Origin of the sequence: Peribacillus butanolivorans, assembly GCF_001273755.1 — a bacterium.
Taxonomy (GTDB): Bacteria; Bacillota; Bacilli; order Bacillales; family DSM-1321; genus Peribacillus; species Peribacillus butanolivorans.
In genome coordinates this window covers 1-57,671 of record NZ_LGYA01000011.1, presented here as the reverse complement: position 1 = coordinate 57,671, position 57,671 = coordinate 1, and the positions used below count along the sequence as shown (strand labels likewise).

The following is a 57,671-nucleotide window of genomic DNA, read 5'->3' as shown; positions in this document are numbered from 1 at the left end:
AGTGAAGCGTTGCTTGCATACCAAAATGGTTATGTACACTTGCATTCCCGTTGTGCTGTGCATGCATCATCACTAAATAACGAAACATTCACGGAAGAGCAAAATAGCCAACTCCTAATAACAACTGTTGGTAAATTGATCTTCAATGAAATTTTACCAAAATCATTCCCGTATATTAACGAACCAACACGTTATAATTTGGAAACAAAAACTCCAGAGAAGTATTTCGTGGAAAAAGGCGCTGATATACCTGAATTGATTAAGGCTCAACCCGCTATTGATCCATTCAAGAAAAAAATTCTTGGAAATATTATTGCGGAAGTCTTTAAACGTTTCAAAATTACCGAAACTTCTAAAATGCTAGACAGGATGAAAGATCTTGGTTTCAAATATTCGACAAAAGCAGGTATTACCGTTGGTGTGGCTGATATTGTTGTTTTAAAAGAAAAACAAGAAATCATTACTGAAGCTCAAACGAAAGTAGATAACGTCCTAAAACAATTTAGACGGGGTCTAATTACGGAAGATGAGCGTTATGATCGCGTTATCTCAATCTGGAGTGCCGCTAAGGATACCATTCAGTCGAAACTTATGGACTCTCTGGACCGACGCAACCCAATCTTCATGATGAGTGACTCCGGTGCCCGTGGTAATGCATCCAACTTTACGCAGCTTGCGGGTATGCGTGGATTGATGGCCAACCCGGCTGGGCGTATCATTGAATTACCGATTAAATCAAGTTTCCGTGAAGGTTTAACAGTGTTAGAGTACTTTATCTCTACACATGGTGCTCGTAAAGGTCTTGCTGATACAGCACTTAAAACAGCCGATTCCGGTTACCTTACACGCCGACTAGTTGACGTAGCCCAAGACGTTATCATTCGTGATGATGATTGTGGTACAGACCGCGGCTTGAAAATTTCTGCCTTGAGAGAGGGTACGGAAATAATCGAGCATCTTGAAGAACGTCTAGTAGGCCGATATGCAAGAAAAGCGATTAAACATCCAGAAACAAATGAAGTGATTGTAGCTGAAAACGATCTTATCACTGAGGATCTGGCTAATTATATTGAATCTCTTGGTATTGAAACAGCATGGATTCGTTCTGCCTTTACATGTAACACTAGTCATGGTGTATGTAAAAAATGTTATGGACGTAACTTGGCTACTGGTCAAGAAGTTGAAGTGGGCGAAGCAGTTGGTATTATTGCTGCTCAATCAATCGGAGAACCAGGTACACAGTTAACGATGCGTACATTCCATACTGGTGGGGTTGCCGGAGATGATATTACTCAAGGTTTACCTCGTATCCAAGAAATATTTGAAGCGAGAAATCCTAAAGGTCAAGCTATCATTTCTGAAATCGAAGGAACAGTTGTTTCGATTAATGAAATCCGCGATAAACAACAGGAAATCGTTGTTCAAGGTGCAGTTGAATCACGCACTTATACTGCGCCGTACACAGCGCGTTTAAGGGTAGCTGTTGATACAGCCGTACGTCGAGGCGAAGAGTTAACAGAGGGTTCAATCGATCCGAAAGAATTGCTGAAAGTTACTGATGTACTTACTGTTCAGGAATACCTGCTTCATGAAGTACAAAAAGTATACCGGATGCAAGGGGTAGAAATCGGTGATAAACACATCGAGGTTATGGTTAGACAAATGATGCGTAAGGTCCGTGTGCTTGACGCTGGTGAAACTGAAGTTCTTCCAGGAACATTATTGGATGTTAACCAGTTTACAACTGCGAACACAGATGCATTACTGACTAGCAAATTACCTGCTACTGGACGTCCTGTATTACTAGGTATTACAAAAGCATCTCTAGAAACGGATTCCTTCTTGTCCGCAGCGTCATTCCAAGAAACAACTAGAGTCTTGACGGATGCAGCAATTAAAGGAAAACGTGATGAATTGCTTGGACTTAAAGAAAATGTTATCATGGGTAAACTTGTCCCTGCAGGAACAGGTATGCTTCGTTACAGAAAAGCTAACCCTGTCGTTGTTGGTGGCGAAAGCACAGATACAGTAACAGTAGATTAAATGAAATATGACCAGCTCATCATTAAAACTGAAGACCGGACTCCTTTATTATGGAGGAGTTGAAGGATCAGAATTTATTGAGCTGGTCTCTCTTAATAAGAACGACTAACTAAATAGACGAGTGAAAACTCGCTTTATTTCTATTTTAGGCAAAGTGAATATCTTAATAGTATTATGTAAGGAAAACCTTTTGCTTAAATTAATTTTTTGAAAGAAGTTGACAGTATCCGACTAAAAGTGATACTATAGCAAAGGTGCTCCTATGTTACCCTGTAACTTTGGAGGATATGGACCATGTCTTATGAAAAAGTAATACAGGCAAAGTCAGTGATTATAGGGACGAAACAAGCAGTTAGAGCTCTGAAAAACAATTTAATTCAAGAAGTTATCATCGCTGATGATGCAGATATATACTTGACTGGGCGTGTCGTTGAGACCGCTAAAGAATTGGATGTTCCTATCACATATGTTGATTCGATGAGAATGCTTGGCAAAGCATGTGGTATTGATGTCGGAGCAGCAACTGTTGCCATTAAAAAGTAAAAATGTTTTTGCAATAATATTTGCAAAGACTTTGTTTTTACCCATTTATGAACCACCTGGATGTGTGGTACTAGAAATGAAAACGTGAAGGGAGGAAAAATGTAATGCCTACTATTAATCAATTAGTGCGTAAAGGACGCGAGTCTAAAGAGGTTAATTCAAAATCTCCAGCACTTAACAAAGGCTACAACAGCTTTAAAAAAGCACAAACTAACGTATCATCTCCGCAAAAACGTGGTGTTTGCACTCGTGTGGGTACTATGACACCGAAGAAACCAAACTCCGCGTTACGTAAATATGCGCGTGTACGTTTAACAAACGGTATCGAGGTAACAGCTTATATCCCAGGTATTGGACACAACCTACAAGAACACAGCGTGGTTCTTATCCGTGGCGGTCGTGTAAAAGATTTACCAGGGGTACGTTATCATATCGTACGTGGTGCTCTTGATACTGCAGGAGTAAATAATCGTATGCAAAGCCGTTCTAAATACGGTACTAAGCGTCCGAAAGCAGCAAAAAAATAATTTGAAACAAAAAATTAACTTTCTTGAAAGGAGGAAATATAATGCCTCGTAAAGGACCTGTAACGAAAAGAGACGTATTACCAGATCCAATTTATAATTCAAAACTTGTGACTCGCTTAATCAACAAATTAATGGTTGATGGACAAAGAGGTAAATCACAAAAAATTCTTTACTCTGCATTTGATTTAATCAAAGAACGTACTGGCAATGAACCAATCGAAGTTTTTGATCAAGCACTTAAAAACATCATGCCTGTATTAGAAGTAAAAGCACGCCGTGTGGGTGGAGCTAACTACCAAGTACCAGTTGAGGTGCGCCCAGATCGTAAATCAACTCTAGGACTTCGTTGGTTAGTAAACTACTCTCGCCTTCGTGGAGAAAAAACGATGGAAGAGCGTTTAGCTTATGAAATCATGGATGCTGCTAACAATACTGGAGCAGCTGTTAAGAAACGTGAAGATACACACAAAATGGCTGAAGCTAATAAAGCATTCGCTCATTATCGCTGGTAAGATCAATTACTATAAAATCCTTATAGAAGGAAGGAGAAAGACAAATGGCAAGAGAGTTCTCCTTAGCAAACACTCGTAATATTGGTATCATGGCTCACATCGATGCTGGTAAAACGACAACAACAGAACGTGTTCTATACTACACTGGTAAAATCCATAAAATTGGTGAAACACACGAAGGTGCTTCACAAATGGACTGGATGGAACAGGAACAAGAACGCGGAATCACGATCACATCCGCTGCAACAACTGCACAGTGGAAAGGTCACCGTGTAAACATCATCGATACACCAGGACACGTAGACTTCACAGTTGAAGTTGAACGTTCATTGCGTGTACTTGATGGAGCTGTAGCTGTACTTGATGCCCAATCAGGTGTTGAGCCTCAAACTGAAACAGTTTGGCGCCAAGCTACAACTTATGGTGTACCGCGTGTCGTATTCGTAAATAAAATGGACAAAATCGGTGCGGATTTCCTTTATTCAGTTGGAACAATCCACGATCGTCTACAAGCTAATGCTCATCCAGTTCAGTTACCAATCGGTGCTGAAGATCAATTCTCTGCAATCATTGACCTAATTGAAATGAAAGCTCATTTCTATGCTAATGATTTAGGAACTGATATCACTGTTGGTGAAATTCCTGAAGAACATCGGGAACTAGCTGAAGAATACCGTGAAAAGTTAATTGAAGCAGTAGCAGAAGTTAATGAAGACTTAATGGAAAAATACCTTGGCGGCGAAGAAATCAGCATTACTGAATTAAAAGCAGCTATTCGTACAGCAACTGTTAACGTTGAATTCTTCCCAGTTATCTGTGGATCAGCTTTCAAAAACAAAGGTGTTCAATTAATGCTTGATAACGTTATCGACTTCCTTCCATCTCCGTTAGATGTACCAGCAATTAAAGGTACTCTTCCTGATACAGAAGAAGAAGTAGAACGCCACTCAGATGATTCTGAACCGTTCTCTGCTTTAGCGTTTAAAGTAATGACGGATCCTTACGTTGGTAAACTTACATTCTTCCGTGTGTACTCAGGTACATTAGAATCAGGTTCTTATGTAATCAACTCAACTAAAGGTAAACGTGAACGTATTGGACGTATCCTTCAAATGCACGCAAACAGCCGTGAAGAAATATCAACTGTATACGCAGGAGATATTGCTGCAGCTGTAGGATTGAAAGATACTACAACTGGTGATACTCTATGTGACGACAAGAACCAAGTTATTCTTGAGTCCATGGTATTCCCAGAACCAGTTATTTCTCTTTCAGTTGAACCAAAATCGAAAGCAGACCAAGACAAAATGGGTCAAGCTTTACAAAAGCTACAAGATGAAGATCCAACATTCCGTGCGCATACTGACCAAGAAACTGGTCAAACGATTATCGCTGGTATGGGTGAACTTCACTTGGACATCCTTGTTGACCGTATGCGTCGCGAATTTAAAGTGGAAGCTAACGTTGGTGCTCCTCAAGTAGCATACCGTGAAACTTTCCGTGGTTCAGCTAAAGTTGAAGGTAAATTCGTTCGCCAATCAGGTGGTCGTGGACAATTCGGACACGTATGGATTGAATTTGGTCCGAACGAAGAAGGTAAAGGATTCGAATTTGAAAATGCTATTGTCGGTGGTGTAGTACCACGTGAATACATCCCTGCTGTACAAGCTGGATTAGTTGATTCACTTGACCGTGGTGTACTTGCTGGTTACCCGCTAGTTGACATCAAAGCAAAATTATTTGACGGTTCTTACCATGACGTTGACTCCAATGAAATGGCATTTAAAATTGCAGCATCCATGGCACTAAAAAATGCTGCTTCTAAATGTAAGCCTGTTATCCTTGAACCAATTATGAAAGTAGAAGTTGTAATTCCTGAAGATTACCTAGGCGACATCATGGGAGATATCACATCTCGTCGTGGTCGCGTAGAAGGTATGGAAGCTCGCGGTAACACACAAATGGTTAAAGCGATGGTTCCACTATCTGAAATGTTCGGATATGCTACATCTCTACGTTCTAACACACAAGGACGCGGAACATTCTCTATGCACTTCGATCATTATGAAGAAGTACCTAAGAGCATTTCTGAAGAAATCATCAAAAAAAATAAAGGTGAATAATTGATTTTCATCTCTTATTAAAGTATAACTATCTTATGTAAGCTGTGATGGAAGAATTAGTCTTCTTTCACAGCCCTTATATACTTAATATTTTATATATAATTTTAAGGAGGAATTCCTAATGGGAAAAGCTAAATTTGATCGTTCAAAACCGCACGTTAACGTTGGAACAATTGGTCACGTCGACCATGGTAAAACAACTCTAACAGCTGCAATCACAACTGTACTTGCTAAAACTGGTGGAGCAGAAGCTCGCGCTTATGACCAAATCGATGGTGCTCCAGAAGAAAGAGAACGTGGTATCACAATCTCTACTGCACACGTTGAGTACGAAACAGCTACTCGTCACTATGCACACGTTGACTGCCCAGGACATGCTGACTATGTTAAAAACATGATCACTGGTGCTGCACAAATGGACGGCGGAATCTTAGTAGTATCTGCTGCTGATGGCCCAATGCCACAAACTCGTGAGCACATCCTTCTTTCTCGTCAAGTAGGTGTACCATTCCTAGTAGTATTCATGAACAAATGCGACATGGTTGATGACGAAGAACTTCTTGAATTAGTAGAAATGGAAATCCGTGATCTTCTATCTGAATACGAATTCCCTGGCGATGACATTCCAGTTATCAAAGGATCTGCACTAAAAGCTCTTCAAGGAGAAGCTGCTTGGGAAGAAAAAATTCATGAATTAATGACAGCTGTTGACGAGTATATCCCAGAACCAACTCGTGACACTGACAAACCATTCATGATGCCAGTTGAGGATGTATTCTCTATCACTGGTCGTGGTACAGTTGCTACTGGCCGTGTTGAGCGTGGACAAGTTAAAGTCGGTGACGTTGTTGACATCATCGGTTTCAACGAAGAGTCTAAACCAACAACTGTAACAGGTGTTGAAATGTTCCGTAAGCTTCTTGATTATGCTGAAGCTGGTGACAACATCGGTGCACTACTTCGTGGTGTATCCCGTGAAGATATCCAACGTGGACAAGTACTTGCTAAACCAGGTACAATCACTCCACACACAAAGTTCAAAGCTGAAGTTTATGTTCTTTCTAAAGAAGAAGGTGGACGTCACACTCCATTCTTTACAAACTACCGTCCTCAGTTCTACTTCCGTACAACTGACGTAACTGGTATTTGTAACCTTCCAGAAGGCGTAGAAATGGTTATGCCTGGAGACAACATCGAAATGACTGTAGAACTTATCGCTCCAATCGCTATCGAAGAAGGTACTAAATTCTCTATCCGTGAGGGTGGACGTACTGTAGGCGCTGGTGTCGTTGCTACAATCACTGAGTAATTGATTCTTTAATGAATATTGGAAGGGACGCCTTCCAGGAAAAGCAGATGGGACGCCATCTGCTTTTTTTTATTTATTAAAGACTTTTAATTTATTTCTTCTATAGTATTGCCTAAAAAGTAATTAAATTTTAAAGAGAATTATAATGATATTTCAAAAGAAGAAAATGGATATGAAAGACCGTGTAGAATGTACTTGTAAATACTTGTGATAGTATGTATAATAATAAAAGTGTGTTGCACAAGAAAAGTTTAACTTTAACTTGCATTCTACTTGTGCTTTATGTATAATAGACAATGTTGGTCTTTGACTGCGATGATATGGAAGGTTGCTGACACACCCGGCCGCTTTGCCATGGCGAGTGTGTGGGAAATTTCCATTGAGAAGGTCTATTTTAAAATAGGCGAAAAGGAGGGAAAATTATGGCAAAACAAAAAATTCGTATCCGTTTAAAAGCATATGATCACAGAATTCTTGATCAATCTGCTGAGAAAATTGTTGAAACTGCAAAACGTTCTGGTGCGGCTGTATCTGGTCCAATTCCATTACCTACTGAAAGATCGGTATACACGATCCTACGTGCGGTTCATAAATACAAAGATTCTCGTGAACAATTCGAAATGCGTACGCATAAACGTCTAATCGACATCGTTAATCCAACTCCACAAACAGTTGATTCATTGATGCGTTTAGATTTACCATCAGGCGTTGACATTGAAATCAAATTATAATTCATATAAATATGAACAATTACTCTAGGAGGTGTGACTTATGACCAAAGGAATCTTAGGAAGAAAAATCGGTATGACTCAAGTTTTTGCTGAAAACGGCGAACTTATCCCGGTAACAGTTATCGAAGCTGCTAATAACGTGGTTCTTCAAAAGAAAACTGTTGAAACTGATGGCTATGAAGCAGTTCAAGTTGGTTTTGAAAACAAACGTGAAAAGCTTTCTAACAAACCTGAAAAGGGACATGTTGAAAAAGCAAATACTACTCCTAAGCGCTTCATTCGCGAATTCCGCGGAACGGATCTTACTGAATATGAGATCGGTCAAGAAGTCAATGTTAGTATTTTCGCTGAAGGCGATTTAGTAGATGTAACAGGAATTTCAAAAGGTAAAGGTTTCCAAGGCTCTATCAAACGTCATGGACAATCACGCGGACCAATGTCTCATGGTTCTCGTTACCACCGTCGCCCAGGTTCAATGGGTCCTGTAGCTCCAAACCGCGTATTCAAAGGTAAACTATTACCAGGACGTATGGGTGGGGAACAAATTACTGTTCAAAACTTAGCTATCGTTAAAGTTGATGTTGAACGTAACCTACTATTGATCAAAGGTAATGTACCTGGTGCTAGAAAAGCATTGATCAAAGTAAAAACTGCTGTTAAAGCAAAGTAATTTCTGAGAAAGGAGGAGCAATAGAATGCCAAAAGTTACATTGTTCAACCAAACAGGTTCACAAGTTGGCGACATCGAACTAAATGAATCCATCTTTGGTATCGAACCTAATAATCATGTATTATTTGAAGCAATCATTATGCAACGAGCTTCCTTACGTCAAGGAACTCATAAAGTTAAAAACCGTTCTGAAGTTGCAGGCGGTGGACGTAAACCTTGGAAACAAAAAGGAACTGGACGCGCGCGTCAAGGTTCTATCCGTTCTCCACAATGGCGTGGCGGTGGCGTTGTTTTTGGACCAACTCCAAGATCTTACGCTTACAAGCTACCTAAAAAGGTACGTCGTTTAGCTATTAAATCTGCATTGTCTGCAAAGGCATTGGAAGAGAACATTTTGGTACTTGAAAGCTTGTCTTTCGAAGCTCCAAAAACAAAAGAATTTGTAGCAGTACTTAAAAACCTTTCTGTTGATACTAAAACGTTAGTCGTTACTGACGGTTTAGATGAGAAAGTTGCTCTTTCTGCACGTAACATCCCTGGTGTTACTGTAGTGGAAGCTGTTGGTCTTAATGTTCTTGATGTTGTTTCACACAACAAATTGATCTTGACTAAATCAGCTGTCGAAAAAGTAGAGGAGGTGCTTGCATAATGGATGCACGCGATATCATTAAGCGCCCCGTAATCACTGAACGCTCTTCAGACATAATGGCTGAGAAAAAATATACTTTTGAAGTTGATGTTAGAGCTAACAAAACTCAAGTTAAAGATGCTGTTCAAGAAATTTTCGGCGTTAAAGTTGAGAAAGTAAACATCATGAACTACAAAGGTAAATTTAAACGTATGGGCAAACATGCAGGCTATACTAACAAGCGCCGTAAAGCTATTGTTAAATTAACTGCTGACAGCAAAGAAATCGAGCTATTCGAGGCTTAATTCATTAGAGAAGGAGGGAAATACAAATGGCGATTAAGAAGTATAAACCTACCTCTAACGGTCGACGTAATATGACAACTTCCGATTTTGCTGAGATTACTACAGACAAACCGGAAAAATCATTACTTGCTCCTTTACACAGCAAAGGCGGCCGTAATAACCAAGGTAAGTTAACAGTTCGTCATCAAGGTGGCGGCCACAAGCGTCAATACCGTATCATCGATTTCAAACGGAATAAAGATGGTATACCTGGACGCGTTGCTACTATTGAGTACGATCCAAATCGTTCTGCAAACATTGCATTAATTAATTATGTTGATGGAGAAAAACGTTATATCCTAGCTCCGAAAAACCTAGAAGTAGGTTTGGAAATCATGTCAGGTCCAGAAGCTGACATTAAAGTGGGTAACGCTCTTCCTCTTATTAACATCCCAGTTGGTACAGTAATTCATAACATCGAACTTAAACCAGGAAAAGGTGGACAATTAGTCCGTTCAGCAGGAACATCTGCTCAAGTACTTGGTAAAGAAGGTCGTTATGTACTTGTACGTTTAAACTCAGGTGAGGTTCGTATGATTCTTGCTACTTGCCGTGCTACAATCGGTCAAGTTGGTAACGAACAACATGAACTTATCAACATTGGTAAAGCTGGTCGTAATCGTTGGTTAGGCAAACGCCCAACTGTTCGTGGATCAGTAATGAACCCGAATGATCACCCACACGGTGGTGGTGAAGGTAAATCTCCAATCGGACGTAAATCACCAATGTCTCCATGGGGTAAACCAACTCTTGGATTCAAAACTCGTAAGAAGAAAAACAAATCCGATAAATTTATCGTACGTCGTCGTAAAAAATAACGGGATTGACCTACGGTTCATATATAGAACCGTAGAACAGTCACGAAGGGAGGTACTCGCATGGGTCGTAGCTTAAAAAAAGGGCCTTTTGTTGATGATCATTTATTGGTAAAAGTTGAAAAATTAAATGAAGCTGACAAGAAACAGGTAGTAAAAACTTGGTCTCGTCGCTCAACAATCTTCCCGCAATTCATCGGACATACAATCGCTGTTTATGACGGTCGTAAGCATGTGCCGGTTTATGTAACAGAAGATATGGTAGGTCACAAACTAGGCGAATTCGCGCCTACACGCACTTATAAAGGTCACGCAAGTGATGACAAGAAAACAAGACGTTAATGAGAGGAGGGCATCTCATGCAAGCAAAAGCTGTCGCTAAAACAGTTCGTATTGCTCCTCGTAAAGTGCGTTTAGTCGCAGATTTAATTCGAGGAAAACAAGTAGGTGAAGCAGTAGCGATTCTTCGCTTAACACCAAAATCTGCTTCTCCAGTCGTAGAAAAAATTCTGAAATCTGCTATCGCAAATGCAGAACACAACTACGAAATGGATATTAATAACCTAGTCGTTTCAGAGGCATACGTAAACGAAGGACCAACATTAAAACGTTTCCGTCCTCGCGCTCAAGGTCGTGCGAGTGCAATAAACAAACGTACTAGTCATATTACAATCGTTGTATCAGAAAAGAAGGAGGGGTAATCTGTGGGTCAAAAGGTAAATCCTATCGGTTTGCGTATCGGAATCATTCGTGATTGGGAATCCAAATGGTACGCTGATAAAGACTACGCTACTCTTTTGCATGAAGACATTAAAGTTCGTGAATATATCGCGAAACGCTTAAGTGATGCTTCTGTATCCAAGGTTGAAATCGAACGTGCTGCTAACCGCATCAATGTATCAGTTCATACTGCTAAACCAGGAATGGTTATCGGTAAGGGCGGTACTGAAGTTGAAGCACTTCGTAAAGCTTTGAACCAGCTAACTGGCAAAAGAGTTCATATTAATATCATTGAAATTAAAAGAGCAGATCTTGATGCAAAATTGGTTGCTGAAAACATCGCTCGTCAATTAGAAAACCGTGTTTCATTCCGTCGTGCTCAAAAACAAGCTATTCAACGCACTATGCGTTCTGGCGCAAAAGGAATCAAAACACAAGTTTCTGGTCGTCTTGGCGGTGCTGATATTGCTCGTGCTGAACACTACAGCGAAGGAACAGTTCCACTTCACACACTTCGTGCTGACATAGATTATGCTCATGCTGAAGCAGATACTACTTACGGGAAGCTAGGCGTGAAAGTTTGGATCTACCGTGGAGAAGTTCTTCCTACTAAGAAGAAATCTGAGGAAGGAGGAAAATAATATGTTATTGCCAAAACGCGTAAAATACCGTCGTGAACATCGCGGTAAGATGAGAGGGATGGCTAAGGGCGGCACTGAAGTTCATTTTGGAGAATTTGGACTTCAAGCTCAAGAAGCTTCTTGGATCACTAACCGTCAAATCGAGGCAGCTCGTATTGCGATGACTCGTTACATGAAACGTGGAGGAAAAGTTTGGATTAAGATTTTCCCAAGCAAACCTTACACTGCAAAACCGCTTGAAGTACGGATGGGTTCCGGTAAAGGTGCTCCTGAAGGTTGGGTAGCAGTAGTTAAACCGGGCAAAGTATTGTTTGAAATCTCTGGTGTATCTGAAGAGGTGGCAAGAGAAGCATTGCGCCTTGCAGCACACAAACTTCCAATCAAATGTAAGTTTGTAAAAAGAGAGGAAATTGGTGGTGAAACAAATGAAAGCTAATGAAATCAAAGATCTAACCACTGCTGAAATTGAACAAAAACTAAAATCTCTTAAAGAAGAACTATTTAATCTTCGTTTCCAGTTAGCTACTGGACAACTTGAAAATACAGCTCGCATCCGTGAAGTTCGCAAATCGATTGCTCGTATGAAAACAGTTGTTCGTCAAAGAGAGATCGGTGTCACTAATCGATAATGAATGGAGGTTTGCAGAATGAGCGAACGCAACCAACGCAAAATCTACACTGGCCGCGTAGTATCCGATAAAATGGATAAAACAGTAACAGTTGTTGTAGAAACCTATAAAAAGCATTCTTTATACGGTAAACGCGTGAAATACTCTAAAAAGTTAAAAGCTCATGACGAGCTAAATGAAGCGAAAGCTGGCGACGTAGTACGTATTATGGAAACTCGTCCACTTTCAGCTACAAAACGCTTCCGTCTTGTAGAAGTAGTAGAAAAAGCAGTAATTATTTAATATAGTTCGGATTAAGCTAATTCCGAAGGGAGGTACCGTACATGATTCAACAAGAATCTCGTTTAAAAGTCGCTGACAATTCAGGTGCTCGTGAAGTACTAACAATTAAAGTCCTAGGTGGTTCTGGCCGTAAATATGCTAACATCGGTGATGTTATCGTTTGTACAGTTAAACAGGCAACACCAGGAGGCGTTGTTAAAAAAGGTGAAGTCGTTAAGGCTGTTGTTGTCCGTACAAAACGTGGTATGCGTCGTCCTGACGGTTCTTACATTCGTTTTGATGAAAACGCATGTGTAATTATCCGTGACGATAAGAGCCCACGTGGAACTCGTATTTTTGGACCTGTTGCTCGTGAATTACGTAACAATAGTTTCATGAAGATCGTTTCTCTAGCTCCAGAAGTTCTATAATATGTAAAATTTGTATAAAGCCTTTCAAGGAGGTGCCAAGCTAATGCATGTTAAAAAAGGTGACAAAGTCGTAGTCATCTCTGGTAAGGACAAAGGCAAACAAGGAACAATTCTTGAAGCATATCCGAAACAAAATCGTGTGCTTGTTGAAGGAATTAACATCGTGAAAAAGCATTCCAAGCCATCTCAAATTAATCCACAAGGTGGAATTATTAGCAGAGAAGCTGCAATTCACGTATCCAATGTAATGCCACTTGATCCAAAATCAGGTAAACCGACTCGTGTTGGATATAAGATTGAAAATGGTAAAAAAGTACGCGTAGCTAAAATATCAGGTGAAACTTTAGATAAATAAGTCATAAATGAAGGGAGGTACACTAAGCAATGAGCCGCCTTAAAGAAAAATTCAAAAGTGAAATTACACCATCATTGATGGGTAAATTCAACTATCAATCAGTAATGCAAGTACCAAACATTGAGAAAATCGTTATTAATATGGGTGTTGGTGACGCAGTATCTAACTCAAAAGCTTTAGATACAGCTGTTGAAGAACTTACACTTATCACTGGTCAAAAACCAGTTGTAACAAAAGCTAAAAAATCAATCGCAGGCTTCCGTTTGCGTGAAGGTATGCCTATCGGAGCGAAAGTTACATTACGTGGAGAACGTATGTATCAATTCCTTGATAAGCTAGTATCAGTATCTTTACCACGTGTACGTGATTTCCGCGGCGTTTCAAAGAAATCTTTTGACGGACGTGGGAACTATACATTAGGTGTTAAAGAACAACTTATCTTCCCTGAGATTGATTACGATAAAGTGAGCAAAGTTCGTGGTATGGATATCGTTATCGTAACGACTGCCAACACTGACGAAGAAGCTCGTGAACTACTTACTCAAGTTGGAATGCCGTTCCAAAAGTAATCTCTAAATAAAGGGAGGCGAAATCGTGGCTAAAAAGTCTATGATCGTAAAGCAAAAACGCGAACAAAAGTTTAAAGTACAAGAATATACACGTTGCGAACGTTGCGGACGTCCACATTCTGTATTACGTAAATTTAAGCTTTGTCGTATTTGTTTCCGCGAACTTGCATATAAAGGACAAATTCCTGGCGTTAAAAAAGCTAGCTGGTAAAACCCGAGTTTGGGAAGGAGGTAAAATATAATGGTCATGACAGATCCTATTGCAGATATGCTTACTCGCATCCGTAATGCGAATATGGTTCGTCACGAAAAACTAGAAGTTCCTGCTTCAAAGATCAAGAAAGAAATTGCTGAGATCTTAAAGCGTGAAGGCTTCGTACGTGACTTTGAATTAATCGAAGACAACAAACAAGGTATCATCCGTATCTTCTTAAAATACGGTGCAAACAACGAACGTGTTATCACTGGTCTAAAACGTATCAGCAAACCTGGTTTGCGTGTATATGCAAAAACTGGAGAAGTACCACGCGTTTTAAACGGTTTAGGTATCGCAGTTGTTTCTACTTCTCACGGAGTTTTAACTGACAAGGAAGCTCGCTCTAAACAAGTTGGCGGAGAAGTTTTAGCATACGTTTGGTAATACATTTTCACAAGAATGGAGGTGCACAATATGTCTCGTATAGGTAAAAAACCTATTGAAATCCCTGCAGGTGTAACAGTTACTGTTAACGGAAGTGAAGTAACTGTTAAAGGACCTAAAGGTGAATTATCTAGATCATTTAGTCCTGATCTTACAATCGTTGTTGAAGAGAACGTGGTAACTGTTACACGCCCATCTGACGAGAAGACTCACCGTTCTTTACACGGTACTACTCGCGCACTTATCTCTAACATGGTTGAAGGTGTATCAAAAGGATTTGTAAAATCACTTGAACTTATTGGGGTTGGGTACCGTGCGCAAAAGCAAGGTACTAAGCTTATCCTTAACGTAGGATATTCTCACCCTGTAGAAATAGAACCAGAAGCTGGTGTTGAAGTCGAAGTTCCTTCTAATACAAAAGTAATTATTAAAGGTGCTAGCAAAGAACGTGTAGGAGCTCTTGCAGCTAATATCCGTGATGTTCGCCCACCTGAACCATATAAAGGTAAAGGTATTCGTTACGAAGGCGAATTCGTTCGTCGTAAAGAAGGTAAAACTGGTAAGTAATGCCGCATAAGTAAACGAAAGGAGTGACGTAAATGATTACGAAGCTTGATAAAAATGCTACTCGTCAGAAAAGACATGCACGTGTGCGTGCAAAGCTTTCTGGAACAGAAGCTCGTCCTCGTTTAAATGTGTTTCGTTCAAACAAACACATTTACGCACAATTAATTGACGATGCAAAAGGCGTAACATTAGCAAGTGCTTCAACTCTTGATAAAGAGATCGGTATCGAAGCTAGTAGCAATGCTGAAGCAGCTCAAAAAGTTGGCGAACTTATTGCGAAACGTGCTGTTGAAAAAGGTTTCAAAGCTGTGGTATTTGACCGCGGTGGTTACCTCTTCCATGGTCGTGTTAAAGCATTGGCTGACGCTGCTCGTGAAAACGGCTTAGAATTTTAATGGATAAGGAGGGACATAAACAGATGCGTAGCATTGATCCTAATAAATTAGAACTTGAAGAACGCGTAGTTACAGTAAATCGTGTAGCTAAAGTTGTTAAAGGCGGACGTCGTTTCCGTTTCACTGCACTAGTAGTTGTAGGTGATAAAAACGGTCATGTTGGATTTGGTACTGGTAAAGCTCAAGAAGTTCCGGATGCAATCCGTAAAGCTATTGAGGACGCTAAGAAAAATCTAATTACTGTACCAATGGTTGGAACTACAATTCCTCACCTTGTGAACGGACGCTATGGCGCAGGTCACATTCTATTGAAACCAGCTTCTGAAGGTACAGGAGTAATTGCTGGTGGTCCTGTTCGTGCGGTACTTGAATTAGGCGGAGTTAGCGATATCTTGTCTAAATCATTAGGTACTAACACACCTATTAATATGGTTCGCGCAACAATCGAAGGATTGAAGCAATTGAAACGTGCTGAAGACGTAGCTAAGTTACGTGGAAAATCAGTACAAGAACTGTTAGGATAAGGAGGGAAATCAAATTATGGCTAATAAATTAGAAATTACCCTCACTCGCAGCTTGATTGGTCGTCCTGAAGATCAACGTGTTACAGTTAACACTTTGGGTTTACGTAAAATGCATCAAACGGTTGTTCATGATGATAACCCTGCGATTCGCGGTATGATTACCAAAGTTGCTCATCTTGTTACTGTAAAAGAACAATAAAATAATTTTTAACTTAACAAGGAGGTGCCAACATGAAACTTCATGAGTTAAAAGCTGCAGAAGGTTCTCGTAAAGAACGTAAACGTAAAGGTCGCGGTATTGGATCTGGTAACGGTAAAACAGCAGGTAAAGGTCACAAAGGACAAAACGCTCGTTCCGGCGGCGGTGTACGCCTTGGATTTGAAGGGGGACAAACTCCTCTATTCAGACGTTTACCTAAACGTGGATTTACCAACATTAACCGTAAAGACTATGCTATCGTGAATCTTGATACGTTAAATCTTTTCGAAGACGGTACTGAAGTAACACCAGCTCTATTACTTGAGACTGGTATTGTAAGTAAAGAAAAAGCAGGAATCAAAATTCTTGCAAAAGGAAGCATTGAGAAAAAGCTTACTGTTAAAGCTCACAAATTCTCTTCTACTGCTAAAGAAGCTATCGAAGCTGCTGGCGGTAATACAGAGGTGATCTAATGTTTCGCACGATCTCCAATTTTATGCGCGTGGGTGAAATAAGGAATAAGATTATTTTTACCCTTCTAATGTTAATCGTCTATCGCATCGGTACATTTATTCCTGTGCCGCATGTGAATGCCGATTTTCTCGCTGCACAGGACCAGCTAAGCGTCATAGGTCTTTTAAATACCTTTGGCGGCGGAGCACTTCAAAACTTCTCTATTTTAGCGATGGGTATTATGCCGTATATCACGGCATCTATTATCGTTCAACTATTACAGATGGATGTTGTACCAAAGTTCACTGAATGGTCTAAACAAGGAGAAGCAGGGCGCCGTAAATTAGCTCAATTCACGAGGTACTTCACTATTATACTCGGATTTATCCAAGCTTTTGGTATGTCTTATGGGTTCAATAATATGTCAGGTGGCCAGTTGATTGAAAATCCTGGAATTGCAACATACTTGCTTATTGCGACTGTCTTAACGGCAGGAACAGCTTTTCTTCTGTGGTTAGGAGAGCTGATCACTGCTAAAGGTGTAGGTAATGGGATTTCTATCATAATCTTTGCTGGTATCGTGGCTAGTTTGCCAAATACGGCAAACCAGATCTACGCACAGCAGTTCGAAAATGCTGGAGATCAATTATTTTTACGAATAATAACTATTGTCCTTATTGTTTTAGCAGTATTAGCAATCGTGGTTGCTGTTATTTTTATTCAGCAGGCATTGCGTAAAATTCCTATTCAGTATGCTAAACGTGCTGCGGTAGGTCGTACACAAATGGGTGGCCAGTCTACACATTTACCATTGAAAGTAAATGCTGCGGGGGTTATTCCGGTAATCTTTGCAATGGCATTTCTTATCACCCCAACTACAATCGCTTCTTTTTTTGGAAAGAACAGTGTCACTAGTTGGATTACAGAACATCTTGTTTATACCAATCCAATTGGTATGATCATATATGTTGCTCTTATCATTGCTTTTGCGTATTTTTATGCATTCATTCAGGTTAATCCTGAACAAATGGCTGAGAATTTGAAAAAGCAAGGTGGCTATGTGCCGGGGATTCGTCCAGGTAAGAGTACACAAGAATATTTAACACGTGTTTTATACCGTCTAACGTTTGTTGGTTCTATATTCTTAGCAGTCATCGCCGTTTTACCGGTATTTTTCATAAAGCTTGCTGACCTTCCTCAATCTGCACAGATTGGTGGAACTAGTTTACTAATCGTTGTAGGGGTAGCCCTTGATACGATGAAACAGCTAGAGTCACAACTTGTGAAAAGACACTATAAAGGCTTTATAAAGTAATGAGTTTTGGGAACAACATGTTCCCTTTACCCATTATAGAGTTTGAGGGGGAAGAAAATTGAATCTAGTGTTAATGGGTCTGCCGGGTGCTGGTAAGGGCACTCAAGCCGAACAAATCGTAGAAAAATATAATATCCCTCATATTTCTACTGGAGATATGTTCCGAACAGCTATCAAAGATGGAACAGAATTAGGTCTAAAGGCAAAATCATTCATGGACAAAGGCGAATTGGTACCTGATGAAGTTACCATCGGCATTGTACGTGAGCGTTTAAGCAAGGAGGACTGCCTAAAAGGATTTTTGCTTGATGGATTCCCACGTACTGTGGCACAAGCAGAAGCACTTGAAAGCATCCTTACTGATTTAGATCGTAAAATAAATTTTGTCATTAATATCGATGTGGATAAAAGCATCTTAATGGAAAGATTGACAGGACGTCGTATTTGCAAATCATGTGGTGCGACATACCATCTTGTATTCAATCCTCCTACTAAAGATGATGTATGCGACCGCTGTGGCGGAGAATTATATCAACGTGCTGACGATAATGAAGAAACGGTTCAAAATCGCTTAGATGTGAATTTGAAACAAACTAAGCCACTTCTTGATTTCTACGGAGAAAAAGGATACTTGGTAAACATTAACGGACAGCAAGATATTAATAAGGTATTTGAAAACATTGATGTGTTACTTGGTGCTTTGCAAAATTAATCATCGTATTGATTTATGAAATTCATACCATTTTTACAACTTACTAGTTAAACTTGGTGCATTCCTTTAATACAAAGGGTATAATGGATTTCGCTAGAGCATTCTCACATTTATTAATCAGGTTCTTGTACTTGGTATTCCCTGAATTGGGCGATTACTTTATAAGTAATCTTCATGGACATATCCGGTCGGCAAAATTGATGAAGAAATGCAGTGACTCTATTAGGATTCCTAAAGAGTCATGATATAGAGGGTTGAAAGAAGCTATGTCAGGCGTGCGCCTTTCAAACATCTCCCATGCTATTCAAACCTATGTCGAGACTAATTGCTTCTCTATTTTGAGAGTATGTCGGTCACGGAATCGGTCAAGACTTACATGAGGACCCATAAATTCCTCATTTCGGTCCAACTGATAAAGGTCCTCAGTTAAAGCCTGGTTCTACAAAATGGTGAATACTTGATGCAGAATTGTATGACTTTTGAGGATAATTGGACTGGAGTAATGTTGACGGAAAGATGTGTACCTTTAATAGGTTCACGCATAGAGAAGGGAGAATCACTTTAATGGCGAAAGATGATGTAATTGAAGTAGAAGGCACAGTACAAGAGACTTTGCCAAATGCAATGTTTAAGGTAGAATTAGAAAATGGTCATACTGTTTTAGCTCATGTATCCGGTAAAATTCGTATGCACTTTATTCGCATTTTGCCTGGAGATAAAGTTACGGTTGAGCTTTCCCCGTATGATCTAACTCGCGGCAGAATCACATACCGGTTTAAATAATCCGGTTACGCTCCGATCTGTATAAGGAGGTTAGATAGCAATGAAAGTCAGACCATCAGTCAAACCAATCTGCGAAAAGTGTAAAGTTATCCGCAGAAAAGGTAAAGTTATGGTTATTTGCGAAAACCCTAAACATAAACAAAAACAAGGCTAAATAGAAGGAGGTGCACTCAAGCATGGCACGTATTGCTGGAGTAGATATTCCCCGTGACAAACGTATTGTTATCTCATTAACATATATATATGGTATTGGAAAACAAACAGCGATTAAAGTTCTTGCAGAAGCTGGTGTTTCTGAAGAAACTCGCGTTCGTGACTTAACGGAAGACGAATTGAACAAAATTCGTGATATCATTGACAAGTTAAAAGTAGAAGGCGACCTTCGTCGTGAAATTTCCCTTAACATTAAACGTCTAATGGAAATCGGTTCTTACCGTGGTTTACGTCACCGTCGTGGACTTCCTGTTCGTGGACAAAATACAAAAAACAATGCTCGTACGCGTAAAGGACCTCGTCGTACTGTAGCTAACAAGAAAAAATAATTAGTAAAGGAGGTTACTTTTCATGGCACGTAAAACTAATACACGTAAACGTCGTGTGAAAAAGAATATAGAAACTGGTATTGCACATATTCGTTCAACATTCAATAACACAATCGTTACGATCACTGACTCTCATGGTAATGCTATTTCTTGGTCAAGTGCTGGAGCTTTAGGATTCCGTGGATCTCGTAAATCTACGCCATTCGCTGCACAAATGGCTGCTGAAACAGCTGCTAAAACATCAATTGAACATGGTATGAAAACTCTTGAAGTTACAGTTAAAGGACCTGGTGCTGGACGTGAGGCTGCTATTCGTGCACTTCAAGCTGCTGGCCTAGAAGTAACTGCAATTAAAGATGTAACTCCAGTTCCACATAACGGATGCCGTCCACCAAAACGTCGCCGTGTTTAATTTTTCTGTATAGATTTTGTATTCCTGTCAATAATGGGATATAATACTAAGTTTGCGTTCTTACAGAAGATTAATTTTCAGTTGTTGCGCACAGCGGGAACGTATACATGGGGAATTTCGGTTTAAGTGACATGTTTACTTACCGGGGTTTTGACGTTTTGAAGGAGGGTTTATTGATGATCGAAATAGAAAAACCAAAAATCGAAACGGTTGAAATCAACGACGATACCAAATTCGGTAAATTCGTCGTAGAGCCACTAGAGCGTGGGTATGGTACTACATTGGGTAACTCCTTACGTCGTATCCTTTTATCCTCACTCCCAGGTGCTGCTGTCACAGCTATACAAATTGATGGAGTGCTACATGAGTTCTCAACAATTGAAGGCGTCGTAGAAGATGTTACATCTATCATTCTTAATGTGAAAAAACTAGCTCTAAAGATTTACTCTGATGAAGAGAAGACGCTAGAAATTGACGTTCAAGGTGACGGAGTCATTACGGCTGCTGATATCACTCATGATAGTGATGTAGAAATTCTTAATCCGGATTTATATATTGCTACAATCGGTAAAAACGGTCATATGCGTATGCGTTTATCTGCACGTCGCGGCCGCGGCTACACTCCTGCTGTTCAAAACAAGAGAGAAGATCAGCCAATTGGTGTAATTCCAATCGATGCTCTTTACACTCCAGTTTCACGAGTATCTTTCCAAGTTGAAAATACACGTGTTGGACAGTTGTCTAACTTTGACAAGTTAACGTTCGATGTTTGGACTGATGGCAGTACGGGTCCGCAAGAAGCGGTAGCACTTGGAGCTAAGATTTTAACAGAGCATTTAAATATCTTTGTTGGGTTAACTGACGAAGCTCAAAATGCTGAAATCATGGTTGAAAAAGAAGAGGATCAAAAAGAAAAAGTTCTTGAGATGACGATCGAAGAATTAGACCTTTCTGTTCGTTCTTATAACTGCTTGAAACGTGCTGGAATCAATACCGTTCAAGAGCTTGCTCACAAAACGGAAGAAGATATGATGAAAGTTCGTAATCTAGGCCGTAAATCACTTGAAGAAGTGAAAGCGAAACTAGAAGAATTAGGCTTAGGTCTTCGTAAAGACGACTGATAACATGGCGGAATCATCCATTATGTTGTGAGCCTTGTAATAGACACACAATATAGAACTTCAACAAAGGAGGGAATCTCTAATGGGTTACAGAAAGTTAGGACGCACTAGCGCACAACGTAAAGCATTACTTCGTGATTTAGCTACGGATCTTATTATCCATGAGCGCATTGAAACTACTGAAGCACGTGCAAAAGAATTACGTTCTGTAGTAGATAAAATGATCACTCTTGGTAAACGTGGTGACTTGCATGCACGCCGTCAAGCTGCAGCATTCATCCGTAACGAAATCGCTGACGCTGAGAATGGTACAGATGCCCTTCATAAGCTATTCAGTGACGTTGCTCCACGTTATGAAGAACGTCAAGGCGGATACACTCGTATCATGAAAGTTGGTCCACGCCGCGGTGACGGTGCACCAGTCGTGGTTATTGAATTAGTTTAATAACAACGATGAAAAAGGGCGGGACAAATGAATATACTCACTTGTTCTTTGCCCTTTTTCTTTTTTTATAGAAATTCTGTTTTTTTAGAAATTCGCATTGAGTGTTACGATGGCTGGCGGAACCTGTTCTACAGGGAGCCTTCACGTCTAGCTCAAGCATCCCTTCCCGCTTTTTATAAGCGATTATAAGATAACCTGTTTTTCGTAACAGGCCCGCTGTAAGCTGCTCTTAATTTACCGAAAATTCTTTCGGTGGAAGGGGTGCAGCGTTTTTTTATATTTTCAGAAGAATAAATACTGATATTTCATTGTTTATTTATGTTAATTCAGCAGAGTTAAGATAAGATGAGTGCAGTCGAGGATGAGGAGGGCCACATGGGGAAGAAGCTGGTTTCTTTAGAGAATATTATTTTTAGATATGAGGGTCAGTCTCGAAACGCCTTAGATGATGTTTCTTTTGATATTTATCAAGGGGAGTGGCTTGCGATCGTTGGCCATAATGGTTCCGGCAAGTCGACATTAGCGAAGTTATTGAATGGTCTTCAGTTCGCCCACTCAGGTACGATTATGATTAATGATCAAATAATGACGGAAGAAACCGTTTGGGATGTACGCCAGAAAATTGGCATGGTTTTTCAAAATCCAGATAATCAATTTGTAGGCACTACAGTTCAGGATGATGTGGCTTTTGGTTTAGAAAACGCCGGTGTTTCTCAGCAGGTTATGGTGGAGCGTGTTCATGGTGCGCTGAATAAGGTTAAAATGAATGCCTTTCTTAATCAAGAGCCGCACCATCTATCCGGCGGTCAAAAGCAACGAGTGGCCATAGCAGGTGTCATTGCCTTACAGCCAGATATCATCATCTTAGATGAAGCAACCTCTATGCTTGACCCAAGAGGCCGTGAAGAAGTGCTTGAAACTGTGAGAGAATTAAAACAGGAAAATGAGATTACAGTTATATCGATTACCCATGATCTTGAGGAAGCTGCGAAAGCTGATCGTATGATAGTCATGAATCAAGGTCAGTTATATCGCGAAGGGCCTCCTCAAGATATTTTTGAATTAGAGGAAGAATTAATAGCTCTTGGTCTAGATATTCCCTTTTCGGTAAAACTAACTAAAGAGTTGCAAAAAAATGGTGTTCGTGTTGTGAATGGGCATTTGACAGAGGAAGAGTTGGTGAAGGATTTATGCGAATTACACTCGATGATGTAGAATACCGCTATCAGGTCAATACTCCCTTTGAACATCTAGCCCTTCATGATGTTAATATTTCAATGGAATCGGGAACCTATACTGCAATAATAGGCCATACAGGCTCCGGTAAATCAACGTTACTGCAGCATTTAAATGCTCTTTTAAAACCGACTAAGGGCCGAGTCTTCATTGGAGATCGGACGATAGAAGCCGGAAAAAAAGAAAAGTTATTACGGCCGATTAGACAAAAGGTCGGTATTGTTTTTCAGTTTCCGGAACACCAGCTATTTGATGAAACCGTTGAAAAGGATATATGTTTCGGGCCAATGAATTTTGGGGTTTCTGAAGTAGAAGCTAAGAAATTAGCAAGGAAAGCCATTGTACAAGTTGGACTAAGTGAGGATATCCTGGTAAAATCTCCATTCGACTTATCCGGTGGTCAAATGCGACGGGTAGCGATTGCAGGTGTACTGGCTATGGAACCGGAAGTATTGGTACTAGATGAGCCTACAGCCGGACTTGATCCAAGAGGACGGAAAGAGATTATGGATATGTTTTATGATTTGCATAAAGTTCGCGGCATTTCAACGATTCTGGTGACTCATAGCATGGAGGATGCAGCTAAGTATGCGGATGACATCATTATCATGCACCAGGGTACGGTGTTCAAAAAAGGGACTCCTCAGGAGATTTTTTCCCAGCCTGAGCAGTTGCTAGAGCTTGGTCTGGATGTACCTGATACGGTCCGTTTTCAGCTCAAGCTTCAGAAGGAACTAGGTGTTCGTTTTGATCACCCTTGTCTTAATATCGGGGATTTAGCGATAGAAATCGATAAAGCGATGAAACGGGGGAACCGCTAATGCTGGATAAAATGATTATCGGGCGTTATGTCCCTTCTGACTCTGTGATGCATAAAATGGACCCGAGGGCTAAGCTACTGTTGGTATTCCTGTTTGTCTGTGTCGTTTTTTTGGCGAATAATGTCGTTTCATACTCTTTGCTTGCTGTATTTACGGTTATGTTAATTAGTCTTTCTAAGATTCCGCTTCGCTATCTTTATAATGGATTAAAACCTATCTTTTTCTTAATCGTCTTTACATTCTTACTGCATATCTTGTTTACGAAAGAAGGAGAAGTCCTTTTTAAATATGGCTGGTTTGAAATTTACGAAGGTGGCTTGATGCAAGGGTTATTTATATCCTTAAGGTTTACCTTACTAATTCTGGTTACGTCTCTATTAACGTTGACGACAACACCGATATCCATTACTGATGGAATGGAAGAGTTGTTGGGGCCCTTAAAAAAATGGAAGATGCCGGTTCATGAACTAGCATTGATGATGTCCATTGCCCTTCGCTTCATTCCAACGCTAATGGAAGAAACCGAAAAAATCATGAAGGCACAAACAGCAAGGGGAGTTGATTTTTCATCAGGTCCAATAAAGGATAGGGTTAAATCGATAGTACCGCTGCTTGTCCCATTATTTGTGAGCTCGTTCAAACGGGCAGAAGAATTGGCAACAGCCATGGAATCCAGAGGATACCGTGGTGGGGAAGGCCGTACAAAATACCGTCAATTAAGTTGGAAGACTAGTGACAGCCTGTTGATGGTCTCTCTAGGTGCTCTTGCGGTCATGTTATTTTTATTACGTTCATAATAAGGAAGAGTACTATATGCCAAAATATAAATGTGTGATTGCTTATGATGGCACAGATTTCGCTGGTTATCAGGTGCAACCTGAGAAACGAACGATACAAAGTGAATTTGAGGAAGTCCTAGCCAAAATGCATAAGGGTGAAATTGTAAAAGTGACAGCTTCAGGCCGGACAGATTCAGGGGTTCATGCAAAGGGTCAGGTCATTCATTTTGAATCACCCCTTACATTTCCTACTGAAAATTGGGTAAAGGCGTTCAGCGCCCTTCTTCCAAGCGATATCGTCGTTTTGGAAGTCGATATTGTGTCTGCAGATTTTCATGCAAGGTTCCATACGACTGGCAAGGAGTACCGATATATTATTGCCCGTTCAAAACTGCAGGATCCGTTTCAACGCAATTACGCCTATCATTATCCTTATTCATTAGATGAGAAGGCAATGAGGGAAGCAATTTCCTATTTAATAGGGACCCATGACTTTACAAGTTTTTGTTCGGCAAAAACAGAAGTGGTCGATAAAGTCCGAACTATTCAAGAAATGGATTTTAATGAGACTGATGGATTTATGGTTTTTCGCTTTGTTGGAGAAGGCTTTCTGTATAATATGGTGCGTATCTTAGTTGGGACGCTTCTAGAAGTCGGGAGCGGCAAAATAGCACCTCGAGATATAATTGGGATATTGGACAAGAAAGACCGTAGTTTTGCTGGGAAAACAGCACCAGGTCATGGACTGTATTTATGGAAAGTATTTTACAAATAAAAATATTTTAAGTGTGATATCAGTTTTTTTACAAGTGACAAAATGGTTAAGATCAATAGTAAAGCGGGTTGAGGCGATACTGATCTTTTCGCTGAGTTGTAGAAAGTGTTTTATAGACAACTTATCCTAGTGTAACATTCCCTTGACAATGAAACTGGGAGAAGTTAATATAATATGGTATGTATTTTAATCCCACGATAAGCCCCGGAAGTTTATTGTGATTGAAAATAAATATAAAAAATTAAAAAGTTTTTTAGGAGGTTAACCATGCGTACGACATTTATGGCGAAAGCTAATGAAGTAGAACGTAAATGGTATGTGATTGACGCTGAAGGCAAAACTTTGGGTCGCCTTTCTACTGAAGTAGCATCCATCTTACGTGGTAAACATAAACCAACTTTTACACCAAACATTGACACTGGTGATCATGTAATTTTGATCAATGTTGAAAAAATCCATTTGACTGGTAAAAAATTGACTGACAAAATTTATTACCGTCACACTATGCATCCAGGCGGTCTTAAAACTAGAACTGCTCTTGAAATGCGTACAAACTACCCTGAGAGAATGCTTGAACTTGCTATCAAAGGTATGCTTCCAAAGAATTCTCTTGGTCGTCAAATCTATAAAAAATTACACGTATACGCTGGAGCTGAGCACCCACACGCTGCTCAACAACCAGAAGTATACGAATTACGCGGATAATTACTAAGGAGGTTACTATCTTGGCACAAGTTCAATATTATGGTACTGGTCGCCGTAAGAGCTCAGTAGCTCGTGTACGTTTAGTACCAGGCGAAGGTCGCATCGTTATTAACGGTCGTGACATTAATGAATATATTCCTTTCGCAGCATTACGTGAAGTTGTTAACCAACCACTAGTTGCAACAGAAACTACTGGAAATTACGACGTTCTTGTAAACGTTAGCGGTGGTGGATACACTGGTCAAGCTGGAGCAATCCGTCACGGTATCGCTCGTGCATTGCTTCAAGTTGATCCAGAATTCCGTCCAGCTCTTAAATCTGCTGGTTTACTAACTCGTGACCCACGTATGAAAGAACGTAAAAAATACGGTCTTAAAGGCGCACGTCGTGCACCTCAGTTCTCAAAACGTTAATTCTATTACCGTTTCAAAGGCTCTCAACCATTTTGGTTGGGGGTCTTTTTTTTGTATAAAATTTTTTGCCCACACGTATTTCATCACTATCATAGCTCAATGTACCTTTAGGGCTCTCCTGTCTGCTCTATTAAGTAGTCTGTAAGGTGTATATAGGCGTTCATTGTAATTTGAATATCCAGATGACCTAACCGCTCTTGAGCCTCTTTTATACCTACACCAGCTTCAAATAAAAGGGAAGCATGTATAGTAATGGGCTAAAGTTCCTCATGCTTCTCAAAAATTACAGATACTTATGATATAAGTTAGCCAAGTATTGAAATTTTGACTTTAAAAAGATATCTCCCCCACTACTCTAAATTTCGGTGCATTGATCTACTCGGCTCTTTTTGTCTTTCTATTTGAACAAGGTCTTATACTAAAAAAAAATTACACTTTCATAAAATATGGATAAATTTTAGATTATATGGAAAAAGCTTATCACTTTCTCTGTGGTGATTGACTATTGATTTGCTGAAACATATCGTTAATGTGAAGAAAAGTAGAAGAAGGCGATTGTACATGAAAACTGCTATAGGCATGATATTGGAGGAACGAATATAGCGATTGACTTTGTACAAGAGGATGGAGACGTCCTAACAGCACATGAATTTCCGACCTAAGTAAAATACCAGGTTATACGCTACCAACTTGAGTGTATCGTGTGTAAAAGAATTCAATGCAACAATTCCTAACCATTACAGGAATCGGTATAGGTGCTCCGGGTCAGCTAGATTTGAAACAAGTGAAGGTACTAAATCCACACAATTTAAATCGTGGCATGGTTATCCTATAGTGCAAAATATTGATAGCGCTTTCCTAATACCGATCTAGCAGTTCAAGTATTAAATCCTTAGCTGTTCGTATTAGGTGGTGGTGCCATCATCGAACAGCCAGCATTTTATTAATGGCTAGTAGTAAATAACCAATCACCTTTTACACCAAGATAGCTAATTACTGAAGTTATAAAAAGCGTCTTGGTACATTGACGGGAGTAAAGGATGCTGCGGTTGCTATCCTGTCGAAGGATTGAGATATAGGAGGGAAACAAAATGGAATTTAAGACTACTGCGCATATTATTTCCCACTCCCACTGGGATCGGGAATGGTATATGCCTTTTGAAAAGCATCGGTACTATTTAGTGAAGTTGATGGATACACTTATCGATTTGTTTGAAAAGGGGGAAGATTTTCAGAGCTTTCACTTGGATGGACAAATGATTATTTTAGAAGATTATTTCCAAATTCGTCCTGATAAAAAAGAATTGATTAAGAAGCTAGTACAAGAAAAAAAGCTTCATATCGGTCCTTGGTATGTGTTACAGGACGCATTTTTAACAAGCTCGGAAGCGAATGTCAGAAATATGTTGTATGGGTTACAAGCTGCAAAGGAATACGGTGTTGTGTCAAAGGTAGGGTACTTCCCAGATACATTTGGCATTTACGGGCAAGCACCTCAATTGCTTCAGCAAGCTAATATTAAAACTGCTGCGTTTGGGAGAGGTGTGAAACCAACCGGATTTAATAATATGGTGAGCGATGCGAAAACATTTGAATCGCCATATTCAGAACTTAAGTGGAAGTCGCCAGATGGCTCGGCGGTGCTTGGTGTTTTGTTTGCGAATTGGTATTCAAACGGCAATGAAGTACCAGTTGATAGAGAGAGTGCGAAAAAGTATTGGGAAACAAAACTAGCTGATGCTAAGAAATATTCTTCAACACCAAATCTTCTTTTCATGAATGGTTGTGATCATCAGCCAATTCAAGTGGATATAGGAGAAGCAATCAAGGTGGCTGAAGAACTTTTTCCAGATATCACGTTTGTACACTCTAATTTTGATGATTATATGGAAGTACTTCAGGAATCATTACCAGAACAACTCCAGACTATTACCGGTGAACTGCGAAATCAACGTACAGATGGGTGGTCAACTCTTGTAAATACAGCATCTGCCCGCATCTATTTAAAGCAGATGAATCAAAAGTGTCAAACACTTTTAGAAAAAGTGGCTGAACCACTATCCGTTTTTTCATATTTTCTTGGTCATGAATATCCACGTGATTATTTACGATATGCATGGAAAACTTTGATGGAAAACCATCCACATGACAGTATTTGCGGTTGTAGTGTAGATGAAGTACATCGAGAAATGGTAACTCGTTTTGAGAAGGTTCAGCAGACTACATCAACTATTATCGAGGAGAAGGCCAATGAAGTTGTATCTCATATTTCAACGAAACAAAGTGTTGTTGATGAGGATATGATTCCAGTTGTTGTTTTTAACACATCAGGAAATTCACGAGATGTGGTTATCGAAAAGGAAGTTGAGCTAGAAAAAGTCTATTTTTCAGATATGCCTTTTTCAGAGATTCCAGATTTCCTTGGTTCGAAGGATTTACCTGATATTAATTTGGTTGATAAAAGTGGTAAGGTACATGTTTGTAAAACAAAGGACCTTGGTACCCGTTTTGGATATGAGTTACCAGGAGATGGTTTCCGACGTCCCTATTATGCAAGAATTATCAAATTAACATTCCTAGCTCAATCTCTTCCGGGCTATGGATATAAAACATTTTATATCAAACCGGCCAAGGAAACGAAGTTGAATGAACAGCCATCGATTAATCAATGTGCTCGTGAATTGGAGAATGAATTTGTTCATTTGTTTGTTCATGAAAATGGTTCGTATACATTGACTGACAAACAGACTGGGAAAGTATTCGAAAATCTAGGAATTTATGAAAATAGCGGGGACATTGGTAACGAATATATGTTTAAGAAGCCAAATGGTGAAGTTCCACTTACAACGAAAGATTTGAAAGCGGAGATAAGAGTAGTTGAAGACCATTCATTACGTTCCGTTATAGAACTTGTTCATGAGTGGGAGATTCCAAAAGAGGCTGGTGAACAGTTTCAACGAGAAAAGGAACTATTAGTTTGGCATAAGGACCGGCTATCAGGTCGATCTTCTGAAAATGTAACAATTCGTTTAACTACTCATATTCAGTTAGATCAAAAAGCGAAGGGGCCTTCTGTTAAGGTTACAATTGAAAACCAAGCAAAGGATCATCGTCTACGTGTTCTTTTTCCAACTAATCTAAGTACGAATGAACACTATGCAGACAGTATTTTTGAAGTGGCAAAACGTCCTAATATACCTGAAAGAGAGTGGGACAATCCTAGTTTCGATCATCACCAACAGGTTTTTGTAAGTGTAACAGATGGAAAGCATGGGATGACAATTGCGAATAAAGGATTACATGAGTATGAAATCCTTGAGGAACAACAAACAATAGCCGTTACGATTCTCCGTTCAACTTCTGAGTTAGGGGATTGGGGTCTATTTTCAACACCAGAGGCTCAATGTATTGGAACGTACCAAGCAGAATGGATGGTTATCCCTCACAAAGGTACAGTGGTTGAGTCAGAAGTATTCAAAGAGGCGTATGACTTCCAAGTGCCTGTGATTGCTGTACAAACAGATGTACATGAAGGGTTACTTCCAACCGAAAAGACATTTTTTACTTGGGAAGGTAAATCATTAGCAATCTCTTCTATCAAGCTAGCGGAGGAAAGAGATGATGTAATTGCTCGATGGTTTAACACATCTGAAAAAGAAACAATGGTAATTGCTCAACCAATGCAAGGTACAAATAGTTATAAGAGTACTATCGTTGAGAATGTGAAAGAGCCGTTTGAAAATACGCAAATTCAAGAAAAAGTAAAACCGTTTGAAATTATTAGCCTTGGTTGGCAAGTGAAGGAGTGAAGGTAATGAACACTGAGAAAACAATCCCACAATCACTATCTTATTTAATAGAAAAGGTGAAGAAGAATTTCCCTGAAGATAAAAAGCTTCATGAGATGTTTGAACAATGTTTTGTTAATACGTATGAAACAACACTAAAGCCACAAGAAGATGGAACAACATTTGTCATTACAGGTGATATACCAGCTATGTGGTTAAGAGATTCAGCTGCCCAAGTACGTCCATATTTACTTGCTGCTGAAAAGGACGAAGAAATGGCGAAATTAATTGAAGGTGTTGTTCGTCGTCAAATGAACTATATCGTTCATGACCCATATGCAAATGCATTCAATGAAACCGCTAATGGAAAAGGCCATCAAGATGATAAAACTGATATGTCCCCAATGACATGGGAACGTAAATATGAAATTGACTCACTTTGCTATCCAATTCAGCTTTCTTACCTATTGTGGAAATCAACTGGAAGAACGGCCTACTTTGATGACACATTTGTAAAAGCATTGAACAAGATTCTGCATGTCTGGAAAGTGGAACAAAATCATGAGGATGAATCACCATATAGCTTTGAAAGAATGGATGTAAGACAATCAGATACTCTGAACAGGGATGGGAAAGGATCTAAAACTGTGAGAACGGGAATGACTTGGAGTGGATTTAGACCAAGTGATGATGCTTGTTTATATGGTTATTTAGTACCTGCAAATATGTTTGCGGTAGTAGTGCTAGGTTATGCATCAGAGATCTGTAGAGAAGTTTTAAAGGATGAAAGCCTTGCAAAGCAATGTGAGCAACTAGCTTCTGAGATAAAAGCAGGAATAGAAGAATATGCAGTGTTAGAACATCCGATTTATGGAGATTTATATGTCTATGAAACGGATGGAATGGGAAGATATCATCTTATGGATGATGCGAACATCCCTAGTTTACTAGCAGCTCCTTATCTGGGCTGGTGCCAATTTGATGATAAAACCTATCAGAATACTCGCCGCTTTTTATTAAGTAGAGATAATCCTTACTTTTATGAAGGAAAAGTGGCCAATGGAATTGGGAGTCTTCATACACCCGATCATTATATATGGCATATTGCATTAGCAATTGAGGGGATGACATCTACAGATGCTTCTGATAAGAAGAGAATTTTGGAAGAGATGAAGCAATCGGATGGCGGAACTGGATTTATGCATGAGGGCTTTAATGCAGACCAACCAGAAGAATTTACGAGAGAGTGGTTCTCATGGGCGAATTCGATGTTTAGTGAATTTGTATTAAGTTTATGTGGTTTTGCAGTTAAAGGTAGTCCGCTTTATAAAAAGCTACAAGAAAACAATATCTAAGTTAAGACACAGTACCGCATCTTGGTTGTTACAGAGGATGGATAAAATAATCTTACTAACAGGGGTGGGAATTTGTTGAAAATAAGATATGGTCTTGTCACTGCGTTCTTAGGTTTGCTTTTAGTTTGTGTACTTCCGATTACGGGTTTTGCAAAACAGCCGGAATCATCTTATTGGTATCCTGAAACATTATTAAAGTGGAGTCCAGAAAATGATTCTGATGCTGTATATAACAAAAGTACTGTTCCATTAGCTGATAGAGAAGTTGTTTTCAATGTGAATGAAACATCTCAGTCAGAAGCTAAATTGGTTGCATTATCGGCATTAAATCCCAACACAAGCGGGGTTCCATCTCAAGGCGGAAATAAATTTTTTGCAAATACATTTAGCTACTGGCAGTACGTTGATTTAATGGTGTATTGGGCGGGTTCTGCTGGAGAAGGAATTATTACTCCTCCAAGCGCTGATGTGATTGATGCTTCTCATAAAAATGGCGTTCCAATCTTAGGTACTATTTTCTTTCCTCCAATAACGTACGGAGGACAAGCGAAATGGGTAGACCAAATGCTTACACAGCGTGAGGATGGGTCATTTCCTGCTGCTGACAAACTTTTAGAGGTTGCTAAATATTACGGATTTGACGGCTGGTTTATCAACCAAGAAACAGCAGGTGGAAATAATGAAACTGCACAAAAAACGAAAAAGTTTTTAAAATATCTACAAGACAATAAGCAAGAAGACATGCACATTATGTGGTATGACTCAATGGTAGAAAACGGATCAATTAACTGGCAAAATCACTTAACAGATCGTAATAAAATGTTCTTACAAGATGGTAATGACAGAATTTCCGACAGTATGTTTTTAAATTTCTGGTGGACGAATCAACAATCCTCTCATGATAAGGCATTGGAAATTGGTAGAAGTCCATATGACCTATATACTGGCATTGATGTAGAAGCAAATGGAACTAAGACAAACATTCCTTGGAATGGCATTTTCCCAGAAGGACAAAAACCTTTGACTTCCTTAGGGATTTACCGTCCAGACTGGGCTTTTAAAACATCTGAAACAATGGAAGCGTTCTATCAGAAAGAACAAGAATTCTGGACTGGAAAAGCTGGGGATCCTCGCAAGACTGGTGAAAATGGAAACTGGAAAGGGATGGCTCACTACTTTACTGCAAAAACGGTAATTCAAGAGCTTCCATTTGTAACACATTTTAATACAGGTAGTGGGGAATTCTTTGCAGTAGGTGGTTCTACACAAAGTATAAAAGAATGGAATAACCGTAGTTTACAAGATATTTTACCAACATGGCGCTGGTTAAAGGATAGCAAAGGGGAGCCTCTAAATGTTGATTTCGATTGGGATACAGCATTTTACGGTGGTAGCTCTTTGAAGGTTTCTGGTACCCTAACGAAAAAAAATGCGACACATGTGAAGCTTTATAAAACGAATCTACCAGTTGAAAAGGATACTGAGATCTCTGTAACTTACAAAACTGATGTGAAAAAGCCTAACATGAAACTTGGTGTAAGCTTTGTGGACCACCCTGATGATTTTGTGTTTTTTGATGTGAAGAAAAAGAGTCGAGATCAATGGATGGAAGAAACATTTAAATTAAACAAATATAAGGGGAAAAAAATTGCAACTATTTCTCTATTCTTCGAGAGTGATGAAGCAATAAAAGATTATCAAATCAACATCGGAGAAATTAAAGTTACAAATAAACATAACGATAAAGAGGTCCCAGCGATACCAACGAAAGCCAAGGTGAAAAATCCAACTTTCTCGAAGGGACTATATGCTGATTTAGATTTATCATGGGAGTCAGTGGAAGGTGATATTCAGCATTATGAAATTTATCGCGAACTTCCTAAAGGTAAAAAAGAATTTATCGGAGCAGTTCCAAACGATGCATACTACATTTCAAATTTACGAAGAAGTGGTAAGGAAACAGCAACTACCCTAGAAATAGTAGCTGTAACTACTGATTTTGTTCGAGGTAAAGCTGCGAAGGTAATGTTTAAATGGCCTGCATACCCGCAACCAAAGGCAGACTTTAGCGTAAGTCAAACAGTCGCAGCACCAGGTGAAGAAATCCAGTTTTTTAACAATTCATCTGAAGCGACAGAAGAAGTTGAATGGCAGATTGAAGGTGGTACACCTTTAGTAAGTACTGAGAATAATCCAGTTGTAAGGTATGAAGAAGAAGGAGTGTACTCAGTTACCCTAATTGCTAAAAATAGCGAAGGTGAGGATGTCCTTACAAAAGAAGGCTTTATTACAATTTCAAAGGATGCAAAAAACATTACTAACGTTGCACTGAACAAAACTGCAACTGCTAGTGGACAATGCGCCCCTTCTGAAGGACCAAAGTACGCGATTGATGGAATCGTGACGAATAATAGTAAATGGTGTGCAATTGGTGCAAATCATTGGTTAGAAGTCGATTTCGGTGAGGCGTTTCATCTATCAAAGTTTGTTGTCAAACATGCTGAAGCAGGTGGAGAGCCAGCAGCCTTTAATACGAGGGCATTCACGATCGAGGTAAGTCTTGACGGTGAAAATTGGACGAACGCAGTAACTGTCACAAATAATACAGATGCTATCTCAGAACATGCCATTACAACGACAGAAGCTCGATATATTCGCTTTTCTGTCCAACAACCAACACAAGGTGGAGATCAAGCAATTAGAATATTTGAAGTCGAAGCATATGGATATTAAGTAATATGATAATCGGAAAGGGGTTTTTCCCCCTTTCCTTTTATCATATTGGTAGGGGATGAAAAACATGGGGAGAATGTTACAAGAAGTAAGTGAATGGATCGTTAGGTTAGTATGGACGAATATTCTTTGGTTTGTATTTATTGTGGCTGGATTAGGTGTTTTTGGGATTATGCCGGCGACTGTTGCTTTATTTGCTGTTACACGAAAGTGGAAGATGAAGGACCTAGATGTTCCCTTATTGAAAACATTTAAAGAAACCTTTAAAAAAGAGTTTGTCCGTTCAAATTGTATTGGGCTGATTTATGCAGTAATTGGCTTTTTTTTATATGTCGATTTAAGAATTGCTGAAAGCATGGAAGGAACGTTTTCCGTTATTCTTTATGTCTTTATTAGCTTTATCATTCTTTTATATTTGAATGCTATAGTTCACTTTTTCCCTCTATATGTACATTATCATTACTCACTAAAGGATTACATAAAACAATCATTTATTATTTCACTTATTAGTCCTTTTTCCACATTAATGATTTGTATTGGTTTGTTTTTTATTGGCTATTTAATCACGAATATGCCGGGACTTATACCATTTATTTCAGGTGTACTACCTGCATATTGGATTATGAATGTTTGTATAAAAAGGTTTAAAACTATAGAACAACAGCAATCACAAGTAAATGAACATATGAAGATTGAGGAAAGTATAAATTAATATAAAAATGGGGGATTTATATGTTTTTAGTAGAAAGAAAGCTAGAAGCAAGAATACAAGAATTGGCGCAGTACCGCTATCGTGATGGAATTGAGATTGGTCAGTTTAGTGCAATTGAGGATGAGGGTGTAGTAGGCACATATCCTCCTATAGAAAAGGGTGAATCGACTTTACAACTAAGAGACCAATGGAAGGGGCGAGACCGGTATCTTTGGCTACATGCAGATGTTCAACTTCCGACGGAATGGGCAAATAGAAAAGTAGTTGGTTTATTTGACTTTGGACGTACAGGCGGAGGAAATAATTCTGGATTTGAATCATTATTATTCTTAAATGGAAATCCATACCAAGGTGTTGATTCTAACCATCAGGAAGTATTTTTTCCACCAACCGAAATAGGAAACACTGTTCAATTAGATTTCAGACTTTGGTCTGGACTTGAAGGTGGTGGAGAGCCAAAGGAGCAAATTTATACACTCGATATGGCCCAATTGGCTTGGTTAGACGAGGCTGTAGATGATTTATATTATACATCCCTAGCAGCGTGGCAAACAATTAAAGAACTTGGTGATGACCGACCAGAAAAACATGCAATTATAAAAGCGTTGAATCAAGCTTTTATGAAAATAAATTGGAGTAAACCAGGTAATGAAGCATTTTTTAGTAGTTGTGAGATTGCTAGTGTGGAATTGAATAAAAGTCTTAACGAAATCGAAAAACATCATCCTGTGACCATTCATTGTGTTGGTCATACACATATTGATGTTGCATGGCTATGGCGTTTAAAACATACACGTGAAAAGGCTGCTCGATCTTTTTCTACTGTTTTAAGATTAATGGAACAATATCCTGAATATTATTTTCTCCAAACACAGCCACAGCTATATGAATATATTAAAGAAGACTACCCAGAAATCTATGAAAATATTAAAAAGCGTGTAAAAGAAGGTCGTTGGGAAACTGAGGGTGCAATGTGGTTAGAAGCAGATTGTAATATTCCAAGCGGGGAATCACTAGTGAGACAAATTTTGTACGGGAAGGAATTCTTTAAAAGGGAATTTGAGGTAGAATGCAAGTATCTATGGCTGCCAGATGTATTTGGGTATTGCTGGGCACTTCCACAAATTTTGAAAAAGTCAGGAATCGATACATTTATGACCACTAAAATAAGTTGGAATCAGTACAATCGTATGCCAAATGATACTTTTAAATGGCGTGGAATTGATGGGACAGAAATCCTAACTCATTTTGTAACCACTCCTGAACCTTGGAATTCGGAAGATTCATGGTTTTATACATATAATGGGCTGATTACCGCAAAGACTGTAAACGGTACATGGAATTCATACCGGAATAAAGATGTTAACCAAGATTTACTTCTTTCCTATGGGTATGGTGATGGAGGTGGAGGAGTCAATCGAGAGATGATAGAGCTTCGTCGCAGATTTGAGAATATGCCAGGACTGCCAAAAGTAAAAACGACAAAAGCTGGAGAGTACTTCCAAAAGTTACACGAAAATATTGAGAATTCAAATGAGTATGTCCACACTTGGGACGGTGAATTGTACCTTGAATACCACAGGGGGACCTATACAAGTCAAGCATATACAAAACGAATGAATCGTAAACTCGAGTTGAGTTATAGGGAGTCGGAATGGTTGTCTGTGTGGAACTCTCTAATGTCTTCATGGGCGAAATATCCTAAGCAACAGCTTGATGAAGGTTGGAAGATTATTTTGCGAAATCAATTCCATGATATTATTCCTGGTTCATCCATTAAGGAAGTATATGAAGATGCAAAAGTGGAATATAAACAAGCAGAAGATATACAACTCGAAATCGATCAGAATAATTTCAATGAGTTTATTGAACCTAAGCATGGAACGTATACAGTCTTCAATGCAACTAGTTGGCAAGATCAACAAAGTGTATTCATCCCATACGATCAAACGAATGATGTGGTTGGAGGATGGACATCAGGTTCAGGTGAAATTCTAAATAGCCAACGAACTGAAAATGGTTGGTTAGTTGAATTGGAGGAGACCAAACAATTTGGTGCAGTAGAAATTCAATTCAAACAAGATCCTATGGTAGAAAATAAAACACCATTTCTTATTAAGGGAATGTTGTTAGAAACACCTTTTTATCAAGTTGAATGGAATAACTCCCTTCAACTGACTCGTATATTTGATAAGGAAGCTAGGCGTGAAGTACTAGCACAACAGGAAAAAGGAAACATCATTCAAATTTTTGAAGATAAACCATTAGCACACGATGCGTGGGATATTGATTTGTATTACCAAGAAAAAATGGAGGAAATCCGTGATGTAGTATCAAGTGAAGTTGTTGAAAATGGCCCGCTTCGTATTGTCATCCGGACGAAATGGAAGTATCAAAGTTCTTTGGTTGAACAAGATATGATTTTCTATGCTAAAAATAGACGTATTGATTTTAAAACAAAAGTGGATTGGCATGAGCAACGTAAGTTAATGAAGGTAGCATTCCCAGTTGATATTCGTTCTACCGAAGCAACTTATGATATTCAATTTGGTAATGTTAAGAGACCGACACATTGGAATACGAGCTGGGATATGGCACGATTTGAAACAGTTGGACATCAGTGGGCAGACCTTTCTGAAACAGGGTACGGAGTGAGTTTGTTAAATGATTGCAAATACGGGTATGACATTAAAGACCAAACGATTCGCTTATCCTTGCTAAAAGCAGCAATCTACCCTGATCCAACTGCTGATCAAGGAGAACACGAGTTTACGTATTCACTGCTACCTCATCAGGGAGATTGGAGAGTTGGGCAAACAGTAAAGCAAGCTTGGTTTTTAAATAATCGATTGAAAGTAGTAAAAGGTGGATTTTCACCAGAAGAAAGCTCGTTTATGAATCTGAATAACGATCATGTTAAGGTCGATGCGATAAAGAAAAAAGAGGGTGATGACGCAGTAATTATTCGCCTTCATGAGTATGAAGGGCGACGCGGAAATGTCTTGATTGAATTCCCAAGAAACGTTAAAAAATGGTATGAAACAAACTTGATGGAACAAGTTGATAGCAAGAAACAAACCGAACAAATCGACTTAGAAATAAAACCGTATGAAATTAAAACAATATTAGTCTATTTTCATGATGAAATAAGATAATACATTATAAACTATTTATCCCACTGTCGGGCAGTGAATCAACTTCACTTTCCGACAGAAAATACAGTAAAATAGTAGTTGAGTTAGTAAATCTACAGGGAAGGATATAAGGGATGTTCTTGAGTTAGTAAGTCATCATGGGAGGATATAAAGGATGTTCTTGAGTAATATAATAAGGCGGCTAACGAATAAGGTGTTTAGCAAAATTTTAATCACTTATTCCGTTACAATCCTTCTTACAATGTTTCTATTACTACTTGTATTATCACGCTATTATACAGAAGTTATTATTCAGAAAGAAATGGACGCAAGTACAGAAACACTAGAAAGGGTTGAATCTTATCTCCAGCAAAAAGATGAGCATGTACAATATGTTATGCAAGAATTATATTTAAAAACAGATCTGATTTATAATGATATTGCATTTGCATTGCAGCATGATTATGATTCATATCTTGCGTATCGACTAGATAAGTACAGTGAAAACTCTTCATTTATTCCGAACAACCTTAATACATTTTTCCAAGCGTATTTTAGTCAAGACCCTGATATCAATGCAGTGCGTTTAAAAAGTGCAAGCCCCGGTACAGAGTATGAATATATAAATAGCCACTATAGATGGAATAAATATATGGATAAGAGAGAGCAAAAGAAAGGGAATCAGGAAGGTATAGCTGTTCATCCTCAGGACTTGCAACTTAAGCAAGTTGAGTGGGAGCAAGAAAGGAGTATCTTCAACAATATTCAAATATCTCGTTCCATTAATGATCCTGCGACCCTTAAGAAATTAGGGGATCTGACGGTTTTTTATGATACAGCGGGAATTCAGGATTTGATTCGTTTGAGGAAATCCCAATTTAAAGGAACAGTCCATATTTTTCAACGTAATGGGGATTATCTTTACTCGTCAGACGATGGTACCATTCCAGTACCATTGAAAGATATATCATTTGAAACGAGCTTTAAGAAAATAAAGTGGAAGGGAAAAAACTACTATATTAATACATTGGCTGATGACCACAGGGGCTACTTATATGTAGGTTTCATGCCTGAGGATGATATTAAGAAAATAACGATTGTTCATAGGTATATGTTATTATCTACAGTTTTACTTTCCTGTATAGCAATTGCTGTAACCTATTTTGCGATGAGATCTTATTCTAGAAGAATTAATAAAATAGAAACTGCCATTCACGAAGTTCGAGATGGAAACTTGCAAATTAGAATACCTGATAGTAGAGAAAAAGACGAGTTAACAGCCATATCAGAAAGTTTCAATGATATGTTAGATGATCTAAACATGTATATTAAAGATGTATATGTTTTAAATATCCGCCAAAGAGAGGCTGAAATGAAAGCGCTTCAGTCACAAATTCAGCCGCATTTTCTATATAATACATTGGAAGCTATTCGCATGAAAGCTATAGCTGACGGATCTAAACCAACTAGTAATATGATTTATAGTTTAGGGCAATTATTTCGTTATTCTTTAAGTAGTAAAGAAATCGTTCAAATTTCTGATGAAATCCAACACGTTAAGGAGTATATAGGTCTAAATCAGATTAGATATTCTAACCGCTTACACGTAACGTACGAGATTCCAGAAAATTGTTTAGACGAAAAAATTCTCAAATTTACCCTTCAACCCCTTATTGAAAATTATTTGATTCATGGCTTCCGAAAAGAAACAAATAATAATGAATTACTAATAAAAGTTCAAAGAATTCATCGGGAAATAGAAATAATAATAAAAGACAATGGGAGAGGTATTCCAATAGATAAACTATTGGCTATTCAAACTAAATTATTAGAAGGAACTACCACCTCTGAGGGCTCAATCGGACTGAGTAATGTTCATCAAAGAATACAATTAAAACACGGACAAAATTATGGAATTCAGATTAGTAGTAATGAAGGAGAAGAAACTATTGTAGAAGTTAGAATTCCAGCAGCTAGGAGGGAACAGATATAACATGTATAACGTATTTTTAGTAGATGATGAACCATTTATTATTGAAGGCATGAGAGCGTTGGTACCTTGGGAAGATTATGGACTAAAAGTTGTTGGTGAAGCTTCTAATGGTAGTGAGGCTATTAAAAAGTTAGAAACGTGTCATGTTGATATATTATTAACTGATATAATGATGCCCATAATGGATGGATTAGAGTTAATTAGTACGTTGAAAGAACGTCATCCTAATACAAAATATATCGTTTTATCTGGATACGAAGAATTTGAATATGTGAAAAAGGGTATGAAGCTAGGAATCGAAAATTATCTTTTAAAGCCTGTCAATGAGCAAGAACTCATTTCAACATTGGAAAATAGTATAGAAAAGCTTGAGAAATCTACAAATAATGAGGAAGCCTATACTATTTTAAGAGATAATACGATTTGGCGATGTCTTAATCAAGACATCGATGCAAAAGAATGGCGTGAAAGAGTAGAGTTGTATAGTTTGGAGTTCGATGGTCAGAATCTAGCTGTTGTTTTAATGCAAATATCAGATGGTGAACATGAAAACTCTTCCTTTTTTAGAAAAAGAGTAGAGGAGTTATTTCAGTCTGTCTGTATTATTAATCCAGATGGCGAACTTATCCTTTTAGTTTCGTTTAATTGTGAAGATGGCCTTAAGAAAAAACTAGATGAATTGAACATGCTATTTGCTGGATATGTTTCTGGAAAGTATCATATTAATGTTGGATCATTTGTTTGCTCCACAAGTGAATTGTATAAGAGCTATCAACGTGCAAAAGAGTTATCTAGCTATCGATTAGTACTCAAAGAAAGTGGACTCATAACAGATGAATTAACAAAGCAGTATACGCAAGCAAGCCTTTCTACTTCGAATGAATTGGATGATCTAAAGAGATATATTGTTGGCTCAGAACAAGAAAAGGCATTTTTGTGGATCAAAGGTGCCTTCGATGAGATTAATAAATCTACTAAAAAGGTTGCTCCAACCATTATTAGAGGGTTCGCTATTGAAATAGTTACGTCTATCCAAAAAGATGTATCGTCACATGCAAATGAACAAACAGTAGGTATTGTAAAGCGAATCTTAGAGGCCTATTCAATTGGAATTTTAGTTGACATTCTTATTGATTTTATCGAAGGAATTTTTAGAACATTGGAACAAAAGTCGGAGCATCGAAGTCCTATTATTCAAAGCGTGGTGCAATATATTCAAGAACATTTTTATGAGGAACTTTCTTTGAAAACATTAAGCTATAAATTTCATATAAATTCGATTTACTTAGGACAACTTTTCCAGAAAGAAACTGGCTTAGTATTCTCTGAGTATATTAATCATTTGAGACTCGAAAAAGCAAAGCAATTGTTGAGAGGGACACATTTAAAGGCTGGAATAATTGGAAAACAAGTTGGCTATTCGGATTCTGCTTATTTTTATAAACAGTTTAAGAAGGCGGTGGGGATTACACCATCAGCATGGAGAACAATGAATATCAAATCTTGATATCCCGTTATTCGGGATTTTTTTTGTTTTGAGGAGCATCTCTGATCTTAAAAGAATCAAAAAATGATAAAAAATGCTGTATTAACTATCGAATGTTTAATAAGTACAGCAAATCTTAATATTGTTAACTTTATACATTTTTGACTTTTTCTTAATATAGAGATGTAAGGGTTTTCAATATAAGGGAGGAGGGGCTTTGTGAATCGTATCAAGAGTTTTTTCCAAGATGTTTATAAGAATCGTGTGTGGCTCCTCATGGTTTTACCAGGAACCATTTGGCTATTGTTATTTTCATATCTTCCGATGTTTGGAACTGTCATTGCCTTTAAAAATTTCCGATATGATCCGAATGGTTTTTTTGCAAGTATCCTAAATAGTGAGTGGGTTGCCTTTGAAAACTTCAAGTTTTTATTTAATACAAATGACGCCTGGATCATTACAAGAAATACGGTTCTATATAATTTAGTCTTTATCGTTGTTGGGCTTATATTAGCAGTGTTTGTAGCAATTGTTCTAAGTGAACTCGCAAATAAGAGGTTGTCTAAAATTTACCAAACAGGAATGCTGTTTCCACACTTTTTATCATGGGTTGTTGTTAGTTATTTCGTATTCACGTTTCTAAGCGTGGATAGAGGTCTACTTAATAATATACTTCTATGGTTTGGAGTAGAAGATCCTATATCGTGGTATAACGAAGCAAAATATTGGCCTGTTATTATCGTTCTAACAAGTATGTGGAAGGGCGTTGGTTATGGAAGTATTGTTTATTTAGCAGCTATAGTTGGGATTGATAAAAACTATTACGAAGCCGCTATGATAGATGGTGCAAATAAGTGGCAACAAATTCGTAATATTACGATTCCGATGATAACACCGCTCATTGTTATTTTAACCATTTTAAACGTTGGTAGAATTTTTAGTGCAGACTTTGGTCTGTTTTTTCAGGTTCCTCGTGATTCAGGTCCGTTATATTCAGTAACAAACGTTATAGATACTTATGTATACCGAGGGATAACGACGATGGGGGACATTAGTATGAGTACTGCCGCTGGTCTTTACCAATCAATTGTAGGATTTGCATTAGTAATGCTGACAAATTATCTTGTTCAGAAGGTTGATAAAGAATATGCCCTATTTTAAAAAATCGAGAGAGAATGGAGGGTGGCCGCAGTTTTGTGGCAAATTACAATGATAACAAATCAAAATAGCTCTCAACCTACTCCATTAAATAAAGGGAATGCTCAAAACCAAGTGAATCAACCAAACAAAAAAAGTAAGCGTAAGAAAAAGTACACACCACATGGTCTAAATGGGTTTCCTAATCTTTTAATGAACATTTTGTTAGGATCATTTTCTATAATGTGTATCTTTCCATTTCTATATGTAATCGTCATCTCTTTAACTGATGAGAAAACCTTAGCGCGAAATGGATATCAGCTTCTACCTGAAATATGGAGTTTTGAAGCATATCGATACTTGTGGCAAATGAAGGATCAATTACTTCAATCTTATACTATAACGATTGTAGTAACGGTGCTTGGTACACTTGTCAGTGTAATAATGATTTCTTTATATGCCTACGCTATTTCTAGAAAGCAATTCAAATACCGCGGTTTCTTTACTTTTATTGCATTCTTTACAATGCTTTTTAGTGGAGGACTAATTCCTTTCTATATAGTAGCAACACAGTTTTTACATCTACGTAACTCTATTTGGGCATTGATATTACCACTTGCAATGAATGCATTCTACATTCTAATAATGAGAACCTTTTTCCAAAGGTCTGTACCTGAATCCATTTTGGAATCGGCTAGAATTGATGGAGCAAGTGAATTACGAATCTTTGTCAAAATTGTTGCTCCACTTTCATTACCAGGTCTTGCAACTATTGCCCTTTTTAGTACATTGGGTTACTGGAATGATTGGTTTAATGCACTGTTGTTCATTGATGAACCGCACTTGGTGCCACTGCAGTCAATGCTGATGAAAATTGAAAACAACATAGAATTTTTAAGGCAAAATTCGTTAGCAGGCGGTATACAAAATGATTTATTAAGTGCAATACCTCAAGATGCTGCAAAAATGGCAATGGTTGTTATTTCAACTTTGCCAATAGCAATTGCATATCCATTTTTCCAAAAATACTTTGTTAGTGGATTGACAATCGGTGGGGTTAAGGAATAATTGCTTTTTGAAATAAACAAATAAAAGGGGGGAGTTAAAATGAATAAGAAGTTAGCTATTATTCTAGTACTCTTATTAAGTTTATCTACATTTTTAGCTGCGTGTAGTGGAGGGAATTCAGATAAAACGAGCGGAAGTAAAGCCGGTGAAGAAAAACCTTATGAAATTACGTGGTACACGATTGGGACACCTCAAAAAGATGTCGATAAAGTAATGGAAGAAGTAAGTAAATACACGAAAGAGAAAATTAACGCAACCGTTAAAATGAGACAAATTGACTGGGGCGATTATGATCAAAAAATGCAAGTTATGATTGCTTCAGGTGAATCTTTTGATATTGCCTATACTGCAGGTGGAAACTATGTATTAAATGCACAAAAAGGAGCATTTAAAGACCTAAATGAACTTCTTGACACACATGGAAAAGAATTAAAAGCAACAATTGATCCAGCGTACTTAGAAGGGGCCAAAATTGATGGAAAGCTTTACGGTATTCCTTCTAACAAAGAAGTAGGTCAGCAAAGTGTGTACGTATTTAATAAGGATATAGTCGATAAATACAATATGGATATTTCAAGTGTTAACTCTTTAGAAGACTTAAAACCTTTATTGCAAACAGTTAAAGAAAATGAGCCAGACTTTACACCAATTGCAACTTTCAAACCGTATTTACCATTTGATTATGTATTAGAAGATGAATTGCCGTTTGCGTTTCCTCTAGAAGGAGATAAAGGAAAGGTAGTTAATATCTTTGAATCAGATATTATGATGGAAACGTTAAAAACAATGCACGAATTCTATAAAGCTGGTTATATAAAAGCGGATGCAGCAACAAGTACAGATCCATGGCCGTTAGAAGTACAAAACTGGTTCGTACGTAAAGAAATGTACCAGCCATATGCGGAATTAATATGGTCTCGTTCTGCAGGTTATAATGTAGCCGTTCAACCAATGCATGATCCGATTACATTTAACAACTCTGTAACAGGGTCTATTCAAGCTATCTCAGCAACTTCCAAACATCCAGAGAAGGCTATGGCGTTCTTAAATCTATTAAATACAGATCCATACCTTCGTAATTTAATTGATAGAGGTATTGAAGGTGTGCATTATGAAGAGGTCGATAACGGTAAAATTAAAGACCTTCCAGCTCGTGTAGAAAGCTACAACATGCCAAGTTACTCTCTAGGAAACCATTTCATTCTTAAGTTATATGAAAATGATCCTGAAGATAAATGGGATGCGTTCAAAAAATTCAATGATGCTTCTGTTCAAGCACCAACCTTAGGTTTCTATTTTGATACAAATCCTGTTCGTACAGAGATCGCAGCAATTGCAAACGTTGCGAATGAATATGCACCTCCGCTATTAACTGGCAGTGTTGACCCCGAGGAATATCTACCAAAGGCTAATAAGAAGTTTAAAGAAGCTGGATTAGATAAAGTGCTTGCAGAAATTCAAAAACAATATGATGAGTGGAAGAAAAATAACTAATAGATCTCATTCAGGAGGCAAAGTCGGAAACTTAATTTTCCGACTGCTGTCTTTTAAGGGAAGGCCGGATTGAAAATGAGTACAGAAGTAGAAAAGAATATTTACATGTTTCCGAAAGACTTTTGGTGGGGATCTGCATCATCTGCAACACAAATGGAAGGATTTTCAGGGGCAGATGGTAAAGGGAAGAATATATGGGACTACTGGTATGAAACAGAACCGAATCGTTTTTACCAGGGTATTGGACCTGATAACACTTCACTGTTTTATACGAATTTTATTGACGATATTCAGCTCATGAAAGAAACGGGACATAACAGTTTTCGCTTTTCTATCTCGTGGTCCCGCATGTTTCCAAAGGGGCGTGGAGAAATAAACCCAAAGGCGATTGACTTTTATAATACCGTCATTAACACCTTACTAGAAAATGAGATTGAGCCTTTTGTGAATCTCTATCATTTTGACATGCCTATGGCTATGCAAGAAGAGGGTGGTTGGGAAAGCCGCTCTGTAGTTGATGCGTATGTGGAATATGCGTCTACTTGTTTTGAGAACTTTGGAGACCGTGTGATGAAATGGTTCACACATAATGAGCCAATCGTACCTGTTGAATGCGGTTATTTATATGGACATCATTATCCAGCATTTTGTGATTTTGGAAAGGCTGTTCAAGTTGGGTTCCATTCTGTATTAGCCTCCGCAAAAGCAATTAAGGCATACCATGATAAAGAGCTAGGAGGAAAAATTGGAATTATACTGAATGTTACTCCCTCATATCCAAGGAGTAATCACCCTGCTGACTTAGATGCTGCTGAAAAAGCAGATTTGCTATTTAACCGTTCCTTTCTAGATCCATCAGTCAAAGGCACTTTTCCCGAGAAGCTAATTGACATGTTGCGGGTAGAAAACTTTATACCTAAGTATTTAACTGAAGATTTGGATATTATCCATGAAAATACAGTTGACCTTTTAGGGATTAATTACTACCAACCAAGAAGAGTTAAGGCGAAGGAAAACATCCCAAATCCAAATGCTCCATTCATGCCAGAACGGTACTTTGATAATTATGACATGCCAGGGAAAAAGGTGAACCCATACAGAGGCTGGGAGATTTATGAAAAGGGTGTCTACGATATTTTAAAAAACATCCAAGAAAACTATGGGAATATTGAATGTTTCATATCGGAAAGCGGTATGGGAGTTGAAGCAGAAGAACGCTTTAAGGATGAGAGTGGAATGATTCAGGATGATTATCGAATTACCTTTTACGAAGATCATTTAAAGTGGATACATAAAGCACTAAACGAAGGTGCCAATGTAAAAGGGTATCATGTATGGACATTTATGGATAACTGGTCATGGTTAAATTCATATAAGAACCGATACGGACTAGTAGAAGTAGATTTAAATAGAAACTTCAAGCGTACAATCAAGAAATCAGGTAAATGGTACAAAGAATTATCTGAAAACAACGGTTTTTGATTATTAGAAGAGTGCTACTAATCATTTGTTCTATCAGAATATCACGAAGGAAGTGAAGGGAATGGACAGGTATCTTCTTGGCATTGATTTGGGTGGAACAAACTTGAGAATTGCCGTTGTAACATTGGAAGGCAAACTTATAGAAGAGGTCAATGTAAAAACGGAAAGTGACAAAGGACCACATCATGTCATCGATAACATGATTAAAATATGCGAGGGGCTGTTGCAGAAAAGAAATATTGAAGCAATAGGAATCGGAGCTCCGGGTCCTTTAGATTCAAAGCAAGGTATTATTTTAAGCCCTCCCAATTTACCTGGGTGGGATGAGGTTCCTTTAGCTCTAATGTTAGAAAAAGCTTTAGAGAAAAAAGTAGTGCTCGATAATGATGCCAACGCAGCTGCTTTAGCGGAAGCAACGATTGGGGCAGGCAAAGGAAAAGAATCTGTTTTTTATATGACGATCAGTACAGGAATCGGCGGAGGATATGTATATCGCAATCAGTTGATTCAAGGTGCTAATTTCTGTGCGGGTGAAGTTGGCAACATGATGGTTAATCGAGATGGTCCAACGCATTATGTACTGAATATTGGCTCTTTGGAATCTTTGGCAAGCGGTACAGCTGTGCATCGTCTAGGAAAAGAAAAGTTAGGTATAACAGGACATGCTGGAGAAGTGTTTACTTTGGCGATGAACGGCCAGCAAGAAGCGGAAGCGATTGTTGATACCATGCTAACTTATTTGGCAAAAGGAATCTCCAATATTGTTCATACAATTGACCCGCACATGATTGTGTTAGGCGGGGGGGTCATGCAATCAAAAGAGTATATAATGCCGATTCTTCTTGAAAAAGTAAATGCTTACTTATATCCACAGTTACGTAATAGGGTACATATTGAATGTGCCTCGTTAGGAACAAAAGCTGGTGTTATCGGCGCGGCTCTGTTGACACAGCAAGCATAGTTCCAGTAAGTGAAGGGGATGACAATGAAAGCTTACATGGTGTTTGATTTTGGCGGAACTTATATAAAGTATGCGGTAATGGATGACAAATCAAAGAAACTGGAGTGCGGGAAGATTCCAACTCCTAAAGAAGGATTAGATATATTTTTAGATCACATTACCGAAATAGTTAAACATTATTCGGAGTCATTTGAAATTCAAGGTATCGCTTTAAGTTCGCCCGGTGCCGTAGACGTGGAAACAGGGTTTATTGGCGGGGCAAGTGCAATTCCATTTATACATGGAGTAAACATGACAAGCTTACTAAAGGAACGAACAGGTCTGGAGGTGTCCGTTGAAAATGATGCAAACTGCGCGGCTTTGGCAGAAGGCTGGTTAGGTGCAGCGAAAGAAACTGATTTCTACATTTGTATTGTAATTGGTACAGGAATTGGCGGGGGAATTGTGATTAACCAATCTATTTTACGTGGAGCTACCCTTCACGGAGGTGAGTTTGGGTACATGATAATGGGAGAATCATGTAAGAGCCCTCTACAATCAACTTGGAGCAAAGTTGCATCGGCAAATTCACTTGTAGAAGAAGTCGAAATGAGAAAATCTCTAGTAAGGGGAACGTTGGACGGAGAAGAAATATTTCGATTGGCGGAAGCAGGAGACTCCATTGCGAATGAATGCATTGCCAACCTATATAAGAAGCTGGCAATGGGAATCTATAATTTGAAGTATGTACTAGATCCTAACAAGATCCTAATTGGCGGGGGAATCAGCAAGCGACCGGATGTAATTGAAGGCATAAATAATGAATTGGCACAATTGAAGGATGATATCTCTACATTGGATATTACGGTTGAAGCTTGTAAATTTGATAACGATGCAAACTTAATTGGAGCCTTATTTCATTTCTTGAATCGAAAATAGGGAGTATTTCACAAAATTGATATCCTCTTTTACTTATGCTAATAAAGAAAGGAATAGAAAAATGAATGATACACCATTATTTTTAAAACCGGTTTTTCAAGAACGTATTTGGGGTGGAACAGCTCTTTATGACCGTTTTGGCTATGAAATCCCATCAGCAATTACAGGAGAATGCTGGGCAATTTCTGCCCATCCAAACGGCCTGAGTCTTATTGAAAATGGTAAGTTTCAAGGTAAATCATTAAAAGAAGTATGGGAAAATCACCATGAGTTGTTTGGAAACTATAAGAGTGAGAAATTTCCGCTTCTTATAAAGATTTTGGATGCGAATGAAGAATTGTCTGTACAAGTACATCCAAATGATGATTATGCCAACGAGCATGAAAATGGCGAGTATGGTAAAACGGAATGTTGGTACATCATTGATTGTGATCAAGATGCTGAATTAGTGTTTGGACATCATGCTAAAACAAAAGAAGAAGTACGAGAAATGATTCAAAGTGGAAATTGGGAGAGGTTTTTACGTAAAGTTACCATTAGACCTGGTGATTTTTTCTACGTACCAAGTGGAACCGTTCATGCCTTATGTAATGGGACGTTGGTGTTAGAAACACAACAAAGCTCAGATACAACATACCGAGTTTATGATTATGACCGTGTAGATAATCAAGGGAGTAAACGTGAGCTGCATTTAGAAAAAGCAATGGGCGTCATTAATGCACCTCATATTGATACCAATATCGCTCCTAAAATAGAAAAGCGAGAAGGTGTAGAAGTTACAAAGTTTGTACAAAATCACTTTTTCTCTGTTAATAAATGGGATGTAAATGGAGAAGCGGCATTTCAGCAAAATCAAGCGTTTATGCTTGTAAGCATCATCGATGGGGAAGGAAGATTGTTGAAAGGCAGTGAAGATTACACAATAAGAAAAGGAGCTCATTTTATTTTGCCGTATAAATATGGTGAATTTATCTTAAAGGGGAATATGAAGCTTATTGTATCACACCCTTAGACCTCATCCGGCTCTGTTGCGGAAAACGATTAATAGAAACATAGATTCGCTTTGCACCACGTTCCAGCTTTAAAAAGAGACGTAAGTTTTACCATCTATCTTTTTATTGGTTTCTGTCATACACGGAAAAAAAGAATTGCAGAGAGCTGTGTGAGTATGAAAAATTCAAATTTCTTCTGCTATCTTGCTTGCATCTGTGTCCTTCTTTTAAGCGGCGGCTGGAATCAACATTATTTAAAAGATGCCTATGGAAAAATATTAAATGATCCGAACTTCTAACGGATGAAGTTAATATGGATGCAATCAAAGAAAACTGAAAATTCTGACATTATGTAAGTTGGGGTACATATAATGGCTTTACATCATGATACTTGGGTAGAAAAATATTCCAATGTTAACTCAAAAGTAAATGCTGGATTTTTCAAACATGGAATTACTTATTAGCCAGTAGAAGATCCTTTTAGAATACAAAGCTATTATTAGGTAGTGGAAAGTATGAATGAAGTACAGGGGACGTATAAAAGAATTTTAGCGACGCTAACAGTGAGCGACCCGCGGTGGCAGGGATAGCCTCGAGAAGCAACCCGAGAAGCAAGTTACCGGAGGGATAGTTATACTCCATAATAAGAAGAAAGCTATTAATGGTAATAAAAATAGCGTAACCCAAAAGGCTACGCTTAACAAATTATTGATGATAATCCTTAATTACTTTAGCGGAAAATCATGTCTAATTTATCGATAATAGCAATAGGATAAAGGGTAATAAAGGCTAAAGAATTATGATTAGTTTACACTAACTTGGCTTTGTTGTTTCTTTTTATTCATGTAAAGAATAAGCCCTACTAGAACGATACCAATTGCAGTCAAAATAGCGGCAGAGATGTAAGCTGTTGTAAAGGGTCCCGTTGTTTCTTTGAAGTAAGAAGCGATACGTGGACCAACGAACGCACCACCAGAGTAACCCAAGAATACGATTGCATAGTTCATTCCAAGGTTTTTAGGACCAAATGATTGGCTTGTAAGTGGAGGGAATACGACGAGTAAACCTCCAAATGAGAACCCTAACATGATGATACAGAAAATAAAAAACTGCATATTTGTTGCTACCGTCATTAATAATAAAGCGGAAATCGTCATAATTAAGTTAATCAATAACGCAATGTACGAACCAAATTTATCATAAATCACACCAAAACTTAGAAGACCAACGAAGTTTGATAAAGTACTAATGCTTACAATAATTGCACCAGCGTTGTTTACAACAATGTCAATTTGGCCGAAAGCTTCAATAGTAGATGTCACCATGTTTTCACATATTTTTCCTATATTAATCGTTGAATTTATGAAACTTAACCCTAATGTACATATTAGCCAGTATTCAGCTTCATCCACTGGGATGAAAAAACAACTAGAGAATGTCGAAGTCGGCCTTTGTATTTCAATGAGTCCTATTTATGGAGACGACATTGAATGGATGCCCTTAATTAGAAGAAGAGATTTTTTTATCGGTACCACCAAGCCACCACTTAGCAAAGCAAAAATCCATTGCTCTTCATGAAGCAGCAAATGAGACCTTCATCAGCAGAACGTCAGGGTACGGATTCCGGGACGTTACGGATGAGTATTGCAGGGAAGCGGACTTTGAACCTTACACCCCAATTGAACTAGAAGAAGCAGGAGCAATACTCCGACTTGTAGAAATGGGAATGGGTGTTTCATTCACGCCTCAATTGTCTTTATTATGCCAATCAATGCCGAAAACCGTTCAGATTCCAATCACCTATTCGAATTGCAAACGAACGATTGGGATAGCATGGAAAAAAACTCACTATCTCTCTCAAGCTGCAATAGATTTCCGGGAATTCACCTCTGGTTTTTTTAAACATGAAGTAAGTAAATATTTCTATCTATAAAATCTTAATAAAAATAAGGTGGCAGGCATTACATCCAAGACGGTGTTGCCTGCCTTTTTCAACATAGATGGTAGAGGATTACCTCCTTAATCTAAGGGGAGTCTTATTACATGCTTCTTCTAAACAAAAGAACGTAAAAATAAGGTCTAAGGTACAAGTCGTCTACTTCAGTCTTCAAATGTTAATTTTGATATTATTGGCGTTTATAAACATATCTAAAACTATCCTCATTAATTATTGCCAACTGTATAAATGAATGGTTCATGATAGAACGCAAAAACTACATATTACTTGGGAAATAATTTGGGAAATGGGGTCTGACCCCGGAGGTGATATGATGGCTGTGATTTTAGGTTTACAGGAGATGCAAAGGGAGAGGCAGTTGAAGTTTGAGCGAAGGTTACTTAGGGAACTTTCAATCGAGGATATGAAGGGGAGGATTCAGCGTTACTTTGGACAGGATTTCATGGAGGTGTTGGAGGAAGGCTATTTTGATGTTGCCATTGAGGCCTATTTATTGGGAGCTAACTATAGTAAGTTTGGCTATTATGGTGAGTCGGAGGATGATGTAAGGGCTCGGTGCTGGAGGGAAGAGAAATTTTTGATTGATACCCTTTTTAATTTTATTTTGTATTGGCGGGAAGTGACGGCAAATAACGCTTTCAATGAAGGTTTGTTTTATTGCTGTGAAGGGTTTGTAGGTGAATGGTGGATGGACGGCTTTAAGACGGGTGAAAAGCGATATAAAATGAAGTTGCACTAAGAAGGAGTGAAGTATCCATTCTTTGTTCTAATTCCATGGTTTGTCCCATACTTTTAGATAAAGGGACTAGTGGAAGGAGAACGTTCATGCGTAGTAAGTTAAAATATACAGGAATCGCGATGGGATTGTTTATCCTTTTTTTAATTGTAACTTTCAAATTTGTTGAAGATGATTCTTGGGACTCCTGGAACCTTCCCTTGGCAGGTAAGGTAATCGTTCTGGATGCTGGACATGGAGGAATGGATGGCGGGGCAAATGTGCAAGAGGTAATGGAAAAAGAAATTGCCCTTTCTGTTTCGTTAAAGGTTAGGGACTATTTACAGGAACAGGGTGCTCTTGTCATTATGACTCGTGAGAAAGATGAAGATTTGGCACAAGGGGATACAAAAGGGATCCGTCAGCGAAAACAGGAAGACCTGCGAAATCGGGTTGAAATGATTAATGATTCAGAAGCGGATTTATTTTTAAGTATTCATTTAAATTCTTTTCCGTCAGCATCATCAAAAGGTGCTCAAACATTTTATACAAAAAGGTTTGAGGAAAATGAACAGGTGGCAAAGTTTATTCAGACTGAAATCATAAGAAACCTAGAAAATACAAAGCGAGATGCAAAAACGATTAATAATGTGTATTTGATGAATTATACGAAGAAACCAGGGGCGCTTGTTGAAATTGGCTTTCTTTCTAATACGGAGGAAAGGGAACGCCTTATCAGTGATGGGTATCAAGAAAAGATTGCAAGTTCGATTTATATGGGGATTTTACGGTATTTCACAGAGGAAAAACTTTCAGATGAAGAGTGATTCTCTAGTTCGGGTCTTGTATGGTACAAGGCCTTTTTATTATTGAGATAAAAGTCATGTGCTCACTTAAAGGGCAGATAATAAGCTTTATTTAAGTGATATGGTATACTTAAATGGGAAAATAAAACGAATTCAAAGGGGTGCTCGACTTGTTAACTGAAGAAAAAGTACTGAATTTATTAAAGGATCTTAAAGACCCTTTTCTACATAAAAGCCTTGAAGAAACAAATGGAATCATTGAAGTGAAAATAAAGCCTGAAAAAAATCATGTAAGCGTTAAGCTTGCCATCGCAAAAACAGGGACTGCCGAGCAAATGCAAATGCAAACGGAAGTGGTAAACTTGCTGAAAGAAGGCGGGGCAGAATCTGTAGGGATTCGTTTCACAGAACTTTCTGAAGAAGAGTTATCCAAGCATCGTGATAATATACCACAAGATGAAGTGGATCAAGGTTTACTTGGACCGAATAGCAAGACGCAATTCATTGCGATTGCTAGTGGTAAGGGGGGAGTTGGTAAATCAACGATTTCAGTGAACTTTGCTACTTCACTTGCACGACTTGGTAAAAAGGTTGGACTTGTGGACGCTGATATTTATGGTTTTAGCGTACCAGATATGATGGGGATTACAAAAAGGCCGGTGGTGCGTGGGGAGAAAATTATTCCTGTGGAACGTTTTGGTGTTCAGGTTATCTCAATGGGCTTCTTTGTAGAAGATAACGCGCCTATTATCTGGAGAGGGCCAATGCTAGGAAAGATGCTGAACAGTTTCTTTAACGAGGTAGAATGGGGAGAGTTAGATTATTTAGTCCTTGATTTACCACCGGGTACAGGCGATGTTGCGTTGGACGTGCATACAATGCTTCCTTCGTGTAAGGAAATTATCGTAACGACACCGCATCCAACTGCAGCCTTTGTTGCAGCAAGAGCGGGCGCGATGGCCATCAAGACTGAACATGAAGTCATTGGTGTCATTGAAAACATGTCGTTCTTCGAGAGTAAAACGACAGGTGAAAAAGAATATGTATTCGGTAAAGGCGGCGGTGCGAAGCTTGCAGATGAACTACGTACAGAAGTCTTAGGGCAGCTTCCTTTGCAACAGCCAGATTGGAACGAAGAAGATTTTGCACCTTCTATTTACGCAGCAGACCATAGATTAGGCAGAATTTATGAAGATATTGCTAAAAAAGTCATTGAAAAGTTGCAATAAAAATAAAGGCTGATTCCAATTGGAATCAGCCTTTTGTTATTCTTTGTCTTTTTTCTCAGTTTTATCACCTGATTCCGCTTTTGTTGCCTTTTCAGCTGCTTTTGTTACAGCTTGGTCCAATCTTTCTTGGATCTTCGCTTGAACTAAAGGACTATCCATAGTTTCTATGATAACTTCTTTATAAATGGTCCGCATGTCTTTAGTCTTCAATAACTTATTCATTTCTTTTTCCAAATCTGGGTCTTTTAAAATTTCAATAAGCATTCCGCGATACTGAGGGTCATTGGTTAATTCTTTCAATACCTTTTTGTGTTCGTCTTTTAAAGCTTTAGCATAGGCAGAGGTAAATTCAGGATCTTTAAAGGCCTTTTTCCAAAATTCCTTCCCTTTATCTGAAGTGACCGTATCTTCAATGGATTTCTTAATGATCTCTGAGTCCATAATAAGTTCAGTTTTTGTTTTCTCATCAGAAATGATATCCTGGATGGCTTTTTTTCCATCGTCTGTTTTTAAAATATCGACGACCATTTTCTTTGTCTCTTCATACTCATTTTTATCTGCGCTTGCTCCATTCTGCGCACAACCGGAACAAACGAGTAAGAATGACATGAAAAGCAAAGCAACTCCCACTCTCATACGCAGGGCCCCTTTCATCCTTCTTATTGTTAATATGGTTCCAATCGACGATATTATTCCCTTGTAGAATAAGTGGATTTTTCCAAATTTGGTTGGTACAATTAAGGAAATGAAATAGAAATGTATGGAGGAAAACGATGAACAGCCGTAATTTAGTTAAATTGTTTTTAACAACATTGCTTATCGGTGGTGTAACGGGCGGAGTTGTAGGGTTCTTAGCTCGTTGGAGTGAGTTTAAGCCTTATTTTTCTTCTTTTGAAATCAGTGCCATTCTTTCAACGTTTTTATGGTTATTCGGTGTCGGATTAATTTTTAGTGTCATAAGCCAAGCTGGTTTTTTTGCCTATTTAACGATACATCGTTTCGGTCTAGGGATATTTAAAAGTGCTTCCTTATGGAATGCAGTACAACTCGTACTTATTCTTTTCGTTGTATTTGATCTAGTCTATTTACGATATCTTAATTTTGGTTCAGGTGAGGGGATTAGTTCCTACATTGTGTTAGCTTTGGTTGTATTAGCCGCAGCGTTGATTACGGCCTATTTTAAAATGAAACAAACAAATAAACAGTCATTTATTCCGGCGATGTTTTTTATGGTTGTGGCCACAGTATTAGAGTGGATACCTGTACTAAGTTCTAATGATGAAGGCTGGCTCTACTTCATGCTGTTTCCATTACTAGTATGCAATGCTTATCAATTATTGGTTTTAAGCAAATTAATCGATCGTTCACAAAAAGAATTAGCCAGTAAAAAAACACGGATGCAAACTAAAGCAAAGGGAAAGAAATTAAAAGCAGGAGAATTAGGGAAGTAGGTAAAAGTGGCTAACCTTATTGGAAAGCGGAATACATAAGAAATTCTACATATAGAAAACTGCGTACTAAAGGTTAAGCATGACCCTTAGTACGCAGTTTTTTTTGTGTTTTTGTGTTCTAGTAAATGATGTTACCGGATTTCTTCACTGCTTGCTGATGAATTAGAGATCATCTCAGAAACGTTTACGAAGTTTAAATTTTTGGAGCGAAGTTCATCTATTAGTTCAGGCAATGCTTTATTAGTTTGTTTTGCTGAGTCTGAAGCGTGTAATAAGATGATATCGCCCTTTTGAGCCTTGTTAACGTTATGAACAATTCGATCAACGCCTGGGTTAGTCCAATCCTTTGAATCGATACTCCAATGAACCACAGTATAGCCGAATTTTTCACTGATTTTCAGGAGGCGCTTATCAAAGTGTCCGGTGGGCGCACGTAAAAGCTCGATATTTTTAACATTTAGTTTTTTAAAAGCTTCCTGTGCTTTTGAAATATCACGGATGATTTCTTGGTCTTCCAGATCGGAATAATCTTTGTAATCGTATCCGAGCATTCCGATTTCATAGCCTTCTTTTTCAATTTCATCCACTATGTCAGGGTGACGTTCTGCCCAAGATCCGGAAAGGAAGAAGGTAGCGGATTTAATCTTTTCTTTTTTCAATGTCTCTAAAATCGGGGCTGCTTTTTCATCGCCCCAGCCAATATTGAATGTGATGGCTACATTCTTTTCCCCTTTATAAACCGCTTTTGGTCCATCTTCGGTAGAAAAAACAGGTGAATGAAGAATGTTTTGTACAAAAAGGAACCAAGCGGTAAAAAGTGCCGTAAGTAAAATTAACGAATAATGTTTGATGTTCTTTGCCTGGAGCACCATGAAAAATTTCATTAATCCATCCCCTTGTCCAAAAGCTCTTGTTTTCATATTTATGCAGAGGCTGTTCCGTTATGCAGAAAAATCAATATAAAAATTCATAAAATTAAGATGAATGGGGAAAAATGACTGATGGAGGTGTGAGTTATGCTTGGCTTATTGATTAATGAAAAAGAAAAGAAGGAATTAGAGTACCTCTTAAAAAGAGAGATGGATGAAATATTATTTGATTTACAAGATGATAGAATCGATTGCATAGTTAAAAGAGCTATAAATGAAAAATATAATATCCTTTTCAGGTTGTTTAAAAGGCTAGGTACAGAAAAGGAATGCCTTATTTATATGAGAGTAAAAACAAACTTTAATGAGAAGAATTAGTCCTGATTTTTAAAAGTGAATTAAATTTAAAAAATCTATTGACTATTAATTTATACGCTGGTATATTATAAAAGTTGCTGCAAGATAATAGCTTTTAAAAAAAGAACAAAAAACTTTTTAAAAAAAGTTATTGACGAAGCAGAGGTAAGATGTTAAGATATTAAATGTCGCTAAGAGATAAAGCGANACATGCAAGTCGAGCGAATCGATGGGAGCTTGCTCCCTGAGATTAGCGGCGGACGGGTGAGTAACACGTGGGCAACCTACCTATAAGACTGGAATAACTTCGGGAAACCGGAGCTAATACCGGATACGTTCTTTTCTC

Annotated in this window: 65 protein-coding genes, 1 rRNA gene and 2 pseudogenes (1 of these 68 running past the window's edge); 64 read left to right on the top strand and 4 right to left on the bottom strand. The window is 38.3% G+C overall.

What is annotated here, in order from left to right; translation table 11 throughout:
• From rpoC to rpsI, 42 genes and pseudogenes are all read left to right on the top strand, one after another.
• Positions 1-2,043, top strand: the 3' portion of a protein-coding gene (gene rpoC, locus AKG34_RS26145; protein ID WP_053349069.1) for a DNA-directed RNA polymerase subunit beta'. The gene continues 1,557 nt to the left of window position 1, outside the view; 2,043 of the gene's 3,600 nt are visible here — the last part of the coding sequence; its start codon lies beyond the left edge, outside the window; its stop codon occupies positions 2,041-2,043.
• A gap of 294 nt (positions 2,044-2,337) precedes the next feature.
• Positions 2,338-2,586 (top strand): 50S ribosomal protein L7ae-like protein, encoded by a 249-nt coding sequence (locus tag AKG34_RS26140; protein ID WP_034305040.1) that lies wholly within the window; start codon positions 2,338-2,340, stop codon positions 2,584-2,586.
• Positions 2,587-2,690: 104 nt separating this feature from the next.
• Complete coding sequence (gene rpsL / locus AKG34_RS26135) at positions 2,691-3,113, top strand: 30S ribosomal protein S12 (RefSeq protein WP_053349068.1); 423 nt, start codon at positions 2,691-2,693, stop codon at positions 3,111-3,113.
• A 41-nt stretch (positions 3,114-3,154) separates the two neighbouring features.
• Positions 3,155-3,625, top strand: coding sequence for a 30S ribosomal protein S7 (gene rpsG, locus AKG34_RS26130; RefSeq protein ID WP_048677878.1), 471 nt, complete (start codon positions 3,155-3,157; stop codon positions 3,623-3,625).
• A 44-nt stretch (positions 3,626-3,669) separates the two neighbouring features.
• Positions 3,670-5,748, top strand: coding sequence for an elongation factor G (gene fusA / locus AKG34_RS26125; protein ID WP_053349067.1), 2,079 nt, complete (start codon positions 3,670-3,672; stop codon positions 5,746-5,748).
• A 121-nt stretch (positions 5,749-5,869) separates the two neighbouring features.
• Positions 5,870-7,057: an elongation factor Tu gene (gene tuf / locus AKG34_RS26120; RefSeq protein ID WP_053349066.1), complete on the top strand. Its 1,188-nt coding sequence runs from the start codon at positions 5,870-5,872 to the stop codon at positions 7,055-7,057.
• A gap of 422 nt (positions 7,058-7,479) precedes the next feature.
• The gene (gene rpsJ / locus AKG34_RS26115; RefSeq protein ID WP_019244375.1) at positions 7,480-7,788 is read left to right on the top strand and encodes a 30S ribosomal protein S10; all 309 of its coding nucleotides are present in this window, start codon (positions 7,480-7,482) and stop codon (positions 7,786-7,788) included.
• A 40-nt stretch (positions 7,789-7,828) separates the two neighbouring features.
• On the top strand, positions 7,829-8,458 hold the full coding sequence (rplC, locus tag AKG34_RS26110) for a 50S ribosomal protein L3 (protein WP_053349065.1): 630 nt from the start codon (positions 7,829-7,831) through the stop codon (positions 8,456-8,458).
• A gap of 25 nt (positions 8,459-8,483) precedes the next feature.
• Positions 8,484-9,107, top strand: coding sequence for a 50S ribosomal protein L4 (rplD, locus tag AKG34_RS26105; protein WP_053349064.1), 624 nt, complete (start codon positions 8,484-8,486; stop codon positions 9,105-9,107).
• Positions 9,107-9,391 (top strand): 50S ribosomal protein L23, encoded by a 285-nt coding sequence (gene rplW, locus AKG34_RS26100; protein WP_034305023.1) that lies wholly within the window; start codon positions 9,107-9,109, stop codon positions 9,389-9,391. Before rplD ends, rplW begins: the two co-directional genes overlap by 1 nt.
• Positions 9,392-9,417: 26 nt before the next feature.
• Positions 9,418-10,248, top strand: coding sequence for a 50S ribosomal protein L2 (gene rplB / locus AKG34_RS26095; RefSeq protein WP_053349063.1), 831 nt, complete (start codon positions 9,418-9,420; stop codon positions 10,246-10,248).
• 60 nt (positions 10,249-10,308) lie between these two features.
• Positions 10,309-10,587: a 30S ribosomal protein S19 gene (rpsS, locus tag AKG34_RS26090; protein ID WP_034305018.1), complete on the top strand. Its 279-nt coding sequence runs from the start codon at positions 10,309-10,311 to the stop codon at positions 10,585-10,587.
• A gap of 17 nt (positions 10,588-10,604) precedes the next feature.
• Positions 10,605-10,946, top strand: coding sequence for a 50S ribosomal protein L22 (gene rplV, locus AKG34_RS26085; protein WP_034305017.1), 342 nt, complete (start codon positions 10,605-10,607; stop codon positions 10,944-10,946).
• A gap of 3 nt (positions 10,947-10,949) precedes the next feature.
• A complete protein-coding gene (rpsC, locus tag AKG34_RS26080; RefSeq protein WP_053349062.1) occupies positions 10,950-11,606 on the top strand; it encodes a 30S ribosomal protein S3 in 657 nt (218 codons plus the stop codon).
• Between the two features lies 1 nt (position 11,607).
• Positions 11,608-12,042 (top strand): 50S ribosomal protein L16, encoded by a 435-nt coding sequence (gene rplP, locus AKG34_RS26075; RefSeq protein WP_053349061.1) that lies wholly within the window; start codon positions 11,608-11,610, stop codon positions 12,040-12,042.
• Positions 12,032-12,235, top strand: coding sequence for a 50S ribosomal protein L29 (rpmC, locus tag AKG34_RS26070; protein WP_034305010.1), 204 nt, complete (start codon positions 12,032-12,034; stop codon positions 12,233-12,235). Before rplP ends, rpmC begins: the two co-directional genes overlap by 11 nt.
• An 18-nt stretch (positions 12,236-12,253) precedes the next feature.
• Positions 12,254-12,517, top strand: a complete 264-nt coding sequence (rpsQ, locus tag AKG34_RS26065; protein ID WP_034305007.1) for a 30S ribosomal protein S17 — start codon at positions 12,254-12,256, stop codon at positions 12,515-12,517.
• Between the two features lie 41 nt (positions 12,518-12,558).
• Entirely contained in the window at positions 12,559-12,927 is a 369-nt protein-coding gene (gene rplN / locus AKG34_RS26060; RefSeq protein ID WP_053349060.1) for a 50S ribosomal protein L14, read from the top strand.
• A 43-nt stretch (positions 12,928-12,970) separates the two neighbouring features.
• Positions 12,971-13,282, top strand: a complete 312-nt coding sequence (rplX, locus tag AKG34_RS26055) for a 50S ribosomal protein L24 (RefSeq protein WP_053349059.1) — start codon at positions 12,971-12,973, stop codon at positions 13,280-13,282.
• Between the two features lie 29 nt (positions 13,283-13,311).
• Positions 13,312-13,851, top strand: a complete 540-nt coding sequence (gene rplE, locus AKG34_RS26050) for a 50S ribosomal protein L5 (RefSeq protein ID WP_053349058.1) — start codon at positions 13,312-13,314, stop codon at positions 13,849-13,851.
• Between the two features lie 25 nt (positions 13,852-13,876).
• Positions 13,877-14,062 (top strand): type Z 30S ribosomal protein S14, encoded by a 186-nt coding sequence (locus tag AKG34_RS26045; protein WP_034304998.1) that lies wholly within the window; start codon positions 13,877-13,879, stop codon positions 14,060-14,062.
• Between the two features lie 30 nt (positions 14,063-14,092).
• Complete coding sequence (gene rpsH / locus AKG34_RS26040; RefSeq protein ID WP_053349057.1) at positions 14,093-14,491, top strand: 30S ribosomal protein S8; 399 nt, start codon at positions 14,093-14,095, stop codon at positions 14,489-14,491.
• Between the two features lie 30 nt (positions 14,492-14,521).
• On the top strand, positions 14,522-15,058 hold the full coding sequence (gene rplF / locus AKG34_RS26035) for a 50S ribosomal protein L6 (RefSeq protein WP_053349056.1): 537 nt from the start codon (positions 14,522-14,524) through the stop codon (positions 15,056-15,058).
• A 32-nt stretch (positions 15,059-15,090) separates the two neighbouring features.
• Entirely contained in the window at positions 15,091-15,453 is a 363-nt protein-coding gene (gene rplR / locus AKG34_RS26030) for a 50S ribosomal protein L18 (protein ID WP_053349055.1), read from the top strand.
• A gap of 23 nt (positions 15,454-15,476) precedes the next feature.
• Positions 15,477-15,977: a 30S ribosomal protein S5 gene (gene rpsE, locus AKG34_RS26025; RefSeq protein WP_034304987.1), complete on the top strand. Its 501-nt coding sequence runs from the start codon at positions 15,477-15,479 to the stop codon at positions 15,975-15,977.
• A 16-nt stretch (positions 15,978-15,993) separates the two neighbouring features.
• A complete protein-coding gene (gene rpmD, locus AKG34_RS26020) occupies positions 15,994-16,176 on the top strand; it encodes a 50S ribosomal protein L30 (RefSeq protein WP_053349054.1) in 183 nt (60 codons plus the stop codon).
• A 32-nt stretch (positions 16,177-16,208) separates the two neighbouring features.
• Complete coding sequence (gene rplO, locus AKG34_RS26015; protein ID WP_053349053.1) at positions 16,209-16,649, top strand: 50S ribosomal protein L15; 441 nt, start codon at positions 16,209-16,211, stop codon at positions 16,647-16,649.
• Entirely contained in the window at positions 16,649-17,944 is a 1,296-nt protein-coding gene (secY, locus tag AKG34_RS26010; protein WP_053349052.1) for a preprotein translocase subunit SecY, read from the top strand. The genes rplO and secY overlap by 1 nt, the downstream gene beginning before the upstream one ends.
• Before the next feature lie 58 nt (positions 17,945-18,002).
• The gene (locus AKG34_RS26005; protein WP_053349051.1) at positions 18,003-18,656 is read left to right on the top strand and encodes an adenylate kinase; all 654 of its coding nucleotides are present in this window, start codon (positions 18,003-18,005) and stop codon (positions 18,654-18,656) included.
• A 169-nt stretch (positions 18,657-18,825) separates the two neighbouring features.
• Positions 18,826-19,043: pseudogene (locus tag AKG34_RS29150) on the top strand (M24 family metallopeptidase); the annotation flags it as partial.
• A 177-nt stretch (positions 19,044-19,220) separates the two neighbouring features.
• On the top strand, positions 19,221-19,439 hold the full coding sequence (gene infA / locus AKG34_RS26000; protein WP_028390440.1) for a translation initiation factor IF-1: 219 nt from the start codon (positions 19,221-19,223) through the stop codon (positions 19,437-19,439).
• Positions 19,440-19,479: 40 nt separating this feature from the next.
• The gene (gene rpmJ / locus AKG34_RS25995; RefSeq protein ID WP_003156543.1) at positions 19,480-19,593 is read left to right on the top strand and encodes a 50S ribosomal protein L36; all 114 of its coding nucleotides are present in this window, start codon (positions 19,480-19,482) and stop codon (positions 19,591-19,593) included.
• 22 nt (positions 19,594-19,615) lie between these two features.
• Positions 19,616-19,981: a 30S ribosomal protein S13 gene (rpsM, locus tag AKG34_RS25990; protein WP_053349050.1), complete on the top strand. Its 366-nt coding sequence runs from the start codon at positions 19,616-19,618 to the stop codon at positions 19,979-19,981.
• Positions 19,982-20,003: 22 nt separating this feature from the next.
• Complete coding sequence (gene rpsK / locus AKG34_RS25985; protein WP_028390438.1) at positions 20,004-20,393, top strand: 30S ribosomal protein S11; 390 nt, start codon at positions 20,004-20,006, stop codon at positions 20,391-20,393.
• A gap of 176 nt (positions 20,394-20,569) precedes the next feature.
• Positions 20,570-21,514, top strand: coding sequence for a DNA-directed RNA polymerase subunit alpha (locus AKG34_RS25980; protein ID WP_053349049.1), 945 nt, complete (start codon positions 20,570-20,572; stop codon positions 21,512-21,514).
• A gap of 82 nt (positions 21,515-21,596) precedes the next feature.
• On the top strand, positions 21,597-21,959 hold the full coding sequence (gene rplQ / locus AKG34_RS25975; RefSeq protein ID WP_053349048.1) for a 50S ribosomal protein L17: 363 nt from the start codon (positions 21,597-21,599) through the stop codon (positions 21,957-21,959).
• A gap of 375 nt (positions 21,960-22,334) precedes the next feature.
• A complete protein-coding gene (locus tag AKG34_RS25970; protein ID WP_053349047.1) occupies positions 22,335-23,174 on the top strand; it encodes an energy-coupling factor ABC transporter ATP-binding protein in 840 nt (279 codons plus the stop codon).
• The gene (locus AKG34_RS25965) at positions 23,150-24,016 is read left to right on the top strand and encodes an energy-coupling factor ABC transporter ATP-binding protein (RefSeq protein ID WP_053349046.1); all 867 of its coding nucleotides are present in this window, start codon (positions 23,150-23,152) and stop codon (positions 24,014-24,016) included. Before AKG34_RS25970 ends, AKG34_RS25965 begins: the two co-directional genes overlap by 25 nt.
• Entirely contained in the window at positions 24,016-24,813 is a 798-nt protein-coding gene (locus tag AKG34_RS25960) for an energy-coupling factor transporter transmembrane component T family protein (protein ID WP_053349045.1), read from the top strand. The genes AKG34_RS25965 and AKG34_RS25960 overlap by 1 nt, the downstream gene beginning before the upstream one ends.
• A 16-nt stretch (positions 24,814-24,829) precedes the next feature.
• Complete coding sequence (truA, locus tag AKG34_RS25955; protein ID WP_053349044.1) at positions 24,830-25,570, top strand: tRNA pseudouridine(38-40) synthase TruA; 741 nt, start codon at positions 24,830-24,832, stop codon at positions 25,568-25,570.
• Between the two features lie 267 nt (positions 25,571-25,837).
• Entirely contained in the window at positions 25,838-26,275 is a 438-nt protein-coding gene (gene rplM / locus AKG34_RS25950) for a 50S ribosomal protein L13 (RefSeq protein ID WP_034304960.1), read from the top strand.
• 20 nt (positions 26,276-26,295) lie between these two features.
• Positions 26,296-26,688 carry a 30S ribosomal protein S9 gene (gene rpsI, locus AKG34_RS25945; protein WP_053349043.1) on the top strand — a complete coding sequence of 131 codons (393 nt, stop codon included), beginning with the start codon at positions 26,296-26,298 and terminating at the stop codon, positions 26,686-26,688.
• 107 nt (positions 26,689-26,795) lie between these two features.
• Here the strand turns inward: rpsI and AKG34_RS29835 are convergent.
• A pseudogene (locus tag AKG34_RS29835) lies at positions 26,796-26,933 on the bottom strand (site-specific integrase); the annotation flags it as partial.
• An 846-nt stretch (positions 26,934-27,779) separates the two neighbouring features.
• On the opposite strand from AKG34_RS29835, the gene AKG34_RS25940 reads away from it, so the two are divergent.
• The 15 genes from AKG34_RS25940 to AKG34_RS29395 all read left to right on the top strand — a co-directional run bounded on the left by AKG34_RS25940 (position 27,780) and on the right by AKG34_RS29395 (position 50,240).
• Positions 27,780-30,497 (top strand): alpha-mannosidase, encoded by a 2,718-nt coding sequence (locus tag AKG34_RS25940; protein ID WP_053349042.1) that lies wholly within the window; start codon positions 27,780-27,782, stop codon positions 30,495-30,497.
• A gap of 5 nt (positions 30,498-30,502) precedes the next feature.
• A complete protein-coding gene (locus AKG34_RS25935; RefSeq protein ID WP_053349041.1) occupies positions 30,503-31,831 on the top strand; it encodes a glycoside hydrolase family 125 protein in 1,329 nt (442 codons plus the stop codon).
• A gap of 75 nt (positions 31,832-31,906) precedes the next feature.
• A complete protein-coding gene (locus tag AKG34_RS25930) occupies positions 31,907-34,564 on the top strand; it encodes an endo-beta-N-acetylglucosaminidase (protein WP_236695059.1) in 2,658 nt (885 codons plus the stop codon).
• A 67-nt stretch (positions 34,565-34,631) separates the two neighbouring features.
• Complete coding sequence (locus tag AKG34_RS25925) at positions 34,632-35,276, top strand: YesL family protein (protein WP_053349040.1); 645 nt, start codon at positions 34,632-34,634, stop codon at positions 35,274-35,276.
• A gap of 20 nt (positions 35,277-35,296) precedes the next feature.
• Complete coding sequence (locus AKG34_RS25920) at positions 35,297-38,431, top strand: alpha-mannosidase (protein ID WP_053349039.1); 3,135 nt, start codon at positions 35,297-35,299, stop codon at positions 38,429-38,431.
• A 154-nt stretch (positions 38,432-38,585) separates the two neighbouring features.
• Positions 38,586-40,403: a sensor histidine kinase gene (locus tag AKG34_RS25915; protein WP_053349038.1), complete on the top strand. Its 1,818-nt coding sequence runs from the start codon at positions 38,586-38,588 to the stop codon at positions 40,401-40,403.
• Between the two features lies 1 nt (position 40,404).
• Entirely contained in the window at positions 40,405-41,910 is a 1,506-nt protein-coding gene (locus AKG34_RS25910) for a response regulator transcription factor (RefSeq protein WP_053349037.1), read from the top strand.
• Positions 41,911-42,165: 255 nt separating this feature from the next.
• The gene (locus AKG34_RS25905) at positions 42,166-43,050 is read left to right on the top strand and encodes an ABC transporter permease (protein WP_053349096.1); all 885 of its coding nucleotides are present in this window, start codon (positions 42,166-42,168) and stop codon (positions 43,048-43,050) included.
• A 189-nt stretch (positions 43,051-43,239) separates the two neighbouring features.
• Positions 43,240-44,094: a carbohydrate ABC transporter permease gene (locus AKG34_RS25900; RefSeq protein ID WP_053349095.1), complete on the top strand. Its 855-nt coding sequence runs from the start codon at positions 43,240-43,242 to the stop codon at positions 44,092-44,094.
• Between the two features lie 39 nt (positions 44,095-44,133).
• A complete protein-coding gene (locus AKG34_RS25895; protein ID WP_053349036.1) occupies positions 44,134-45,588 on the top strand; it encodes an ABC transporter substrate-binding protein in 1,455 nt (484 codons plus the stop codon).
• Between the two features lie 75 nt (positions 45,589-45,663).
• Positions 45,664-47,070, top strand: coding sequence for a glycoside hydrolase family 1 protein (locus AKG34_RS25890; protein ID WP_053349094.1), 1,407 nt, complete (start codon positions 45,664-45,666; stop codon positions 47,068-47,070).
• Between the two features lie 61 nt (positions 47,071-47,131).
• A complete protein-coding gene (locus AKG34_RS25885) occupies positions 47,132-48,031 on the top strand; it encodes an ROK family protein (protein WP_053349035.1) in 900 nt (299 codons plus the stop codon).
• 24 nt (positions 48,032-48,055) lie between these two features.
• Entirely contained in the window at positions 48,056-48,949 is an 894-nt protein-coding gene (locus AKG34_RS25880) for an ROK family protein (RefSeq protein ID WP_053349034.1), read from the top strand.
• A 61-nt stretch (positions 48,950-49,010) separates the two neighbouring features.
• Positions 49,011-49,961 (top strand): mannose-6-phosphate isomerase, class I, encoded by a 951-nt coding sequence (manA, locus tag AKG34_RS25875; RefSeq protein WP_053349033.1) that lies wholly within the window; start codon positions 49,011-49,013, stop codon positions 49,959-49,961.
• Between the two features lie 156 nt (positions 49,962-50,117).
• A complete protein-coding gene (locus AKG34_RS29395) occupies positions 50,118-50,240 on the top strand; it encodes a hypothetical protein (RefSeq protein WP_269083777.1) in 123 nt (40 codons plus the stop codon).
• A gap of 504 nt (positions 50,241-50,744) precedes the next feature.
• Here the strand turns inward: AKG34_RS29395 and AKG34_RS25870 are convergent.
• The gene (locus AKG34_RS25870; protein WP_083450980.1) at positions 50,745-51,266 is read right to left on the bottom strand and encodes an MFS transporter; all 522 of its coding nucleotides are present in this window, start codon (positions 51,264-51,266) and stop codon (positions 50,745-50,747) included.
• A gap of 191 nt (positions 51,267-51,457) precedes the next feature.
• Between AKG34_RS25870 and AKG34_RS29790 the strand changes: the two genes are divergently transcribed.
• From AKG34_RS29790 to AKG34_RS25850, 4 genes are all read left to right on the top strand, one after another.
• On the top strand, positions 51,458-51,874 hold the full coding sequence (locus AKG34_RS29790; protein ID WP_083450979.1) for a LysR substrate-binding domain-containing protein: 417 nt from the start codon (positions 51,458-51,460) through the stop codon (positions 51,872-51,874).
• 337 nt (positions 51,875-52,211) lie between these two features.
• Positions 52,212-52,637: a DUF2521 family protein gene (locus AKG34_RS25860; RefSeq protein ID WP_053349031.1), complete on the top strand. Its 426-nt coding sequence runs from the start codon at positions 52,212-52,214 to the stop codon at positions 52,635-52,637.
• A gap of 86 nt (positions 52,638-52,723) precedes the next feature.
• Entirely contained in the window at positions 52,724-53,440 is a 717-nt protein-coding gene (gene cwlD, locus AKG34_RS25855; RefSeq protein WP_053349030.1) for an N-acetylmuramoyl-L-alanine amidase CwlD, read from the top strand.
• Positions 53,441-53,589: 149 nt separating this feature from the next.
• Positions 53,590-54,648, top strand: a complete 1,059-nt coding sequence (locus AKG34_RS25850) for an iron-sulfur carrier protein/transcriptional regulator SalA (protein ID WP_053349029.1) — start codon at positions 53,590-53,592, stop codon at positions 54,646-54,648.
• 36 nt (positions 54,649-54,684) lie between these two features.
• Here the strand turns inward: AKG34_RS25850 and gerD are convergent, their stop codons facing one another.
• Positions 54,685-55,284 (bottom strand): spore germination lipoprotein GerD, encoded by a 600-nt coding sequence (gerD, locus tag AKG34_RS25845; RefSeq protein ID WP_053349028.1) that lies wholly within the window; start codon positions 55,282-55,284, stop codon positions 54,685-54,687.
• 137 nt (positions 55,285-55,421) lie between these two features.
• On the opposite strand from gerD, the gene AKG34_RS25840 reads away from it, so the two are divergent.
• The gene (locus AKG34_RS25840; protein WP_053349027.1) at positions 55,422-56,099 is read left to right on the top strand and encodes a KinB-signaling pathway activation protein; all 678 of its coding nucleotides are present in this window, start codon (positions 55,422-55,424) and stop codon (positions 56,097-56,099) included.
• Between the two features lie 131 nt (positions 56,100-56,230).
• Here AKG34_RS25840 and pdaB read toward each other — a convergent pair whose 3' ends face one another.
• Positions 56,231-56,983 (bottom strand): polysaccharide deacetylase family sporulation protein PdaB, encoded by a 753-nt coding sequence (pdaB, locus tag AKG34_RS25835; protein WP_053349026.1) that lies wholly within the window; start codon positions 56,981-56,983, stop codon positions 56,231-56,233.
• A gap of 132 nt (positions 56,984-57,115) precedes the next feature.
• Between pdaB and AKG34_RS25830 the strand changes: the two genes are divergently transcribed.
• The gene (locus tag AKG34_RS25830) at positions 57,116-57,346 is read left to right on the top strand and encodes a hypothetical protein (RefSeq protein WP_053349025.1); all 231 of its coding nucleotides are present in this window, start codon (positions 57,116-57,118) and stop codon (positions 57,344-57,346) included.
• Between the two features lie 185 nt (positions 57,347-57,531).
• Positions 57,532-57,671: ribosomal RNA gene (locus AKG34_RS25825) — 16S ribosomal RNA — on the top strand; the annotation flags it as partial.

Coding starts and splice junctions, on each gene's coding strand:
- rplP (WP_053349061.1), top strand. CDS start 11,608: ATGTTATTGCCAAAACGCGTAAAATACCGTCGTGAACATCGCGGTAAG.
- AKG34_RS25915 (WP_053349038.1), top strand. CDS start 38,586: ATGTTCTTGAGTAATATAATAAGGCGGCTAACGAATAAGGTGTTTAGC.
- rplD (WP_053349064.1), top strand. CDS start 8,484: ATGCCAAAAGTTACATTGTTCAACCAAACAGGTTCACAAGTTGGCGAC.
- rpsG (WP_048677878.1), top strand. CDS start 3,155: ATGCCTCGTAAAGGACCTGTAACGAAAAGAGACGTATTACCAGATCCA.
- AKG34_RS25970 (WP_053349047.1), top strand. CDS start 22,335: ATGGGGAAGAAGCTGGTTTCTTTAGAGAATATTATTTTTAGATATGAG.
- AKG34_RS25965 (WP_053349046.1), top strand. CDS start 23,150: ATGCGAATTACACTCGATGATGTAGAATACCGCTATCAGGTCAATACT.
- AKG34_RS29395 (WP_269083777.1), top strand. CDS start 50,118: ATGAAAAATTCAAATTTCTTCTGCTATCTTGCTTGCATCTGTGTCCTT.
- AKG34_RS25935 (WP_053349041.1), top strand. CDS start 30,503: ATGAACACTGAGAAAACAATCCCACAATCACTATCTTATTTAATAGAA.
- rplB (WP_053349063.1), top strand. CDS start 9,418: ATGGCGATTAAGAAGTATAAACCTACCTCTAACGGTCGACGTAATATG.
- truA (WP_053349044.1), top strand. CDS start 24,830: ATGCCAAAATATAAATGTGTGATTGCTTATGATGGCACAGATTTCGCT.
- rpsS (WP_034305018.1), top strand. CDS start 10,309: ATGGGTCGTAGCTTAAAAAAAGGGCCTTTTGTTGATGATCATTTATTG.
- pdaB (WP_053349026.1), bottom strand. CDS start 56,983: ATGAAATTTTTCATGGTGCTCCAGGCAAAGAACATCAAACATTATTCG.
- AKG34_RS25890 (WP_053349094.1), top strand. CDS start 45,664: ATGAGTACAGAAGTAGAAAAGAATATTTACATGTTTCCGAAAGACTTT.
- rplM (WP_034304960.1), top strand. CDS start 25,838: ATGCGTACGACATTTATGGCGAAAGCTAATGAAGTAGAACGTAAATGG.
- AKG34_RS25830 (WP_053349025.1), top strand. CDS start 57,116: ATGCTTGGCTTATTGATTAATGAAAAAGAAAAGAAGGAATTAGAGTAC.
- cwlD (WP_053349030.1), top strand. CDS start 52,724: ATGCGTAGTAAGTTAAAATATACAGGAATCGCGATGGGATTGTTTATC.
- rpmJ (WP_003156543.1), top strand. CDS start 19,480: ATGAAAGTCAGACCATCAGTCAAACCAATCTGCGAAAAGTGTAAAGTT.
- rplX (WP_053349059.1), top strand. CDS start 12,971: ATGCATGTTAAAAAAGGTGACAAAGTCGTAGTCATCTCTGGTAAGGAC.
- AKG34_RS25900 (WP_053349095.1), top strand. CDS start 43,240: ATGAACATTTTGTTAGGATCATTTTCTATAATGTGTATCTTTCCATTT.
- rplF (WP_053349056.1), top strand. CDS start 14,522: ATGTCTCGTATAGGTAAAAAACCTATTGAAATCCCTGCAGGTGTAACA.
- rpsH (WP_053349057.1), top strand. CDS start 14,093: ATGGTCATGACAGATCCTATTGCAGATATGCTTACTCGCATCCGTAAT.
- rplO (WP_053349053.1), top strand. CDS start 16,209: ATGAAACTTCATGAGTTAAAAGCTGCAGAAGGTTCTCGTAAAGAACGT.
- AKG34_RS25910 (WP_053349037.1), top strand. CDS start 40,405: ATGTATAACGTATTTTTAGTAGATGATGAACCATTTATTATTGAAGGC.
- rpmD (WP_053349054.1), top strand. CDS start 15,994: ATGGCTAATAAATTAGAAATTACCCTCACTCGCAGCTTGATTGGTCGT.
- rpsK (WP_028390438.1), top strand. CDS start 20,004: ATGGCACGTAAAACTAATACACGTAAACGTCGTGTGAAAAAGAATATA.
- AKG34_RS25885 (WP_053349035.1), top strand. CDS start 47,132: ATGGACAGGTATCTTCTTGGCATTGATTTGGGTGGAACAAACTTGAGA.
- AKG34_RS25940 (WP_053349042.1), top strand. CDS start 27,780: ATGGAATTTAAGACTACTGCGCATATTATTTCCCACTCCCACTGGGAT.
- AKG34_RS25905 (WP_053349096.1), top strand. CDS start 42,166: ATGGTTTTACCAGGAACCATTTGGCTATTGTTATTTTCATATCTTCCG.
- secY (WP_053349052.1), top strand. CDS start 16,649: ATGTTTCGCACGATCTCCAATTTTATGCGCGTGGGTGAAATAAGGAAT.
- rpsE (WP_034304987.1), top strand. CDS start 15,477: ATGCGTAGCATTGATCCTAATAAATTAGAACTTGAAGAACGCGTAGTT.
- AKG34_RS25980 (WP_053349049.1), top strand. CDS start 20,570: ATGATCGAAATAGAAAAACCAAAAATCGAAACGGTTGAAATCAACGAC.
- fusA (WP_053349067.1), top strand. CDS start 3,670: ATGGCAAGAGAGTTCTCCTTAGCAAACACTCGTAATATTGGTATCATG.
- rplW (WP_034305023.1), top strand. CDS start 9,107: ATGGATGCACGCGATATCATTAAGCGCCCCGTAATCACTGAACGCTCT.
- rpmC (WP_034305010.1), top strand. CDS start 12,032: ATGAAAGCTAATGAAATCAAAGATCTAACCACTGCTGAAATTGAACAA.
- rplE (WP_053349058.1), top strand. CDS start 13,312: ATGAGCCGCCTTAAAGAAAAATTCAAAAGTGAAATTACACCATCATTG.
- tuf (WP_053349066.1), top strand. CDS start 5,870: ATGGGAAAAGCTAAATTTGATCGTTCAAAACCGCACGTTAACGTTGGA.
- rplC (WP_053349065.1), top strand. CDS start 7,829: ATGACCAAAGGAATCTTAGGAAGAAAAATCGGTATGACTCAAGTTTTT.
- manA (WP_053349033.1), top strand. CDS start 49,011: ATGAATGATACACCATTATTTTTAAAACCGGTTTTTCAAGAACGTATT.
- rpsJ (WP_019244375.1), top strand. CDS start 7,480: ATGGCAAAACAAAAAATTCGTATCCGTTTAAAAGCATATGATCACAGA.
- AKG34_RS25840 (WP_053349027.1), top strand. CDS start 55,422: ATGAACAGCCGTAATTTAGTTAAATTGTTTTTAACAACATTGCTTATC.
- AKG34_RS25860 (WP_053349031.1), top strand. CDS start 52,212: ATGGCTGTGATTTTAGGTTTACAGGAGATGCAAAGGGAGAGGCAGTTG.
- AKG34_RS25960 (WP_053349045.1), top strand. CDS start 24,016: ATGCTGGATAAAATGATTATCGGGCGTTATGTCCCTTCTGACTCTGTG.
- rplR (WP_053349055.1), top strand. CDS start 15,091: ATGATTACGAAGCTTGATAAAAATGCTACTCGTCAGAAAAGACATGCA.
- AKG34_RS25925 (WP_053349040.1), top strand. CDS start 34,632: ATGGGGAGAATGTTACAAGAAGTAAGTGAATGGATCGTTAGGTTAGTA.
- rpsQ (WP_034305007.1), top strand. CDS start 12,254: ATGAGCGAACGCAACCAACGCAAAATCTACACTGGCCGCGTAGTATCC.
- AKG34_RS26140 (WP_034305040.1), top strand. CDS start 2,338: ATGTCTTATGAAAAAGTAATACAGGCAAAGTCAGTGATTATAGGGACG.
- AKG34_RS25880 (WP_053349034.1), top strand. CDS start 48,056: ATGAAAGCTTACATGGTGTTTGATTTTGGCGGAACTTATATAAAGTAT.
- AKG34_RS25895 (WP_053349036.1), top strand. CDS start 44,134: ATGAATAAGAAGTTAGCTATTATTCTAGTACTCTTATTAAGTTTATCT.
- rplN (WP_053349060.1), top strand. CDS start 12,559: ATGATTCAACAAGAATCTCGTTTAAAAGTCGCTGACAATTCAGGTGCT.
- rpsM (WP_053349050.1), top strand. CDS start 19,616: ATGGCACGTATTGCTGGAGTAGATATTCCCCGTGACAAACGTATTGTT.
- AKG34_RS25920 (WP_053349039.1), top strand. CDS start 35,297: ATGTTTTTAGTAGAAAGAAAGCTAGAAGCAAGAATACAAGAATTGGCG.
- rpsL (WP_053349068.1), top strand. CDS start 2,691: ATGCCTACTATTAATCAATTAGTGCGTAAAGGACGCGAGTCTAAAGAG.
- AKG34_RS25870 (WP_083450980.1), bottom strand. CDS start 51,266: ATGGTGACATCTACTATTGAAGCTTTCGGCCAAATTGACATTGTTGTA.
- infA (WP_028390440.1), top strand. CDS start 19,221: ATGGCGAAAGATGATGTAATTGAAGTAGAAGGCACAGTACAAGAGACT.
- rplV (WP_034305017.1), top strand. CDS start 10,605: ATGCAAGCAAAAGCTGTCGCTAAAACAGTTCGTATTGCTCCTCGTAAA.
- rplQ (WP_053349048.1), top strand. CDS start 21,597: ATGGGTTACAGAAAGTTAGGACGCACTAGCGCACAACGTAAAGCATTA.
- gerD (WP_053349028.1), bottom strand. CDS start 55,284: ATGAGAGTGGGAGTTGCTTTGCTTTTCATGTCATTCTTACTCGTTTGT.